The organism is Paenibacillus sp. SYP-B3998 (assembly GCF_010820665.1).
In the GTDB taxonomy this organism is placed as follows: Bacteria; Bacillota; Bacilli; order Paenibacillales; family NBRC-103111; genus Paenibacillus_E.
The window spans coordinates 230173-287154 of record NZ_JAAIKC010000002.1; the positions used below are offsets into that span (position 1 = coordinate 230173).

The 56982-nt window shown below is 45.4% G+C and carries 69 protein-coding genes and 1 riboswitch (2 of these 70 cut by a window edge); of the genes, 12 read left to right on the plus strand and 57 right to left on the minus strand.

What is annotated here, in order from left to right:
- Positions 1-710, minus strand: the 5' portion of a protein-coding gene (locus GK047_RS09085; protein ID WP_163944480.1) for a M20/M25/M40 family metallo-hydrolase. Its footprint begins 421 nt before the window's first position; the window shows 710 of its 1131 coding nt (coding positions 1-710); it begins with the start codon at positions 708-710; its stop codon lies off the left edge, out of view.
- A gap of 76 nt (positions 711-786) precedes the next feature.
- On the opposite strand from GK047_RS09085, the gene prli42 reads away from it, so the two are divergent.
- Positions 787-891 (plus strand): stressosome-associated protein Prli42, encoded by a 105-nt coding sequence (gene prli42 / locus GK047_RS29545; protein ID WP_163944493.1) that lies wholly within the window; start codon positions 787-789, stop codon positions 889-891.
- Between the two features lie 2 nt (positions 892-893).
- Here the strand turns inward: prli42 and GK047_RS09095 are convergent, their stop codons facing one another.
- The 4 genes from GK047_RS09095 to lpdA form a co-directional block, all read right to left on the minus strand.
- Positions 894-2255, minus strand: coding sequence for a dihydrolipoamide acetyltransferase family protein (locus GK047_RS09095; RefSeq protein WP_163944496.1), 1362 nt, complete (start codon positions 2253-2255; stop codon positions 894-896).
- A 170-nt stretch (positions 2256-2425) separates the two neighbouring features.
- Positions 2426-3406 carry an alpha-ketoacid dehydrogenase subunit beta gene (locus tag GK047_RS09100; protein WP_163944498.1) on the minus strand — a complete coding sequence of 327 codons (981 nt, stop codon included), beginning with the start codon at positions 3404-3406 and terminating at the stop codon, positions 2426-2428.
- Positions 3407-3409: 3 nt separating this feature from the next.
- Positions 3410-4420, minus strand: coding sequence for a thiamine pyrophosphate-dependent dehydrogenase E1 component subunit alpha (locus GK047_RS09105; protein WP_163944501.1), 1011 nt, complete (start codon positions 4418-4420; stop codon positions 3410-3412).
- Between the two features lie 184 nt (positions 4421-4604).
- Positions 4605-6029, minus strand: coding sequence for a dihydrolipoyl dehydrogenase (gene lpdA / locus GK047_RS09110; protein ID WP_163944517.1), 1425 nt, complete (start codon positions 6027-6029; stop codon positions 4605-4607).
- Between the two features lie 252 nt (positions 6030-6281).
- Between lpdA and GK047_RS09115 the strand changes: the two genes are divergently transcribed.
- Positions 6282-6551 carry a DUF2627 domain-containing protein gene (locus GK047_RS09115; protein WP_163945302.1) on the plus strand — a complete coding sequence of 90 codons (270 nt, stop codon included), beginning with the start codon at positions 6282-6284 and terminating at the stop codon, positions 6549-6551.
- Positions 6552-6582: 31 nt separating this feature from the next.
- On the opposite strand, the gene GK047_RS09120 is transcribed toward GK047_RS09115, so the two are convergent.
- Genes GK047_RS09120 through steA form a run of 3 tightly spaced genes read right to left on the minus strand, consistent with a single transcriptional unit; the run spans position 6583 to position 9358 of the window.
- Positions 6583-7500 (minus strand): MraY family glycosyltransferase, encoded by a 918-nt coding sequence (locus GK047_RS09120; RefSeq protein ID WP_163944519.1) that lies wholly within the window; start codon positions 7498-7500, stop codon positions 6583-6585.
- A complete protein-coding gene (locus tag GK047_RS09125) occupies positions 7470-8201 on the minus strand; it encodes a glycosyltransferase family 2 protein (protein ID WP_163944521.1) in 732 nt (243 codons plus the stop codon). Before GK047_RS09125 ends, GK047_RS09120 begins: the two co-directional genes overlap by 31 nt.
- Positions 8198-9358 (minus strand): putative cytokinetic ring protein SteA, encoded by a 1161-nt coding sequence (steA, locus tag GK047_RS09130; protein WP_163944524.1) that lies wholly within the window; start codon positions 9356-9358, stop codon positions 8198-8200. Before steA ends, GK047_RS09125 begins: the two co-directional genes overlap by 4 nt.
- 130 nt (positions 9359-9488) lie before the next feature.
- Between steA and GK047_RS09135 the strand changes: the two genes are divergently transcribed.
- Entirely contained in the window at positions 9489-9674 is a 186-nt protein-coding gene (locus GK047_RS09135) for a hypothetical protein (protein WP_163944527.1), read from the plus strand.
- Positions 9675-9733: 59 nt separating this feature from the next.
- On the opposite strand, the gene GK047_RS09140 is transcribed toward GK047_RS09135, so the two are convergent.
- Together GK047_RS09140 and GK047_RS09145 are read right to left on the minus strand one after the other, a co-directional pair.
- The gene (locus tag GK047_RS09140; RefSeq protein WP_163944529.1) at positions 9734-9916 is read right to left on the minus strand and encodes a hypothetical protein; all 183 of its coding nucleotides are present in this window, start codon (positions 9914-9916) and stop codon (positions 9734-9736) included.
- Between the two features lie 322 nt (positions 9917-10238).
- Complete coding sequence (locus tag GK047_RS09145; protein ID WP_163944531.1) at positions 10239-10487, minus strand: hypothetical protein; 249 nt, start codon at positions 10485-10487, stop codon at positions 10239-10241.
- Between the two features lie 141 nt (positions 10488-10628).
- On the opposite strand from GK047_RS09145, the gene GK047_RS09150 reads away from it, so the two are divergent.
- The gene (locus tag GK047_RS09150) at positions 10629-10895 is read left to right on the plus strand and encodes a hypothetical protein (RefSeq protein WP_163944533.1); all 267 of its coding nucleotides are present in this window, start codon (positions 10629-10631) and stop codon (positions 10893-10895) included.
- 56 nt (positions 10896-10951) lie between these two features.
- On the opposite strand, the gene GK047_RS09155 is transcribed toward GK047_RS09150, so the two are convergent.
- From GK047_RS09155 to GK047_RS09205, 11 genes are all read right to left on the minus strand, one after another.
- Positions 10952-12337 (minus strand): cobyrinic acid a,c-diamide synthase CobB, encoded by a 1386-nt coding sequence (locus GK047_RS09155; protein ID WP_163944535.1) that lies wholly within the window; start codon positions 12335-12337, stop codon positions 10952-10954.
- Entirely contained in the window at positions 12337-13494 is a 1158-nt protein-coding gene (locus tag GK047_RS09160) for a cobalt-precorrin 5A hydrolase (RefSeq protein ID WP_163944537.1), read from the minus strand. The genes GK047_RS09155 and GK047_RS09160 overlap by 1 nt, the downstream gene beginning before the upstream one ends.
- A complete protein-coding gene (gene cobM, locus GK047_RS09165; RefSeq protein WP_163944539.1) occupies positions 13491-14267 on the minus strand; it encodes a precorrin-4 C(11)-methyltransferase in 777 nt (258 codons plus the stop codon). Before cobM ends, GK047_RS09160 begins: the two co-directional genes overlap by 4 nt.
- Positions 14268-14978, minus strand: coding sequence for a precorrin-2 C(20)-methyltransferase (cobI, locus tag GK047_RS09170; protein WP_163944541.1), 711 nt, complete (start codon positions 14976-14978; stop codon positions 14268-14270). It abuts the gene before it with no gap.
- Entirely contained in the window at positions 14971-16206 is a 1236-nt protein-coding gene (cbiE, locus tag GK047_RS09175) for a precorrin-6y C5,15-methyltransferase (decarboxylating) subunit CbiE (protein WP_163944544.1), read from the minus strand. Before cbiE ends, cobI begins: the two co-directional genes overlap by 8 nt.
- Before the next feature lie 2 nt (positions 16207-16208).
- A complete protein-coding gene (locus GK047_RS09180; RefSeq protein ID WP_163944548.1) occupies positions 16209-17333 on the minus strand; it encodes a cobalt-precorrin-5B (C(1))-methyltransferase in 1125 nt (374 codons plus the stop codon).
- 8 nt (positions 17334-17341) lie between these two features.
- Positions 17342-17992 (minus strand): precorrin-8X methylmutase, encoded by a 651-nt coding sequence (locus GK047_RS09185; RefSeq protein WP_163944551.1) that lies wholly within the window; start codon positions 17990-17992, stop codon positions 17342-17344.
- 5 nt (positions 17993-17997) lie between these two features.
- A complete protein-coding gene (cobK, locus tag GK047_RS09190) occupies positions 17998-18774 on the minus strand; it encodes a precorrin-6A reductase (protein ID WP_163944554.1) in 777 nt (258 codons plus the stop codon).
- Entirely contained in the window at positions 18771-19733 is a 963-nt protein-coding gene (locus GK047_RS09195; protein ID WP_163944557.1) for a sirohydrochlorin chelatase, read from the minus strand. The genes cobK and GK047_RS09195 overlap by 4 nt, the downstream gene beginning before the upstream one ends.
- Before the next feature lie 20 nt (positions 19734-19753).
- Positions 19754-21454: a precorrin-3B C(17)-methyltransferase gene (gene cobJ / locus GK047_RS09200; protein ID WP_163944560.1), complete on the minus strand. Its 1701-nt coding sequence runs from the start codon at positions 21452-21454 to the stop codon at positions 19754-19756.
- A gap of 141 nt (positions 21455-21595) precedes the next feature.
- A riboswitch (cobalamin riboswitch) is annotated at positions 21596-21795 on the minus strand.
- 43 nt (positions 21796-21838) lie between these two features.
- On the minus strand, positions 21839-22027 hold the full coding sequence (locus GK047_RS09205) for a hypothetical protein (RefSeq protein ID WP_163944563.1): 189 nt from the start codon (positions 22025-22027) through the stop codon (positions 21839-21841).
- A gap of 216 nt (positions 22028-22243) precedes the next feature.
- On the opposite strand from GK047_RS09205, the gene GK047_RS09210 reads away from it, so the two are divergent.
- Positions 22244-22822: a guanylate kinase gene (locus tag GK047_RS09210; RefSeq protein ID WP_163944566.1), complete on the plus strand. Its 579-nt coding sequence runs from the start codon at positions 22244-22246 to the stop codon at positions 22820-22822.
- A 64-nt stretch (positions 22823-22886) separates the two neighbouring features.
- Here GK047_RS09210 and GK047_RS09215 read toward each other — a convergent pair whose 3' ends face one another.
- The 3 genes from GK047_RS09215 to GK047_RS09225 form a co-directional block, all read right to left on the minus strand.
- Complete coding sequence (locus GK047_RS09215) at positions 22887-23312, minus strand: hypothetical protein (RefSeq protein WP_163944569.1); 426 nt, start codon at positions 23310-23312, stop codon at positions 22887-22889.
- A gap of 89 nt (positions 23313-23401) precedes the next feature.
- Positions 23402-23881, minus strand: a complete 480-nt coding sequence (locus GK047_RS09220) for an SRPBCC family protein (protein WP_163944572.1) — start codon at positions 23879-23881, stop codon at positions 23402-23404.
- A gap of 2 nt (positions 23882-23883) precedes the next feature.
- Positions 23884-24972, minus strand: a complete 1089-nt coding sequence (locus GK047_RS09225) for an MBL fold metallo-hydrolase (RefSeq protein WP_163944575.1) — start codon at positions 24970-24972, stop codon at positions 23884-23886.
- 287 nt (positions 24973-25259) lie between these two features.
- Here GK047_RS09225 and GK047_RS09230 point away from each other — a divergent pair, with 287 nt between their 5' ends.
- Positions 25260-25376, plus strand: coding sequence for a YjcZ family sporulation protein (locus GK047_RS09230; RefSeq protein ID WP_163944578.1), 117 nt, complete (start codon positions 25260-25262; stop codon positions 25374-25376).
- 113 nt (positions 25377-25489) lie between these two features.
- On the opposite strand, the gene GK047_RS09235 is transcribed toward GK047_RS09230, so the two are convergent.
- Positions 25490-26137, minus strand: coding sequence for a hypothetical protein (locus tag GK047_RS09235; protein WP_163944581.1), 648 nt, complete (start codon positions 26135-26137; stop codon positions 25490-25492).
- 276 nt (positions 26138-26413) lie between these two features.
- Between GK047_RS09235 and GK047_RS09240 the strand changes: the two genes are divergently transcribed.
- Positions 26414-26509, plus strand: coding sequence for a YjcZ family sporulation protein (locus GK047_RS09240; RefSeq protein ID WP_163944583.1), 96 nt, complete (start codon positions 26414-26416; stop codon positions 26507-26509).
- Positions 26510-27198: 689 nt separating this feature from the next.
- Here the strand turns inward: GK047_RS09240 and spo0A are convergent.
- From spo0A to GK047_RS09370, 26 genes are all read right to left on the minus strand, one after another.
- Positions 27199-27996: a sporulation transcription factor Spo0A gene (gene spo0A / locus GK047_RS09245; protein ID WP_163944586.1), complete on the minus strand. Its 798-nt coding sequence runs from the start codon at positions 27994-27996 to the stop codon at positions 27199-27201.
- A 246-nt stretch (positions 27997-28242) separates the two neighbouring features.
- Positions 28243-29571 carry a SpoIVB peptidase gene (spoIVB, locus tag GK047_RS09250; protein WP_205516584.1) on the minus strand — a complete coding sequence of 443 codons (1329 nt, stop codon included), beginning with the start codon at positions 29569-29571 and terminating at the stop codon, positions 28243-28245.
- A gap of 117 nt (positions 29572-29688) precedes the next feature.
- Positions 29689-31416, minus strand: coding sequence for a DNA repair protein RecN (gene recN / locus GK047_RS09255; RefSeq protein ID WP_163944592.1), 1728 nt, complete (start codon positions 31414-31416; stop codon positions 29689-29691).
- 15 nt (positions 31417-31431) lie between these two features.
- Positions 31432-31881 (minus strand): transcriptional regulator AhrC/ArgR, encoded by a 450-nt coding sequence (ahrC, locus tag GK047_RS09260; RefSeq protein ID WP_163944595.1) that lies wholly within the window; start codon positions 31879-31881, stop codon positions 31432-31434.
- A gap of 2 nt (positions 31882-31883) precedes the next feature.
- Positions 31884-32336 carry a hypothetical protein gene (locus GK047_RS09265; protein WP_163944598.1) on the minus strand — a complete coding sequence of 151 codons (453 nt, stop codon included), beginning with the start codon at positions 32334-32336 and terminating at the stop codon, positions 31884-31886.
- A 103-nt stretch (positions 32337-32439) separates the two neighbouring features.
- The gene (locus GK047_RS09270) at positions 32440-33267 is read right to left on the minus strand and encodes a TlyA family RNA methyltransferase (RefSeq protein WP_163944601.1); all 828 of its coding nucleotides are present in this window, start codon (positions 33265-33267) and stop codon (positions 32440-32442) included.
- Positions 33268-33302: 35 nt separating this feature from the next.
- Positions 33303-35189 carry a 1-deoxy-D-xylulose-5-phosphate synthase gene (gene dxs, locus GK047_RS09275; protein ID WP_163944602.1) on the minus strand — a complete coding sequence of 629 codons (1887 nt, stop codon included), beginning with the start codon at positions 35187-35189 and terminating at the stop codon, positions 33303-33305.
- 113 nt (positions 35190-35302) lie between these two features.
- Positions 35303-36208 (minus strand): polyprenyl synthetase family protein, encoded by a 906-nt coding sequence (locus GK047_RS09280; RefSeq protein WP_163944606.1) that lies wholly within the window; start codon positions 36206-36208, stop codon positions 35303-35305.
- A gap of 1 nt (position 36209) precedes the next feature.
- Positions 36210-36461 (minus strand): exodeoxyribonuclease VII small subunit, encoded by a 252-nt coding sequence (gene xseB, locus GK047_RS09285; RefSeq protein ID WP_163944609.1) that lies wholly within the window; start codon positions 36459-36461, stop codon positions 36210-36212.
- Complete coding sequence (xseA, locus tag GK047_RS09290) at positions 36451-37818, minus strand: exodeoxyribonuclease VII large subunit (RefSeq protein WP_163944612.1); 1368 nt, start codon at positions 37816-37818, stop codon at positions 36451-36453. The genes xseB and xseA overlap by 11 nt, the downstream gene beginning before the upstream one ends.
- A 7-nt stretch (positions 37819-37825) precedes the next feature.
- Positions 37826-38692, minus strand: a complete 867-nt coding sequence (gene folD / locus GK047_RS09295; protein ID WP_163944615.1) for a bifunctional methylenetetrahydrofolate dehydrogenase/methenyltetrahydrofolate cyclohydrolase FolD — start codon at positions 38690-38692, stop codon at positions 37826-37828.
- Between the two features lie 116 nt (positions 38693-38808).
- Positions 38809-39264, minus strand: coding sequence for a transcription antitermination factor NusB (gene nusB / locus GK047_RS09300; protein WP_163944618.1), 456 nt, complete (start codon positions 39262-39264; stop codon positions 38809-38811).
- Positions 39265-39377: 113 nt separating this feature from the next.
- Entirely contained in the window at positions 39378-39605 is a 228-nt protein-coding gene (locus GK047_RS09305; protein WP_163944620.1) for a DUF2273 domain-containing protein, read from the minus strand.
- A 14-nt stretch (positions 39606-39619) separates the two neighbouring features.
- Entirely contained in the window at positions 39620-40180 is a 561-nt protein-coding gene (gene amaP / locus GK047_RS09310) for an alkaline shock response membrane anchor protein AmaP (RefSeq protein WP_163944623.1), read from the minus strand.
- 89 nt (positions 40181-40269) lie between these two features.
- Positions 40270-40683 (minus strand): Asp23/Gls24 family envelope stress response protein, encoded by a 414-nt coding sequence (locus GK047_RS09315; RefSeq protein ID WP_163944626.1) that lies wholly within the window; start codon positions 40681-40683, stop codon positions 40270-40272.
- Positions 40684-40881: 198 nt separating this feature from the next.
- A complete protein-coding gene (gene accC / locus GK047_RS09320) occupies positions 40882-42240 on the minus strand; it encodes an acetyl-CoA carboxylase biotin carboxylase subunit (RefSeq protein WP_163945304.1) in 1359 nt (452 codons plus the stop codon).
- A gap of 24 nt (positions 42241-42264) precedes the next feature.
- On the minus strand, positions 42265-42768 hold the full coding sequence (gene accB / locus GK047_RS09325) for an acetyl-CoA carboxylase biotin carboxyl carrier protein (protein WP_163944629.1): 504 nt from the start codon (positions 42766-42768) through the stop codon (positions 42265-42267).
- 156 nt (positions 42769-42924) lie between these two features.
- Positions 42925-43710, minus strand: coding sequence for a SpoIIIAH-like family protein (locus GK047_RS09330; protein ID WP_163944632.1), 786 nt, complete (start codon positions 43708-43710; stop codon positions 42925-42927).
- A 38-nt stretch (positions 43711-43748) separates the two neighbouring features.
- Positions 43749-44387: a stage III sporulation protein AG gene (spoIIIAG, locus tag GK047_RS09335; protein ID WP_163944635.1), complete on the minus strand. Its 639-nt coding sequence runs from the start codon at positions 44385-44387 to the stop codon at positions 43749-43751.
- A gap of 4 nt (positions 44388-44391) precedes the next feature.
- A complete protein-coding gene (spoIIIAF, locus tag GK047_RS09340) occupies positions 44392-45141 on the minus strand; it encodes a stage III sporulation protein AF (protein WP_163944639.1) in 750 nt (249 codons plus the stop codon).
- A gap of 13 nt (positions 45142-45154) precedes the next feature.
- Entirely contained in the window at positions 45155-46354 is a 1200-nt protein-coding gene (gene spoIIIAE, locus GK047_RS09345; RefSeq protein ID WP_163944642.1) for a stage III sporulation protein AE, read from the minus strand.
- A gap of 87 nt (positions 46355-46441) precedes the next feature.
- A complete protein-coding gene (gene spoIIIAD, locus GK047_RS09350) occupies positions 46442-46831 on the minus strand; it encodes a stage III sporulation protein AD (RefSeq protein WP_163944643.1) in 390 nt (129 codons plus the stop codon).
- Between the two features lie 10 nt (positions 46832-46841).
- Positions 46842-47045, minus strand: coding sequence for a stage III sporulation protein AC (gene spoIIIAC, locus GK047_RS09355; RefSeq protein WP_056614718.1), 204 nt, complete (start codon positions 47043-47045; stop codon positions 46842-46844).
- Between the two features lie 55 nt (positions 47046-47100).
- Positions 47101-47619, minus strand: coding sequence for a stage III sporulation protein SpoIIIAB (spoIIIAB, locus tag GK047_RS09360; protein WP_163944646.1), 519 nt, complete (start codon positions 47617-47619; stop codon positions 47101-47103).
- 13 nt (positions 47620-47632) lie between these two features.
- Positions 47633-48610 carry a stage III sporulation protein AA gene (gene spoIIIAA / locus GK047_RS09365; RefSeq protein WP_163944649.1) on the minus strand — a complete coding sequence of 326 codons (978 nt, stop codon included), beginning with the start codon at positions 48608-48610 and terminating at the stop codon, positions 47633-47635.
- 72 nt (positions 48611-48682) lie between these two features.
- The gene (locus tag GK047_RS09370; protein WP_163944653.1) at positions 48683-48949 is read right to left on the minus strand and encodes a YqhV family protein; all 267 of its coding nucleotides are present in this window, start codon (positions 48947-48949) and stop codon (positions 48683-48685) included.
- A gap of 342 nt (positions 48950-49291) precedes the next feature.
- Between GK047_RS09370 and comA the strand changes: the two genes are divergently transcribed.
- From comA to GK047_RS09385, 3 genes are all read left to right on the plus strand, one after another.
- On the plus strand, positions 49292-50098 hold the full coding sequence (gene comA, locus GK047_RS09375) for a phosphosulfolactate synthase (protein ID WP_163944656.1): 807 nt from the start codon (positions 49292-49294) through the stop codon (positions 50096-50098).
- Positions 50099-50101: 3 nt separating this feature from the next.
- Positions 50102-50821 carry a 2-phosphosulfolactate phosphatase gene (locus GK047_RS09380; protein WP_163944659.1) on the plus strand — a complete coding sequence of 240 codons (720 nt, stop codon included), beginning with the start codon at positions 50102-50104 and terminating at the stop codon, positions 50819-50821.
- An 88-nt stretch (positions 50822-50909) separates the two neighbouring features.
- Positions 50910-51374: a DUF441 domain-containing protein gene (locus GK047_RS09385; protein ID WP_163944662.1), complete on the plus strand. Its 465-nt coding sequence runs from the start codon at positions 50910-50912 to the stop codon at positions 51372-51374.
- On the opposite strand, the gene GK047_RS09390 is transcribed toward GK047_RS09385, so the two are convergent.
- From GK047_RS09390 to GK047_RS09410, 5 genes are all read right to left on the minus strand, one after another.
- Positions 51375-52631 (minus strand): aspartate kinase, encoded by a 1257-nt coding sequence (locus GK047_RS09390; RefSeq protein ID WP_163944665.1) that lies wholly within the window; start codon positions 52629-52631, stop codon positions 51375-51377.
- A 174-nt stretch (positions 52632-52805) separates the two neighbouring features.
- Complete coding sequence (gene efp / locus GK047_RS09395; RefSeq protein ID WP_163944668.1) at positions 52806-53363, minus strand: elongation factor P; 558 nt, start codon at positions 53361-53363, stop codon at positions 52806-52808.
- A gap of 15 nt (positions 53364-53378) precedes the next feature.
- Positions 53379-54452: a M24 family metallopeptidase gene (locus GK047_RS09400; protein ID WP_163944671.1), complete on the minus strand. Its 1074-nt coding sequence runs from the start codon at positions 54450-54452 to the stop codon at positions 53379-53381.
- 18 nt (positions 54453-54470) lie between these two features.
- On the minus strand, positions 54471-54902 hold the full coding sequence (aroQ, locus tag GK047_RS09405; RefSeq protein ID WP_163944674.1) for a type II 3-dehydroquinate dehydratase: 432 nt from the start codon (positions 54900-54902) through the stop codon (positions 54471-54473).
- Between the two features lie 46 nt (positions 54903-54948).
- Complete coding sequence (locus GK047_RS09410) at positions 54949-55437, minus strand: YqhR family membrane protein (protein ID WP_163944677.1); 489 nt, start codon at positions 55435-55437, stop codon at positions 54949-54951.
- A gap of 204 nt (positions 55438-55641) precedes the next feature.
- Between GK047_RS09410 and GK047_RS09415 the strand changes: the two genes are divergently transcribed.
- Positions 55642-56535 (plus strand): DUF1385 domain-containing protein, encoded by an 894-nt coding sequence (locus GK047_RS09415; protein ID WP_163945305.1) that lies wholly within the window; start codon positions 55642-55644, stop codon positions 56533-56535.
- Positions 56532-56789, plus strand: a complete 258-nt coding sequence (locus tag GK047_RS09420; protein WP_163944680.1) for a hypothetical protein — start codon at positions 56532-56534, stop codon at positions 56787-56789. The genes GK047_RS09415 and GK047_RS09420 overlap by 4 nt, the downstream gene beginning before the upstream one ends.
- Before the next feature lie 16 nt (positions 56790-56805).
- On the opposite strand, the gene GK047_RS09425 is transcribed toward GK047_RS09420, so the two are convergent.
- Positions 56806-56982, minus strand: the end of a protein-coding gene (locus tag GK047_RS09425; protein WP_163944683.1) for a patatin-like phospholipase family protein. It continues 786 nt past the right edge of the window; only the last 177 of its 963 coding nucleotides appear in the window; the start codon falls outside the window, past its right edge; its stop codon occupies positions 56806-56808.

Here is a 56982-nt window from a genome sequence, read left to right on the forward strand (position 1 = left end):
CCTACTCCTGAAAAACTACCAATGTTGGCCGTCGTTTCATTGTCGATTCGACCAAGTTTCATCCTTGAAACAGCCTTGCTCGCGACTTGGATCGCGCTAATGCCATCTTCTGGGTTTACACCCGCGTGAGCGGATAGACCATGAAAAGTGATTTCGATCTCCGCACGACCTGGAGCTGCTGTTGCAATGTCTCCGATGCTCCCATTGGAATCAAGCGCGAAACCAAACTTTGCCTCCATCAGCTTAGGGTCCATTGCGCGTGCGCCCTTAAGGCCGCTTTCTTCCCCTGCAGTAATGACGAATTGAATGCGTCCGTGCGGGATGTTTTGCTCTTTTAACACCAAAATACCTTCAATCATGGCCGCGATTCCTGCTTTGTCATCGCTCCCCAAAATTGTCGTACCATCGCTACGAATATAGCCATCGTCACCAATTTGCGGCTTAATGCCTTTACCTGGTGCTACCGTATCCATGTGAGAAGTAAAAAAGATCGTCGGAATCGCTTCATTCGAATCCGTCGCTTCAAGCGTGCAGATCAGGTTTCCTGATCCATGACCGCTCCTTACCATAGAGTCGTCTTCCACAACATGAAGACCAAGCTTGCTGAACTTCTCTTTCAGCACGACACAAATTTCTTGTTCAAATCTTGTTTCGCTATCGACTTGCACGAGAGAGATGAATTCTTCAACTAAACGGTTTTGCTGGATCATATACTTTCCTCCGATACACACTATAGGTTACAATAAAAACGATACAAGCTTTATACGATAAAAGGAGTGAATCGTTGTGTTTCAAAATAAGCGGTTATTTAAAGTGATTGTCTACGTGATGTTAATTACGATGGTGTTATCAAGCCTATTGTTTACTGCAGGCTTATTCTTTGATTCATAGGGTTAATATATTTTCGTTTCTGCGTTATAACCTTCTAGGTTTTCCTTCACTCTCTGAAGGAACCTTCCGCAAATGACACCATCTAGAATACGGTGATCCAAGGACAAACATAGGTTAACCATGGACCTCACGGCAATCATATCCTGAATAACGACAGGCTTCTTCACAATCGATTCGAAGGTCACAATGGCTGCTTGCGGGTAGTTGATGATCGGATAAGATAGAATCGAACCGAAGGAGCCTGTGTTGTTAACCGTAAACGTTCCACCGACCATATCGTTCAACGACAGTTTCCCTGCCCGTGTCTTCTTCGTTAATTCATCGATTTCTCTTGCTAAGCCCGCGATATTTTTTTGATCCGCTTTTTTGATCACCGGGGTCATAACCGAATCTTCCGTCCCAACTGACAAAGAAATATTAATATCTCGTTTAACAATAATTTTATCAACAGCCCACACCGAGTTAATAATTGGGTAATCTTTAATTGCATTGACAACGGCTTTCAGCATGAAAGCCAGATAGGTCAAATTAATGCCTTCACGGCGCATAAATTCATCCTTTACCTTGTTGCGAAGAACGACCAGATTCGTCACATCCACTTCAATCATCGTCCATGCATGAGGAATCTCGGTCACGCTTTGACGCATTCGAGTTGCAATCGCGTTGCGAAGCGGCGTTACATCGATGAAATGCTCATTACGGGCATCTAAGGAATGTCCTTCCGCCTCAATTAATGGCGTCGGCGGGTTCGCGGACAAGTGGATACCTGAGCTGCGAACAGGCTGTTTAGACGGTTGCAGTATTTCTCCAGCTTGCGGAACTGCTGCTTCTGAAACAAACTGACTAGGCTGTACAGCCACCCTAGGCGCTGCATTTGCGCCACCAGATGCGATAAATTGCTCCACATCCTTGCGAGTGATTCGTCCGCCTAGTCCTGTGCCCGACACTCGTGATAGCTCCACATTGTTGTCCTGCGCCAGACGATGAACAGCTGGTGAATAGCGGCCTCTCATACTTTGATCAGCGTCTTCCGATACAGCTGCACTCGCTTGAGAGATAACGCCAGCGCCGGGCTGCCCGGATTCGGAAATTCCAGTCGATGCTTCAACGGGGACTTCAATAAGGCAGATGGCTTCGCCAACAGCCGCCGTTTCACCGTCACCTACTATAATTTTAACCAATTTGCCTTCGATTGGAGAAGGCATCTCGGTGTTTACTTTTTCAGTGAATAATTCACAAATCACATCGTATTGCTCGATATAATCGCCAGGCTGCTTGAGCCATTTACCGATCGTCGCCGAAACTAAGCTTTCCGCCAGATGAGGAACCGTCACCTCAACGAGTCGACTGTTGGTTTCATTCATTGTTTGTACCTCCTACAAGTTTCCCCTAGGAAAACTATCTTCATAAGTTAAACCTCTAACGAAGTCTCACCTTGGAGAAACTGCGTCTAGAGGTTAGTTGAATTGTCTTTCTTAGGAAAGCCAAATTTAATTATCTATTTAAATCCATATGAAAAAGGGCTAGTTGCTGCCTAAAACATCGCAAGTTTACGCATAGCATCTTTTAGCTTATCTGCGCTGAGTAGGAAAAACTTCTCCATTGGCGGATTGTTGCCGACAGCTGGCACATCTGGGCCACAAAGTCTTGCAATTGGCGCATCAAGTTCAAAAAGCATCTCTTCCGCAATAATGGCCGATACTTCCGCACCGACACCACCCGTTTTGTTATCTTCATGCACGATAAGAACTTTACCCGTTTTGGCTGCTGCTTCAAGAATTGCCTCGTTGTCTAGCGGCTGCAGCGTGCGCAAGTCGAGCACATGCGCGGAGATGCCTTCTTTGGCAAGCTCCTCAGCAGCTTGCAAAGCGTAGTGAACAGCAATGCCATAGGCAATTACTGTAATATCAGTCCCTTGACGTTTCACATCTGCTTTGCCGATCGGGACAATGTAATCATCCTCTGGCACATCCGCGGATAGCGCTAAATAGCATTTCTTGTGCTCAAAATATAGCACAGGGTCACGGTCACGAATGGCTGCCTTCAGCAGCCCCTTGGCATCGTATGGATTGGAAGGCGCTACGATTTTGATGCCCGGCGTGCCGAAAAACACGGATTCCGGACACTGGGAATGGTACAAGGCGCTTGCGCCGGTTGCGCCATACGGGGCCCGGATAACAATCGGACATGTCCAGTCATTGTTCGAGCGATAGCGAATCTTGGCTGCTTCGCTAATGATCTGGTTCGTTGCTGGATAGATGAAATCGGCAAACTGGATCTCAGCGATCGGCTTCATGCCGTACATCGCCGCGCCGATCGCAACCCCCACAATGGCAGACTCTGCCAGTGGCGTATCGAGTACGCGATCTTCACCGAAGAGATCGCGCAAGCCTTTGGTGGTGTTCAACACACCACCCTTGCCCACGTCTTCGCCGAGTACGAAGACGTTCTCGTCAAGCTGCATTTCCTCGCGCATCGCTGAGCGAATCGCTTCTAAATAAGTAATAACTGCCATTGGCTACAGGTCATCTCCTTCCGCGTAAACGTGGAGAAGCGTGTCTTCCGGTTTCGGATAAGGCGCAAGATCAGCGTACTTGGTAGCCTCGTTAACTTCCAGCTTCTGCTTATCCTGAAGCTCGCGATCTTGTTCCTCGCTCCAGAGTCCACATTCCATCAAATATTCTTTAAATTTCACAATACCGTCTTTTTGACGATTTTGTTCAACTTCTTCCTTGGTTCGGTACAGCATGTCATCATCTGAGGTCGAATGCGGCATTAATCGGTAGGACATCATTTCAATCAATGTCGGGCCTTCGCCACGAATGGCTCTTTCCCTAGCTTCCTTCATAACGCGGTACATTTCCAGCGCGTCGCTGCCATCCACCTGATAACCAGGAAAGCCATAGCCAATCGCACGATCAGCGATTTTACCCGAGACTTGCTTATGCAGGGGGACCGAAATCGCATACTGATTATTTTCACAGACAAACACAACAGGCAGCTTATGCACACCCGCGAAGTTGCAGCCTTCGTGAAAATCCCCTTGATTACTGGAGCCTTCACCAAAGGAAACAAACGTAACAAAATCTTCTTTTTTCATTTTTGCAGCGAGTGCAATCCCTACAGCATGCGGAACTTGGGTTGTCACTGGGGAAGAGCCCGTAACGACATTATTTTTCTTATCACCAAAATGACCCGGCATTTGTCTACCGCCACTGTTTACATCTTCTGCTTTGCAGAAGAGGGAAAGCATTAAATCCTTGACCGTCATCCCTATGGAAAGAATGAAAGCGAAATCGCGATAATATGGAAGAAAGTAATCCTTTTGGGGTTGTAAGGCAAACGCCATCCCTACTTGACCTGCGTATTGACCCATTCCTGAAATATGAAAAGGGACCTTACCTGCACGCTGCAGCATAAGACCGCGCTCATCATATTTCGCAGTGAGACTCATAACCGTGTACATACGAACGGCTTCTTCGTCTGAAAGACCTAAGCTTCTGTGTTTGGAAAGCTGGCCGATTGACATGGAAGTTGCCTCCTTAATAATTTTAGCTAGAAATCTAGCCTCGTGAACATAATCCCAAAAATCAGAAAAAGCTAACTTTTAAAGCAACTAAAGTGCCCAAAATTTAATACCTGGTCCTAAGACTTGACTCTATAAGCTTATTATAAACGGAAACGTTTATGAATACAATTTTTATCCGTTACAATTATCCGCTGATCGCAATCCCATCCACAGCCAACATCGCTTCACCCAGTGCTTCTGATAAAGTCGGGTGTGGATGGATTGTTTGTCCGACTTCCCATGGAGTAGCATTCAGCACTTGAGCTAGCGCTGCTTCTGTAATGCTGTTCGTCACATGCGGGCCGATCATATGGACGCCAAGGATATCATTCGAATCGGCATCAGCAATCACTTTAACGAAACCGTCAGCTTCACCGTAAACTAGCGCTTTACCAATTGCTTTGAAGCTGAATTTCCCTGTCTTCAAACGATGTCCTCTTTCACTTGCTTGTTGTTCCGTCCAGCCTACACTGGCGATTTCCGGTCTCGTATACGTACAACGAGGAACCAGATGGGGATGAAGTTCATGAGGCGTCTGCCCTGCGATATGCTCTGAAGCTAAGATGCCTTCATGACCGGCCACATGGGCAAGCATAAGTCCGCCAATCACATCGCCTACCGCATAAATGTGCGACTCCGTCGTCTGCATGAAACGATTTACGCTGATGACCCCTTTGTCCACTTTAATATCTGTGTTTTCTAATCCGATTCCTTCGACATTCGCAATACGCCCTACGGAAACGAGTACTTTATCCGCTGTTAATTCAATGATTTCTCCTTGCTTATCTGCTTGCAGCGTCACTTGGCCGTCAACAATTTTAACGGAATCAGCAAGCACTTTCGCCCCAGTCACAAGGTTGATGCCCCGCTTCTTGAACAGTCGCTCCAATTCCTTGGAAATATCCGCATCCTCAAGACTTACGAGACGCTTGTCCAGCTCTACAATCGTTACTTGCACGCCAAAGTCGTTCAGCATGGATGCCCACTCCACACCAATCACGCCACCGCCAACGATGATGATGGACTTAGGAAGTTGTTCCATACGCAAAGCGTCCTCACTCGAAATGATATGCGTGCCATCAACGTCCAATCCAGGCAGATTCCGAGGTCGCGAGCCCGTCGCAATAATTAAATTGCTGGAGAGCAGCGTTTCAATGTCGCCATCTTCCTTCTCCACGGAGACAGCCCCACTCCGAGGCGAAAAAATCGAGGGGCCGATAACGCGACCGTTACCATAATGAACGGTGATTTTATTTTTTTTCATCAAAAATTGCAACCCTTGATGCAATTGATCAACGATACGATTTTTGCGCCCAAGCACAGCGTCAAACTTCAAATCAATGGATGAGGCCGTTATGCCGTATTCCTCGCTTTTCTTCATAGTGGCGTAAACTTCTGCACTGCGCAGATAGGCCTTGCTTGGAATACACCCCTGGTGCAGGCAGGTACCCCCTAGCTTTTCTCTTTCAACAACGGCAACTGTTTTGCCTAATTGCGCTGCGCGAATCGCGGCTGTGTAACCGCCAATTCCTCCACCAAGCACCACGACATCATATCTATGTTCACTCATCTCAATTCCTCCTCAGGTTTTCCATCAGGAAAACTTATTTCGTAAGCACTAGCGATTGGGGCCTTATGTTCAGACTAAAGGCTAGTTGTTAAGTGAAGGATGAAACTTTCACTTCCCTTATATGTATACGCTTGTCTCTATTATATTACCCCTTTTTGGGATCGAAATCATAGTCTTATTTGTGAATTAGACACGAAAACAGTTTCAGAGTATGATGATAGAAAACATTTGAAAAACAACGAAGGAGTCTTTATGAAAGCCCCATTTTATCGATTTGTTGCCATTCTCCTCCTTGTTATTCCAGGCATAACCGCTACTTACGGATTTCTGGCTATGAAGGATGCCGTTTTCGCCCAATTCAATACGGATATTGGGCATGTCCTCTGGGCAAAATTTACCCTTGGGCTTATTTTGTTCCTCATCGGCGTTGCTTTTATTGGAGGTTGGACATTTTTCCGTGATCGCAAACGTAATTATGTCGCCCCTAGGTTTAAAGCAAAACGCTCGAAAAAAATCAATTAGCAGGTCCCCGCTAACCAAATAAAGCCGAACACTAAGTTCGGCCTAATCGATCCAACCAATTCAAAAATTTGTTCTGTTCGATCAAACGTGTTAATGAGCTCGTTTCAGCACGGTGATGCAAATAAATTAGTACCACTAGCATGAAAATCTTGAGTCCTAGCGGGCCTACCGTAATAAATCCGTACCCAAGTGTAAATCCAAGCAGGTTCGCTCCCGCGTCTCCAAGCATGCCTTTAGCCTGTACATCGTGCCGGTATAGAAGAAATCCACCGATAAGGACTGGCGTAATGGGAAAAAGGTGCAGTTGATGCTTACCTCCAAACACTAGCACCAGACCAAGGGAAGTAAAAATAAAAACCTTCAAAGAACGCCCTGGACGAACATCAAGCAGGTTCATGGAATTCGTGATCAGCACGAGTAAAAGTAGTTCAATCCCCATCTCCCAGATGGGGATTTTTCCATTTCTCGTCGCGATCAGCAGCCAAGCAGCTACGCTCAGCGTTCCTAAAGCTTTAACCACTCCCGTAGAAATAACTCGCTTGTCCCGCCAATATCGCCAATGGCCCTTTAACCCCTTCACGGACTTACTGCCTAAAAGATCATCTGTCCAACCAAGCAAGAAGATGAACGTCGCGGCAAACATAAACATGCGATAATTTGACTCAAGTAAGGTTACTGCACGGCCGATGCTGGTTTCATTTGCGAGGAAGCCTTCCCGCATCGTTAGCGTAACTCGAAATGGTTCTACTAACAGTACTAACATGAGAATGATCTCCTGTGACCAAATCAGCAGCCACAACACAATCCCCATACCTCGTGCAATCGGGATACCCAGGTAGTTCGACTCTGTGCGGCCATGCGCCTCTAGGAAACGCTGGACGTGCGGCAGGAACCATCGTCCTAGCACGATCAGCACGATCAGATCGAAGAGCGATCCGATGAGGACCATGCTGGCTTTCGCTCCTTCCAACGAGTCAGCAGCGCCACCCCCACCGCGACGAATTGCTTGCCGCGGTGAACGAAGCCAGGCCAATCTCTTCCCGTTTGCCTGTGAGAGATGGGTACGTCAAGTTCGACGATGCGCAGACCGCAGCGCACCGCATCGATCGTCATTGCGACTTCCACGCCGAAGCCGCGTGAGAATCGCCCCAGCTCCCGTAGACAATCCGCGCGTACCGCGCGTTGTCCAGACAAGGGAGCAGCAGTCTTATAGCCGCTGAGACGAAAGATACCGCGGCGCGCTAAGCCCTTGACGAGACCAAAGCCTCCTCTGGCTGGGGAAAACGGCAGCTTTGCGATTGCCATATCGGCTTCGCATCGAAGCAGCGGCTCTATCAGAGCAAGGGCATACCCCGCCGATGCCTGAACATCGGCGTCCAGGAACAACAACACCTTGCCACGGGCTTTGGCAATACCAGACTGAAGCGCCGCCCCTTTGCCAAGGCGCTTACTGTGTCTAACCAACTTGTCTGCCCATGGCCAAGCTATCTCATACGTTCTGTCGCTGCTGCCATCATCAACGACGATAATTTCATAGATGAGCTCATCCTCCCACAAAAGCTCGGCATTTTCTTTCAAATAACGAAGTGTCCGAAAGATGGTTAGTTCTTCATTCCAAGCAGGAATTATAATGGAAATTTGCGGTTTCATCCCAACCAGCCCCAATCCCATTGCCATACCAAATGAGAGATTCGTCTTGTTATCCAATGCATTTGTAGTAAGCCGAGTGCGATGAGCCCTAGAGATAACAACAATGTAACCGAAACCTCTTTCAATTTGGACGACGCAGGCCGAAACAAAACGCCTATATTTTTGATGTCCACGACTCTCGCCCCTATTTTCATCCGAACAAGGAGCGTACTTCCCATCCCTTCCCTCCCCTTTTCCATGAAGTCAATCATATGGGTATGAGCGCCTACGGTCACGATCCACTCCCCTCGTTTCTCATTGGCAAGAAGCAGCGCGGCATCTTCACTGGTTCCAAAACATGGGAAAATATGAGCTTTTAGCCCAAGCTCATCAACTCTAGCCATTCCCGGCGCCGTTCCATCCTGATAAGCATGTACAACCAGCTCTGCTCCACAAGTGAGCGCGCGGTCCGTCACACTGTCCATATCACCAATGATAAGATTCGGCCGAAACCCGCATTCCAGTAGCGCATCAGCCCCGCCATCCACCCCTATTAATATAGGCTCTGTTTCACGGATAAATGCCTTTGCTTCCTGCAAATCTCGCTTATAGCCTCGACCTCTAGACACGACCAAGATGAACTTCCCTTCGAGCTCTGTTCGAAGCTCAAGCAAGGGCAATGGTTCCAGAACTGTATTTTTTTCCTGCATAGCAAAGGTTAATGTATTATCAATGAACTGAGACAAAAGTTGCGATACATTGTTCGTGGCTCGTTGATGTTGAATTAACCAGTCTTCTTTTGTAAAAGCTTTACATGGGATGCAGACTTCTTGAAAGCGGATGTCGTGTTCATAAATACTTATGTCGCAATGCTCATTAAATGTATGAAAAGTATCCAGATCTACCTCCCAAATTGGAATGTTTTGCTGGATGAGCATCAGAGGCCCCTGCGTCGGATAGGTACCGCTCATTGTTTGTTTACAATTAATCACGGCCTTGACTTTACAATCAATTAATTCCTGCGCAATAACCTCATCCAGATCGCGATGCTGAAGCACGACAATTCTCCCTGAGGGCAAGTCCCGAAGTAAAACTTTCGTAACTGCTCCCAAACGAACCTTTCCCTTACAAAGCGGCTGCGGCTTCGAGGAAAACAATGACAAAGAAGGCCAATTCATGAATAAACACCGACTTTCCTTTTCGCCTCATAGTAGCCTTATTTTACCCTCAACTGCCTTATTCTATGTATAATTTACCTTTCGATTGGCAAGCATTGGTTTAAGATCTTTCAGTAAAGGAGGAGAACCTATGGAGCTAAACATGAGTGCAGACGAAGTTCTAGGCCATATTGTACAGCTTCACAGCAACGGAGAGTCATTAGCTAAAAAAAACGTGAAGAAATTGCACCCCGATTTGATGAAAAACGCCTTATATTATTACCCTAGCTGGGAACATGCCCTGCAAAAAACTGGTGTCTCAACAATCGTCCATTAACATAAGTAGGTCCGCATACAAAAGCTCCGAAACGGGAATTGACCTGTTCCGGAGCTTTTTCAATCAGAATCTACGACTTCCCACTCGACCTGAATCATCTGATCGACCCAGGTCCGAATCTTAATTTCGATGGCGCTTTCGATCTCTTCATCCGTTAACTCGCCAAGCTTTTGTTCCGCAATTTCAAGCACATCCTGCTTAACCGACTGTCCAGCTACCGATAATTGAATCTGAATACGCATGCCTTCACCTTTTTCCGGAAACGGCCATATGTGTATAAAGAAAACTTTCCATTGCCGTCCCCCCAATTGTTTTTTACAATGAACATGCAAGACAAAATAAATTAATGAAAAGAGGAAACTTGATGTCACTATCATCTGCTCAAAAAAAACGCAAGCAGCACTTGCGAGAAGGTAAGCTTGATCCTACTATGAATCGACTAAACTGGAACGGAACAAACCCGATTTCTAAGATGACGCCTACCTTACCTGAATTACGCCATCGCCAAATCCATAAACACCAAATGAGGAATCTCAGCCGCTTGCAGGGTGATGATTCCTTTTTTCATGCCTTTTGGCGGATGGAAATGCCTTGTTCCTGCGCATAATGAATGAAATGTTCCTTTTCTTCCTGACGGAATGTATATTTGCAATCAAAACCGTTAAAAAACAAGGTCCAAGCGCTTACATATCCGTCATTGTCTAGGCTCAACTCAGCCACGTAAAGCGAATCCGGCTCGTCCTCGAATTGAAATCCGATATGCACAAGCATCTTCTCCTCCACAATCTCTTGCTCGCAATAATCAATAATCACGGGACTCAGCCTCCTATTGAATAAAATCTTTTTTATTTATATAATATACTAATGCACCCAAGCTAATAAAGTACGGTAAAACTTTGATATCGATCAAAGATCCCTATTGAGGTGATGCAAGTTTTGAGGAGGAATTACATAATGGCTTACGATCCGCAAGTTATTGATGCAAAAATAGTCAGTGATAACAAAAAAAATGGTCTTTTTGAAGTCGTCGTCTCATTGAAAGACCGGAACCAATGCCGTCTTTTTTTCGAAAGAGATGCTGAAACTGGAATTGGTAAAGTGACGAACTTGAATAGATTAATGAAAGAACCTTGCCCGATCTGCCGCAAAGATTACCTTTGCAACTGTCTTGATCGTTATAAACAAACGATTGCAGATCAAGCGATGCCTTACATAAAATAATCGCACGACTACAGACAAAACCCCCTAATCGATTTCATTCGCTAGGGGGTTTTGTCTTATTCGCGACTCCTTCTATACTGCTCACAAGCAGCGATCCATGTATGTACCAGTTGAGGCTGAGATGCAAAATGAAGATGCGTGTAGCCTGCGACGATGTTCTCTCCAATGAACCCTTCGGCTTTCGTTCCGAGCCTTCCTTTGGATTGAAAAGCGGCCGGGAGTTCAACGCCTTCATTCTGTTGGAAAGTCGAGTAATGGAACTCATGTCCACGAGCCTTCGCTCCTTGAGGGAGTAAAAAATTACCTTCTGTCCCCTCCACTTCTCGATAACCAAGCGCAGCTAACTTCGACTGCATAACGACTTGCCCGGGGATGAGACCCACCATCGGGAAAACTTCACCCGCGGTATTCGCGATCTGTTCCGTCAAATACATGAAACCACCGCATTCAGCAAGTGTAGGTATTCCCTGCCCAATCCGTTGTCTGATCGAGACTTTCACTTGTTCTTGCGCAGCAAGCTGCTGTGCAAATTCCTCGGGAAACCCGCCTCCGATATACAAACCATCTGCATCTTGTGGGACATCTTCACCTGCCAATGGAGAGAAATAGACGATTTCAGCTCCGTTAGCTTCTAGCAGCTCCAAATTCTCGGGATAGTAGAAATGAAAGGCCGAATCTTTGGCTACCGCGATTTTGGCCCGTTTGACCAGAGATGGCTCACCCTTTTGGAATAACGAAGATCTGCTTTCCAAAGGCTTGCATTCAGCTAACGCCAACAACTGTTCCAAATCGATGTACTTTGAGATCCGCTCAACCAGTTTATCGAAAAATGGCCGCATCTCCCCTCTTTCAATGGAAGGAACAAGCCCCAGATGTCGTTCAGGAAGCTCAATGGCTGAATCACGCGGCAAGTAACCGATGACGGGAATGCCACATTCTTGTTCAATGGCTTGCTTCACCATCTTGTAATGTCCCTCACTGCCGGCACGATTGGCGATCACGCCCACGATACGGTCACCCTGACCGAACTGCTGGAATCCCTTCACAATCGCAGCCACACTTCGAGCCATACTTGCAATATTGACGACAAGCAACACAGGCGTATCCAGAATGCGTCCAATATCGGCTGTACTGCCTTCATCGGTTAGCGGATTTTTACCATCGTACATACCCATGACGCCCTCAATCAAAGAAATATCCGCGCCTTGACTGCCGCGCTGATAAATCTCCTTCATCACTTCGCGCCCAACCATCCATGAATCCAAATTACGTGATGCTCTCCCCGTCACCGCTGTATGATAGGTAGGATCAATATAATCGGGACCACACTTAAATCCTTGAACGACAAGCCCTCTCTGCTGTAAAGCGGCCATGAGACCAATCGTAAGCGTAGTCTTGCCTACACCGCTGCCTGTACCTGCGATAACAATCCGACGCTGCATTACTTCCCTCCTAGCTCTAATTGAACCGGTGTGCGAAAGTCCACTAAACCGACTGATAGGGTAACGTTGCCTGATTTCTTCTTCACCAGCTCAAGCTGTTTGTTCCCCGTGTAAAGCTTCACCGCAGGCTCGCTTACCCCATAAGCGCCCGTAAATTTGTATACTGTTTCAGAAGGCGCTTCGATTGGAACCACATTAAGCTCTGTGGCTGAATAATGAACAAATTCCCAGCCATATTTTCGAGTGATCTCAAGTAAGCCTTCCTCGTCTTTTTTCAAATCAATCGTACAGACGGCTTTTACACTTTTGATGGAAAAAGCGAGCTCTTCCAAGGTTTCGTGAATCACCGCCTCAATTTCCTCAGCGGATGTATCACGGTTACAGCCGACCCCAAGAACAATGACTTTAGGACGATATAACACGCCATTTTGCAAAATGGATTGTTCCTCTAGTGAGAGCAATCGATGGGATATGAGCAGAACCGCATTCGGTTTGCTAGCACGGCCTGCTTCGATACTTTCATAACGTTGAATGTTGGGTGGAATAGCCCGATCGTGCGTCCACCAGTTGCGTTCGCCCGATTCTTGGATAACGGCTATTTGCTCCTCATTGACGACCGCCGCGCTGACAGGCGTTAGCTTGTCGGCAGATTCCCATATCCAACCGAACCGGCGACCAAAAAGGTCGACCGGTATCGTCTTTTGCACATCGGAAGCGGTTGTAATAATAGCTTTAGCATCTAGGGCCGCTGCGACCTCGTGCGTGAGCTCATTAGCGCCACCAAGATGTCCCGATAGCACGCTAATAACATGCTCCCCTTTGTCATCAATAACTACAATGCCAGGGTCTTTCTTCTTATCTTGTAGGAGCGGCGCGATCATTCGAACGACTGCCCCCAATGAAATAATAATAATAAGTCCTTGATAGGCAGGAAATAACGCAGGAAATAACATCCGCACACTACCCTCAAATAGCTGAATGGAGCGTTGCTCTTCATCGCCCTTGGCAAATTTACTCATGTAGTATACATCAGTACCGCTCATTTGCTCATTCAGCTTACGAGCCAACTCTACGCCATGCTTCGTAATGGCTACGATGGCATACTCGCCTTGTTGGTGAATAGGAGGCACGATGCCTTCGCTCAATACAATCGTCATGGCTTAACACCTCTACGGAATCGATGCGTGAACGACTTGTCGTAGAGCTTGGAACGGTACTCTTCCTTACCGTGAATTTCTGGATCCAAGGCCCATCCCGCCAGTATCATCGCATGGGAACGGATACCGTTCTTGCGCATATCTTCTTCTAGATGTCCCACAGTCGTGCGAACAATCAGCTGATCCGGCCAAGTTGCACGTTGCACAACCGCTACAGGCGTCTCTTCGCTCCAACCCGCTTCAACCAGATCGCCAACGACTTTTTTAATTAACGTCGCGCTCAGGAACAATGCAATTGTACAGTGATGCGATGCTAGATCGCGCAGCTTCTCCAGCTCAGGAACTGGCGTGCGCCCTTCCGCACGTGTCAGAATGACCGTTTGCGTGAGATCCGGAATCGTCAGTTCGGCACCCACAGCGGCTGCTGAAGCGAAGACGGAGCTGACGCCTGGGACGATTTCGTATCCAATACCTTCTTTGCGAAGTAAAGCAATTTGCTCCATCGTCGCTCCAAACATTGCGGGATCGCCTGTGTGAACGCGGACGACCATCTTGCCTTGCTTAAGGCGGTCAACGATGATACCGACCATTTCAACAAGCTCCATCCCAGAGCTTTTCAAGACTTCCGCTTCCGGCTTTGCCTTGGCAATTAGTTCTTCATTCACAAGGGAGTCCGTGTACATCACTACATCAGCTTGCTGCAACAGCTTCAAGCCTTTAACCGTAATTAAATCAGGATCGCCGGGACCCGCGCCAATGATATATAATTTCATCTATTTTCTCACCACCATTAAGGTTAAATATTCCAATTCCCGTCCTTGAAGTTCCGCCACATTGCGCCAAATCTCTTCTTCCGAAGAAGTTACCTTCGTGATCACCGAGGCCTTCTCAACAAGCCCTAAATCACGCAATACCGTTAGCATAAGATCAATAACCTTGGCTACTTTGATGAAAACAATGCAATCATGTTCTTCAATCGCTTTGCGCATTTTGTCATAATCTTCAACCGCCGGAACAATGGCGATCTGTTCATCGCCGTCAGCCATCGGAAGTCCAAGTCTGGAAGCTGAAGCATTGACCGAAGAAATGCCCGGAATCGAAATCGCTTTAACCTCTGGGTGCCGCTCATTCATCAGTCGCATAAGATGGATATAGGTACTGTAGATCATAGGATCACCCTCCGTCACGAAGGCGACGTCTTTGCCTTCCGATAGATGACCATAAACGCTTTCGACAGTTTTCGTCCATTGTAATTCAAGCGCTTCCCGATCCCTTGTCATCGGAAACGTAAGCCCCATCATCTCTTTTTGCTCGGTGTTGACGTATAACTCCGTAATCGCAAGCGCGTAACTCTTCGCTCCACGCTTCTTTCTCGGGTAAGCAATAACGGGACATTCTCTTAGCAAACGAAAAGCCTTAACCGTAATTAACTCCGGGTCTCCTGGCCCTACACCCAGACCATACAAAGTACCAAGTTTACTCACCGTTGTTGACCTCCTCTGCATCCGCTTGCTTGTGCTTAGCCGTGATAATGTAAATCGGATTAAGCGCATCAAAGCGCTTCATATGTAAAATCGGTTTGCTACGGGACACTTGCACTAACGTAACGGTCACATCGAACCCTAGCTTAGTAAATGTCTGATCTGCTTCGTAGAGCGTCTCTATTGTTGCTGCGTTCAACACGATTCTGCCACCCGGCTGAAGCCGTGTGCTGCAAAGCTCCAATAGTTCTTGCATCTCGCCGCCGCTTCCGCCAATGAAGATGGCGTTCGGATCAGGAAACGCCTCCAAGCCTTTCGGCGCTCTTCCTTGCACAGCCGTGATGTCTACACGAAATTTGATGCTGTTCTCCAAACAGTTTTTCAGATCATCCTCATTTTTCTCAATCGCAAAAACCGATCCGTCTCGTGCAATCCGAGCCGCCTCAATCGCAACAGAACCCGTACAAGTTCCAATATCCCAGACGACACTGTCAGGCTGCAAACCCATTTGACTTAAGCTAAGCACCCTAACTTCCTTCTTCGTAATTAACCCTTTATCCGGTTTGCGCTGAGCGAATTGATCATCCTCAATGCCGATGGACCACGTAGGACCTGCAAATTGTTTCTTCAGAATAACAACGTTAAGCGGTGAGAACGTGCTGGAAAGCAGCTGTTCTAACGTGTACCAGCCGCAGCGCTCCTCCTCGCCCTCTAGGTTTTCAGCGACAAATACCGCATATTCCGTCATGCCAAATGCAAGTAAATAGGCCGCAATTACGCTCGGTGTATTCGTCTCATCCGTTAGCAGCGCAATTTTGTCTTTCCCATCCATTCGTTGTGCCAGCCCCTTCATCGTACGTCCATGTACACTCGTTACATAGGCATCCTGCCAGCTTTCACCCATTCGTGCGAATGCTAATTGAACAGAACTGGTATGCGGATAAAAGGATACGCTTTCCAGTTTTTTGGACACGTACCCCCCCATCCCATAAAAAAGCGGGTCTCCCGAAGCCAAAATGACAAGGGAACGCTCTTCACTTTTCAGCTGATCCATTAGCTCAGACAAGCTTCCTTTAATGACTAGCTTCTGCCCGCGATAATCAGGAAAAAAAGCCAGGCTGCGCTCGCCGCCTACGAGCACTTCGCTCTCCTCAATCCATTTTACGTACTGTGGCAGTAAACTGCCTTGACCATTATCGCCGATGCCTATCATTTTAATTGGCTTACTCATGCTTATCCGTTCTCCCCCATCTTGCCATAGTTATATCTAGCCGCTTTCCCTAGTAGCTCGGCTTTCATGGAAATAATAAAGGTTTCGATCAAATCGAAGCCATCTCGTCCTACCTCTTGCAACCCAGCATCGCAGCAGCGCTCGCATAAACGCTCAAAATAACGTAAATATCCGCCTGCCGCCATTAAATCGCCGACCTGTGAAGCTGTATTGGCTCCTCTAATTTCGTCAACAAGCGCCTCGGACGCCTCGGATTCGATAGCGACCTGCGCCAGGAAACCGAAATCGACTGGAGCGCTCTTGGAATGCACCATCATCACGCCCTGCGCAACCTTAGAGAACTTGCCCATCATACCAACAAGCGTTACCTTACGTATGCCCTGTCTTTGACATTGGGTTAAAGCAAAGCCAACAAAATCGCCCATTTCTACAAAAGCTTCCTCAGAAAGCTCCGGATACAGCGAGATTCCGAATGTCTCCGTCCGACCACCCGTTGAAAGTACAATATGGTCGCAGCCGCACTTGACTGCTACGCGAATAGCCTGCGCCACGCTGGCCTTATAGGCTGCTGTTGAAAAGGGGACAACGGTACCACGGGTTCCGAGAATCGAAATGCCGCCGAGAATGCCCAGACGCCCGTTCAGCGTCTTCTTGGCGATCTCTTCGCCAGCCGGAACCGATACAAGCACGTCGACGCCGTGCCCAATGTCGTATTGGTCAAGCACCTCTTGCACAGTCTCGCGAATCATTTTTCGCGGGACTGGGTTGATGGCCGCTTGACCGACATCGACGGGTAGTCCGGGCTTCGTCACCCGCCCGACGCCGACGCCCCCATCGATGCCGACGCCAGGCTCGGCGCGGAAGCTTACCCGCACGACGATTTCTGCGCCGTGCGTCGCATCGGGATCATCCCCACCGTCCTTGATGACGGTGACTTCCCCCCACTGCTGCGTATACGTGCTGCTGTGTAAAACAAAAGCAACCGTCTCCCCGATGGGGATACGGATGTGCACTAACACTTGCGGCGCCTGCTCGATAAGCGCCAGCAGCGCGGCTTTGGCTCCTGCGGTTGCGCAAGAGCCTGTCGTATAACCGTGGCGCAGCGGCTTGCCCGGTTGCTCTTCCATAGTGCGCGTTACTCCTTGCGCGCCGCCATGATCGACAGCGCGTTGACTGCTGCGACAGCGACAGGGCTACCGCCTTTACGGCCGACGTTCGTTATAAACGGCACATCCAGCTTCAATAATTCTTCCTTCGATTCAGCTGCAGACACGAAACCGACCGGAACACCAACAATAAGCCCTGGCTTAGCGATACCTTCCTTAACAAGACGGATCAGTTCTAGCAAAGCTGTTGGGGCGTTCCCAATAGCAAAAATGCCTCCTTGCGCTTCTTCAATCGCCTTGCGAATAGAAATGATCGCACGCGTCGTGTTCAATCGCTTCGCTTCTGCCATTACATCCGCATCAGAGATGTATACTTTCACTTCGCCGCCGAATTGCTCAATTCTCGGTTTACTGATTCCTACTTGTACCATTTGTACATCTGCTACGAGAATTTTCCCTGCCCGAATAGCAGCAATACCGGCTTCAATCGCTCGTGGATGAAACACCAGACTGCGTCCAAGTTCGAAATCCGCCGAAGCATGAATAACCCGCTGCACAACAGGGTATTGCTCATCTGTAAAATCGTGTTCGCCCAGCTCCTCTGTAATCATTTCGAAGCTTTTCTCTTCAATCTCCTGCGGCTGCACAGTTAGCGGTTTAAAGTCTGTATGGAATTCCATAATTATTACGCCTCCTTTTGAATTTGAGCTTCAATGTATTGAATGACACCTTCGAATTCCGTATAGAGATTGCCATACTCAAGTCCCGGTCTGCCAATCACAATGCTAGGGATTCCCATTTCGAGGGCCGCTTCCAACTTTTCATCCACAGCTCCGACTTTTCCGCTTTCCTTCGTAATCATTAAGGTTACATGATAATGCTCGTAGAGTGCTTTGTTCAGCTCTTTGGAGAATGGCCCTTGCATAGCAACTATGTTTTTCTGCTCAATACCAAGCTCCTCGCATTTCTCCATATTGTCTTTACGCGGGAGCATCCGAGCGATCAAGGTTGTATCGGGCAGACCGATAAGGCGATCTGCGAAAATTTTAAGCGTCTTGCTTCCCGTGGTCAACATAATGCTGCCCCGTTTTTCGGCTGCTAACTCAGCCGCTTGTTTGTAATCATCTACTGTCGTAATCAACGCACCTTGTTCAATGCTCAAGCTTTGTCTTTCGAAACGCACATACGGCACTTGAGCTTCCTGAGATGCCGCCATGGCGTTTTTTGAAGCTTCCTCGGCAAAAGGATGGGTCGCATCGACTACGATACGTACCCCTTTATCACGAATAAGCTGCTGCATGTCGTCGACAGTTAACCGGCCAACCTGCACGGGAAGCTGCTCAGCTTCCATGCTCTTAGCGGCGCTTTCAGTCACGACCGTTGTAAGAACAGAGTAGCCCGCAGAGCGAATGCGCAGCGCCAGTTCCCTGGCGTCGCTCGTACCTGCAAGAACGAGGATCATCGCTTGCCTCCTCCTGTATGTGCATGATCATGGTCATGATTATGTTTGTCGTGAGAATCATGATCGTGCTCATGATGATGTCCGTGATCATGGTCGTGTTCGTGATCATGATCGTGGTCGTGGTGATGGCCTTCATGATCGTGGTGATGATGATCAATATGCTTCATCGCTTCCAAGCGATATTGGCACATATCACAGTTCATTTTGACTTCGTCTTGAAGCGCTTCCTGCGCCCGACCGATCAAAATCTCTTGAAGCAGGGGATGGAAACCAAAGTAAGGCGCCATTTGAAATTCATGCTCGGCGTATTTCTCTTGAAACCCTTGAACCATCAGCTCCATACGTTGAATCAATACACCTGTAAATAAAAAGTATGGCAAAATAACAACTCGTTTTGCTCCAAGCGTTATGCACCTTTCAATACCTGCATCCATGAGTGGCGCCGTCACTCCGATGAACGCTGTTTCAACCCATTTCACTTTAAGTTTTTCCCAAAACAAGCGAGATATTTTAAACAAATCACTATTCGCATCGGGATCACTGCTTCCGCGCCCGACAATTAATAATGCAGTCTCCTCAAGCTCTTCATTCGAGTCGATACCCACGTCGCCTACTCTTGACGTCAAAATATCTAAGATTTGATCGTGGACACCAATCGGTCTGCCATATGTAAATTTAACGAATGGATATTTGATCTTAGCATCATCAATTGCTGATGGAATATGAATTTTTGCATGTCCAGCAGAAAATAAAATAATAGGAATAACAACAACGCGTGACGCACCAAGCTCGATACAACGATCAATTCCCTGCATAATGGTCGGCTCAACGAATTCTAAAAAGCAAGTCTCCACAATTTGTCCTTGCATTTTAGCCGCAATTTCCGCAATAAAACGTCGAACTTCCTCATTACCTTCGTTGTCTCTACTTCCATGCCCTACAAATAAAACTGCATTCATCCTCAAACTCCTCCTACTTCCTAGTCACCGCAAATGGCATTTTCAATCACAAATCCAACCATTTCTTGATGTCTGTACCCTTCAATTTCCTTCACACGTTTAAAATATTTATGAAACCGTTCATTCGGATGGCCTTCCGTCTTGTAACGCTCCACAATTCTGACCACCAAATCAACGAGTTGATCCGGCTCTATACCCTCCGCAACGGGCTGAGCAGGATGTGCATTTCGACCAACTGTTTTTCCGCCTAAGAACAAATCAAACTTCTCTTTACGATAGACGATTCCGATATCTTGCTGTACAGCCCCGTAACAAGCCATTCCACAGCCGTTGAAGCCAATTTTCAGTTCCTTGGGAACTTCCATATTTCCTATCCTGCTGTGAATCGCTTCCGCATAAGGAATCGATTGCCCCTTTTCCAAATTGCAAAAATCACAAGCTTTGAGCTGCGCCACATCACCGATCGGTGATAGCAAAAGCCCCAGCTCACTTAATTGAGAAGTGATTAGTCCCGGGTCTTCTGTTTGCACGCGGACAATAAGTTGATGATGCGGTGAATACTCAATATCGCCACGATCACCAATAATTTCTCCTAAGGCGCATAGTTGAACAGCGGACAGTTTCTTGTTTGCAATTCCCGGGCTCACAGCAAATTCGAAAATGGATCGAGTGGCAGTCAAAGCTTGACTGAACTCAGGTAATGCGGTTTGACTGCCTTTTGTAACTAGCTGAAGAGCTTCCATCGCTAATTGCAAAGAGCTAGTTGAAGCAAGGCTACCAGCTGAGGAGACTACAGATTTTGCTGATGCTTTTATCGAAACCTCAGCTTCTTCCTCCCACTCATCCCAATCCTCTTCTTCGTAAGTCGCTTGTGGGAGTGGTAACACTTCCGTTTGCTCCAAAGCCCATGGCTCCGCCTCAGTTTGTAGTCGTTGATGAGGCTTAAGCGGCTGTATGTCCGCGCCAAGCGTATATTTCCGCTGATAACCTCGTGGAGTAATCATCAGACCGTCATATAATTTCGTTGCTGAATTTCCAATGATGATTGTCGTCAGCATACCGATATCATGGTTTAGCATATCAGCTAGCGTCGTTACAACGACATGCTGACGATCACGGTACGCGCTTTTTACAATTCCAACTGGTGTTTCTGGAGAACGGTACTGCAGCAAAATGCGCTGAGTCTCGACGATTTGCCGTGTTCTTCTCCCACTGCGAGGATTGTATAGGGCAATTACAAAATCTGCCATCCCAGCAGCCTCTACCCGCTTAGCGATTAATTCCCATGGGGTCAAATGATCGCTCAAGCTGATTGTGCAGGAATCATGCATAATGGGAGCCCCAAGCAGTGATCCTGCAGAATGCACCGCCGATATGCCGGGAATAACTTCAACTTCGACGCCTTCTGCTTGCGTCCACCCCTGCTCAATCAGCACCTCATAAACAAGTCCTGCCATCCCATATACACCGGCATCACCACTTGAAATAACCGCTACTTTTTTACCTAACTTCGCTTGGCGAACAGCTTCTTGCGCTCTGCTTACTTCCTCTGTCATTCCTGTTCGTACAACCTGCTGATCGTTCAACAAACCCGCAATCAAGTCTACATATGTGTTGTAGCCGATAATGATATCACTTTCTTGAATAGCTTCACGCGCGCGTTTCGTTATGTGTTCAAAACTACCTGGACCAAAGCCTATGATGAGCAATTTGCCTAACATTGCGATTCACCCTTTCTGCGTCTTTAAGAAAATCAAAAAAAGCATTTCTACATGGGTCATGTTAGAAATGCTTAGTGGATACATCAAGATGAAGCCCACAGGAGTAACCGCTCTCTAACACTTCCTAACTCCTCGTAGGCAATCGTGTTGCAGAAATAGGCAGGTCTCCTGACTTCGATCGTTCTTCTTACGCCTTCCCGAGTATAGTACCCAGTGACAATATGTAAGAAGATACCCGTTTAGGGTGATCTTAACAGTGGCGGGTCCGTGCCGGATTCTCACCGGTCTTCCCTTTTAACTATATGCGTTACGCATATAGCACCTAATTCCATTGCTATGCAATTAACCCCATCCTATCATCTATCGAAAAGCTTGTCCACGCAATTATTCATAGATTGCTTTATACAGTCCTTCAATTAAGCTTGAGAAATTACTGGGATTGTAAGTAATTTCAGAGAAGCTAACTTGAATCACTTTATTCGTCGTCTTCACTACAAAAAAACTATTTTCTTCCTGTTCAGGATCGATATAAGTATAGCATGCCACTTGACTACTGCCAGTTTTTTGTCTCAATAATTCTGTTGCTTCTTCGCTTATATTTGCATATTTTGGCATTCACAATATCCTTTCCAACGATAACAATTTCTACTACCATTATATCGCAATTATTAGGTTTCGAGAACCTTGCTGAACAAACTATTGAAACTCCCTCTTTAATTATCTGAATTTTCGTACTATAATGTATCTATAACGGAAACGCTTTCAAATATTTTTGGAGGAGGATTTCATATGAGCGGACATAAAACGGATGGATTAGTTTTCGTATTCACAGGCACAAGCGGTTCAGGACGCAAAACCATTGCGCATCGAATTGCTAAAGAGCTCGGCTTCTCATCGGTTGTATCCTATACAACAAGAACACCACGCCCCAAAGAAATCAACGGCACGGATTACTCTTTCATTTCCCGGAATGCATTTATCGAAGCAGATCGGGCTGGTGAATTTTTTCAAACCGTAGAAATCGACGGAAACTTTTACGGGACGAAAAAAGCGGACATTAATCGAGCGATGAGTGAGAATGGACTCATTTATGTCATTGTGAATCGATACGCTGCTAATCGTTTTAAATATGAATATGGTGAAAGGGCTGTACGTCTTTTCATCTATGCAAGCAAACAAACGATTTTGGAGCGACTACTCGCACGCAGCACACCAATGGACGTCATCGATCACTATATGAATCACTACATTGAAGAAGTGTCCTACCGAAAAGAATGCGAGCACGTTTTTGAAAACATGACAGTGAACGATACCATTGTCAAAGTAAAGGCAGCCATGCTTTCTCATATGCCAACAACAACCAGTTAAAATAGCTGTTTATAGAAAAGAGACTCAGCGTGAACGCCGAGTCTCTTTAATTTATTACCTAGGTTTACTTGGATACCTTCTTTTTCCTTTTCAAGGCCAAATAGCCGCCAAGTAAAGAAACAGGTACGATAACTATGAACCCAGTCAGCTCATACCAGAGTGGAACATCACGATTGGTCAGCATGGAATCGAATCCAATTGCTGCTCCAATGACCCCAATAATCGAAGCGTTGAAGTATTCGGCTCGTTTAGCAACCTTCGCGGCCACAAAGCCGCCAAAAAATGACCAAAATAGCCCCACTACCATCAGAAGTAGTAATAAACCAATGTTTGAATAAATTTGACTCAAATCATTCTGACTTACCTCGCTTGTGGCGAAATAGGCGCTGCCAATTAGAGCTGATGTTACGAACGTTCCCAAATTATCGACGCATACTCCTAATAACACACCCAAGAAATGAAATTTCCGTTCACTTTTTTTCTCTGTCATCTGTTATCTATACCTCTCCTGCTTGCTTCTTACTACCGACTTTATCCATAATACCATGGCATGAATGCAGTATCCAGTTGTTTACTTTTTTATCCTTTTATGATTCCTCCAACGCTCAGCTTATGTTCGGCGAGCTGCTTGATGTATATATTCCGTTTTTCAAGAAATCTGCTCATATAGGCTTGCAAAAACAACTGATCAGCAACCTTGCCAAGTAAGCCTAGAGGCGACGTATAGTCAAATGTATCTATCATGAGCGTGCCGTCATCAACAATCACAAACTCATGAACATGTCGAAATCGCTTAAATGCCCCTGAAACCATTTCATCAACAAAATAACGCGGATACTCCATTTCGCTTATTTTCGCTGTCAATCGTTGTTTGACACCAAAATGGACAGCTTCCCATGTGACGGTTTGTCCAAGCTCAATAATGCCTTCCGTTACGCCGCCTATCGCCCGCTCCTTCGTCTGGGAGGTTGATGCCGCATGCACATCTATGCTTCTTGCCAAATCAAAACACACTTCGCGAGACGCTTGAATCCATAATTCCGATCGTAGAATTGGCACGGCTATCCTTCTCTCCACCAAGCGCTTCTCGGATATTCAGCTACATCCACGACAACCGTTTGTCCAATTTTTGGCGTTGCAATCGCCACCTTGTATACTTCAGCCGCTCTCGTAACGCGTTCAATCGGATCCGTCCAGTCGTGCAAAGCCAGTGTAAACGCCCCCCAATGAATAGGAATCATAAGCTTTCCTTTCACATCCAAGTGTGCTTGAACACTTTCCTCTGGCATCATATGAATATCAGACCAGCGTTCATCATATTGACCACATTCCATTAAGGTCAGGTCGAATGGACCATACTTATCTCCAATTTTTTTGAAATGAGCGCCATACCCGCTATCGCCACTAAAAAAAACTTTCGTTTGGCCTCCATTAATTACCCAAGAACACCACAATGTCGAATTGCGATCCGTCAAACTTCTACCGGAAAAATGAACAGCCGGGGTACATACCAAATGGATCCCTTCATAAGTAAGCTCTTCCCACCAATCACACTCTTGAATATTGTCAGGAGCAATTCCCCATCTTACTAGATGACTGCCAACCCCAATGGGCACCAGAAACTTTTTCACTTTATGTTTTAATTTCTGAATAGACTCATAATCCAAATGATCATAATGATCATGTGAAAGGAGAATCGCATCAATGACAGGAAATTCATCAATTTTAAACGGCATTTCTCCACTATAACGCGGCTTCCCGAAAATGGGAAATGGGGATGGCGTCCTTCCAAACATGGGATCCAGCAATAGCGTTTTCCCATCCATCATTAACATCGAAGCGGAGTGGCCGAACCACGTAATCTGTGTTAACTGACTGGGCATAAATCTAGGCGGCTCCATCGGGAGATATCTTTGAGGCCGTCTGTTCGGATTCCCTTTTATAAAATCAATTAAAGTGCCTATCGTCGTCATTATACTCGTATCCATTTTCATAGGGGATAGGTTAACAAATTTACCGTTAACGACATGTTCAGATTGTCTGTAAGTCCTTATTTTCTCCTTGCTCGGTTTCTGGCCAAAAATGGGATAAAGGCGCATAAATAATATGCCAAAAAGAGTTAACCCAACAACTACTATCATTGTACTCATTAAAACCACCGTTTCTGCCTCCAACTCTAATTTTGCTTAAGACCATTAGAAATAACTAATTCATCGCTAAATTGTGTTCTACTCTTTGTATCAACGAAAACATGCATCGTATGGTTCCATGTTTTTATCAATAGTCCTGATTCATTGGTTGTAATTATTGCAATATGGAGACTTCGCTGATACTTATAGGGACAGAAGCACACTCATCCTCTTCGCCCATACACTCAGTAGACCATGAACATAAGCTAATCACGTAGTGCAAAACAATCACGTGGAGGTTGATTTGGATGGGTTACGCAGCAGTTGGTGCAGGTTGTGGAGCAGGCGTTGGCTATAATTCTTCAGCAGCAATTTTGGTACTTTTCATCTTATTGGTTATCATCACAAGCGCCTTCGTTTGGTAATTAACTTCTATAAAATTCAGAGGGCTACCTGCATTCAGCAGGCGGCCTTCTGCTCATTCAGCCTGTAATGCCTCTATCTCGTCACAAATAAAAAACCCACTCCTAAGAGCAGGTCATCCAAGCATCTCTATATTTCCACTAGCATCCATTTTAAAAGCTGGTTTTTGCTTCTCGACTTCATCCATTGCACCAATTTTTCTAGCTCTCTTCAAAATATCCATCAATGTCTTATAATCCTCATTAACCGTTAACTCACTTGGTTGCGATTTTGCTTCGTTGAGTTGCCTCTTTAAATGCTCAATTTCACTATCCTTTTCAAGCAATCGTTCATGTAAGCGTTGATTCTGTTTCACTATATTGTCTAGCTTCACCTTTTGATTTTGTGCTAGATGAACAATTTGATCTAAATCATCTTTCACAAGCTCATTTTGATGGGTTCCATTTAAATCCATTTGCGATACCGTCACGTAAATCTCAGATTGTCCTGATCTTGCAGCACCACCAATAGACCTTTTACCTTGTCTTTCTGCTAAATTATTCAAACGCTGAGTCTTTGACTTCTTAATTTCACTCGCATAGTGTTTCCTTACTTCGGCATTCCACCTAAAGCCACAGGCCGCAGAAGTTCGTTTAAGAAGGTCTGCAGCTTCCTCGAATGCCGCTAATTGAGTTGAACCTGATCCAATATGCTTAAGCACAGTCTTTGCTAGTGCAGCATCGTTTTCAATAGTCCAACTATCATTTCTCGTTGCTCTTGTCATGTAATATACTCCTTTGAAAGAATGCGTCTTTAGTAGCCATTCTAACCGCTTACAAAATGTTTATTCACACTTTCAAAGGTTCATGCATAAGTTCATGCATTCGCAGTCACATTCCCATAAGAAATGAGCCGTACTTCAGTGCTCAAACCTCATATCTTTGAACTTATCTCAAGCAACAGGGACATACGCACAATCACCTATTTCGCCCAAACCATCATGTGCTTAGACCGTATACTAATCATGTAGCACAGACTAATTAAAGGAAGGATGATTTGAATGTCTAGCTTAGCCGGTGTTGGCTACACTTCCTCAACAGCGATTTTGGTGCTTTTCATCTTGTTGGTTATTATCACAAGTGCTTTCGTTTGGTAATTTGAATTATGATTAATACTAAAAGGCTACCTGCATGTATAAGATCAGGTAGCCTTTTAGTTATTTATTGAACAAACAATTTTTATTGACCAATTGGGAAATTTTTCTTTTGTTACGATAGCATCCAAGGGAAACAATTTGGATAAAATACCCAGTATTCACTTTTAAATTAATAGCAATCTCATCAATAAAACCGCTCCATATCCTATTGCCAAATACTTTATTCCAAAAATTATCGTTACTGTAGTTAGCTAAAACGTCTTTACGCAAGAGCAAGTTTAGCAAATTGATACAGGATAAAACTAAAACTACTGATAATTTTCTTCATGTAATCTTCTAGTAATTGCTTCATTTAATAAGATATAGCTTTAGTTGAATTAAAGCAGTTATTAAAGTAAAACCCATGCAATCATCTCCTTCTTACATACTCATTCCGCAACGATTTCATGTGAAGCATTATCTCTCTTTCATCCAAATTTCCAAAACGAATTTAGTTACTATTGAGTACCGTGTCATAAAAAGAAAATCCTCCTATACATCGAGTTGAATTACTACCCAATGAATAGAAGGAATTAGTTGTTCAGCCAAAAAATGGGTTGATACTCAAAAGCTATTACTTGGTATATCTGTCAAGTTAGATCGGTTCTCTAGAATCCCAAATCCCTTACCACGCAAAGACTCTAACCCTCTCAAGAAACCTTATGCTCAATGCGCAATTTATCCGCGACCATCGCGATGAATTCGGAATTCGTAGGTTTCGACTTCGATATGTTAATTGTGTATCCGAAAATAAAGCTAATGCTATCAATATTGCCGCGCGTCCAAGCAACTTCAATTGCATGGCGGATCGCACGCTCGACGCGACTCGGGGTTGTTTTGTACTTTTCTGCGATCGCAGGATACAGGGTCTTAGTAATTGCGCCAAGGATTTCGATGTTGTTATAAACCATCGTGATTGCTTCGCGAAGATATTGATATCCTTTAATATGTGCAGGAACACCGATTTCATGTATGATGCTGGTGATATTAGCGTCCAAATTTTTACCTTTTGGCATATGTACAACGTTAGCTCTTGAGGATGCGGTTGTCGTAGCTGATGCCTGGTTGTTGGACACAAGCTGGCGAATACGATTCGTTAAGGTTTCCATATCAAATGGCTTCAGTATGTAATAGGAGGCGCCCAATTGAACAGCTTTTTGAGTGATGTTCTCTTGACCAAATGCAGTAAGCATGATGATTTTCGGCTGAGTTGGAAGATTCATTTCTCGTAGTTTCTCAAGTACGCCAAGTCCATCTAGATGAGGCATAATAATATCTAAAATGAGTACATCTGGCACATCTCGCTGCTGCTCTACAAATCGAAGAACTTCATTTCCGTTGTACGCGACACCTACAATTTCCATATCCTCTTGCTCACCAATATACTCCGATAACAAATGGGTAAATTCCCGATTATCATCTGCTAACAGCACCTGAATTTTTTGCAACTTGAAATCCTCCTTTTAGCTACTTGTACAAGTTGGTAATTTTTCTCATAAGGTAAGGTATTCGACACCCTAATTAAAACTCCTTCTGTCGAAAATTATTTTTCTTTTCTTTTATTTCACTTTCTTATATAATGATATATTTATCTATAATATCCAACATTTTTCGACATATCGAATAAGGAAATATGCCGTAATGTAAAATGAAGTAACCATGGGATCATCCTTATAATAAAAAATCAAAGGCAGTTAGCTCGCCTTTGATTCTGCTGATGAAGGTCTTAGTATAATTCCTGAATCTTGAAGCATCCATTCAATGAAACAGCCATAGCCGCTTGTTGGATCGTTCACGAAGACATGTGTGACAGCACCGATCATTTTACCGTTCTGGATAATTGGGCTGCCGCTCATCCCTTGGACGATACCTCCTGTCTTCTCCAGCAATCTTGGATCAGTAATTTTAATCACCATTCCCTTTGTTGCCGGAGATTCCTGTTTGGACACATGGATGACCTGAATATCAAACTTCTCTACCTTTTGACCTTCTACTACGGTATAAATCTGAGCCGGACCTTCTTTCACTTCTTCAGCGAATGCCACAGGAATTGCATTTTTGTCAAAGCTATGGTCAGGGGCTGTGTACATTTTCCCGAAAATACCGAAGGAAGTGTTTTTCTCAATATTACCGATAACCTTGCTATCCTTGTAAAGGGTTGCACGCTTTTCTCCCGGTTCTCCGTTGTGGCTCTTCGAAATCGAAGTGACATTGGAGTAGACGATATCACCGTCACCCACGATGATAGGCGTTTGGGTATCCATGTCCGTTATCACATGCCCTAGAGCGCCATATACACCCTGATCAGGCGCGTAGAACGTTAAGGTGCCAACACCCGCAGCTGAGTCACGAATATACAAGCCTAAGCGATATGACTTGTCCACCACATCATAGGCGGGTTGAAGCTTAACTTGAATTTCTACGCTGTTACGCAATATTGTTAGATCCAGTGGCGTTTTGCTGTCGCCTGATTTGGCTACAAGTTCTGCAACTTTACTAACATCCTTGGAGTCTTTCCCGTTGATTCTGGTAATGAGATCTCCAACTTGAATTTTGGCTTCTTCCCCAGGCGAAACCTTTTGATCTTGGGCAACCGCAACAAGATGATGACCTACAACAAGAATGCCGGCAGACTTAATTTTTACACCGATGGTTTGTCCGCCAGGTATCACTTTTAAATCTGGAACTACATTGACCTTGACCGTTTTAAGCGGAATGGCTCCAAAGAGCTTTAGCTTCATTTCCGTTTGTCCGGAATGGTCAGATTGTAAAGAAATTGGTTCGTTCAAATTAACCTTAAATGAGTGCTTGGCCGTACCGTTAACTTTCACGATGTCGGGGTCTTTGACCGTTACTTGCGCGCTCACCGGCATAGTTAACTGAAGCTGCTTTCCTTGACCGCTAAATAAACGGAGTTCTTGGGGAAACGAGGCAAAGCTTTGAAAAGGCGTGGACAAACTAACCATACAAACGAAGAAGACGAGCAGGAGACCAATCAATCTTTTTCTTTTGTTGGACTGCAAATTCTTCACGCTCCTCCACACTTCCTTAGGCCCTGACGAACAGCTTCGTCAAATGCGTACCTATAAGTTAACCCCACTCCCCCCGTTTTATAACTGAAAATGATGACTATCTATACTTTATATCCTTGATTTCTTATTTCGTGCCATGGCAAGCATTTCCCCTGCGTGGTGAAGCGTCGTTTCTGTTACTTCAACGCCGCCAAGCATGCGTGCCAGTTCTTCAATTTGTCCGGTCTCCGGTAAATCTTGCACACGAGTAAATGTTCGTTCTTGATCCACTTCTTTACGAATGTAGAAATGAACGTCAGCAAAGCTAGCCACTTGCGGCAAATGCGTGATCGAAAATACTTGGCAGCCACGAGAAAGAGCGGACATCTTCTCTGCAATCGCTTGGGCCGCGCGGCCGCTCACTCCTGTATCGACTTCATCGAAAACAAGAACAGGGATCTGATCGATCCGAGCAAAGATCGTTTTCATTGCCAGCATGATACGGGACAACTCTCCACCGGATGCAATCTTGCTTAAACCGCGAAGGGGTTCACCAGGGTTTGGAGCCATCATAAACTCAACCTGGTCGATACCTTGCCTCGAAAAACGAACTTTATTGCCATCTACCTCTATGCCGCGTTCATCTAAAATTTGCCCGACTTGAACTCCGAACTGCGTGCGTTCCATTTGTAAGTCACGCAGCTCAATTTCGATTTGAGAAGCAAGCTGTTGAGCTATTTCTTTGCGAATATTTGAAAGGTCCAAAGCCGCTATGCCAAGCTGCTTCTCTTCTTTGGCGAGCTTCGCCTCCAGATTACGAATATGTTCGTCTTTATTTTCAATCGTATCGACTTCTCTTGTAATTTTAGCTAAATAAGCCTGCATTTCTTGAATGTTTTCGCCATATTTACGACGTAACGAACTAATCAGATCCAATCTTTGTTCGATAAAATCCAGACGGCTCGGATTAAATTCAATCTCATCACGATAATCGCGCAATTGATAAGCCGCGTCTTCGAGCTGGTAGAAAGCGCTCTGCGCTTGTTCCATCAAAGGCCCTAGCTTGCTGGGATCAAGCTGAACGATATCTTGTAATCGGGATACCGCTTTACCCGTCGCATCCAAGCCCCGATTCGTCGCGTAGAGGAAATCATAGGCTTCCGATGTGCTTTGGTATAGCTTCTCCGCATTGGCTAATTTTCGTTTTTCTTCCAGCAACGCCTCATCCTCGCCTACTTTCAACTCCGCTGTCGTAAGCTCCTCAATCTGGAACCGATACAAATCTAGCATCTGGAGTGCTTGCTTACTTGTTTCTTGCAGTTCTCGCAGATCCTTTTGCAGTTTCATATATTGATCATAAGAGGCCTGATAGGTTTTCTTAGCCGCATTGATTTCAGCATCAGCGAACAAGTCCAAGGAGTGAATATGCTCTTCAACATCAAGCAGAGATTGATGTTCATGCTGACCGTGAATATTCACGAGCCACTCACCCGTTTCACGCATCATTGTCAGGTTGACGAGTTGACCGTTAATCCGACTTGAGCTTTTTCCCGCTGCGGTAATCTCTCTACGAATAACCAAATGCTCACTTGGTTCGGCTTGAATACCGAAATTTGTAAGCGTATGCCAAACGGGATGCGTAGAGGGCAAATCAAACATCGCCTCAATAACGGCTTTATCTGCTCCATAACGTACAAGCTCAGATGAGCCTCTACCGCCTACAATAAGCGTAAGAGCGTCAATAATAATAGATTTCCCAGCACCGGTTTCCCCTGTTAATACATGGAACCCTGATTTAAAACGAATATGTACATGTTCAATGACGGCCAAATTACGAATCGAAAGTTCTGTTAGCATGTGCGCCTCCCTAATTTAGGATAATAATGACATCACTTGATGAACAAACGTTTGACTATTTTCCTTGCCGCGGCAAATAACCAGAATGGTGTCGTCCCCACAGATGGTCCCCATCACATCATTCCAATCAAGGTTATCAATTAGCGCACAAATCGTGCTAGCTGTACCTGGCAAGCATTTCATCACGACAAGATTATCCGTGAAATCAATACTGACAAAATGGTCGCTAAGCGCTCTACGCAATCGCTGCATCGGATTAAAACGTTGATCCGCAGGCATCGAATACTTATATCTACCATCATCCAAAGGTACCTTAATCAGATGAAGCTCTTTAATATCACGCGACACCGTCGCTTGTGTGATATGAAAACCAGCTGTTCGAAGAGATTCTACAAGCTCATCCTGCGTTTCAATTTCATGATTCGTGATGATCTCTCTGATTTTCACATGTCGTTGACCTTTCATGCTTACACCTCTATATGAAATGTGATTTTTTTGATTTTATTTTGCCCCATATCCACATAGAGCACCCCGGCTGCTTCGGGGTAAATCAAGCTATAGGAAAGCAGCATATCCCGTACAGAGCTTCCTGTCATTTCAAGCGTTTTACGCTCTTTGGCTAGTTTGACCAGATACAACTTCTCATCTTTCTCCACAAAATAATCGATAAAAAGCCGACTCTCCAGCTGCTCGGTATCATTCACTGTAATGATAATCGGGATTTTGGTCTTGCCAGCAAGCACATCAAACCCTGCACCCTCAAGGAGTGCCACCACTTCATCTTCTGGCACCTCAGACGTTGAGGGGACACGAACTCCCCGCTTCATTGGTGTTTGAAGCCAATACAAAAAACGCCAAATAAGAAAGATTACAAAACCGAATACGATTAGCAAAATGACTGTGACATCGCCCTTCTCCATGTCCATCACCTCGCCATAGTATTCGCGAATTTATCCAAAAAATCCTTTTTTACTAGCAAAAAACCCATCTCTGGGCCGCAGAAGTAGCGGATACAAGATGAGTTTATTTACCGTGCAATTTCTGCGCCTCTGTCACCGTAGCGGAAATAAGAGACGCCAAAGAATCTTCACTGATCGAGCTTTCCTCTTTACTGCATGTCCAATAAGCGAGGAACTCAATATTTCCTTCTCCGCCAGTGATAGGGGAATACGTAAGCCCCCTTAAATATAAACCAAGCTGATCGGCAAACATAAGCACCGTAGTCAGTACTTCTTTATGCACATCCGAATCACGGACAACCCCTGATTTCCCTACCTTCTCCCGACCTGCTTCAAATTGCGGCTTAATGAGAGCTACAATGCTTCCCTGCTCCTGTAAAATTTCCTTCAGGGGCGGCAAAATAATACGAAGGGAGATAAAGGATACATCAATAGACGCAAAAGTCGGTCGAGGACCGCTTAAATCCTCAGCCTTCGTAAAACGAAAGTTTGTTCGTTCCATCACATTCACTCGTTCATGGTTGCGAATCGACCAGTCCAACTGATTGTATCCCACATCGATGGCATACACGTAAGAGGCACCATTTTGCAGCGCACAATCCGTGAAGCCACCTGTTGAAGCGCCAATATCGAGCATGACAGCGCCATCTACATGAATCTCGAATTGCTTCAGCGCCTTTTCCAACTTCAAGCCGCCTCTGCTAACATAAGGATGGAGCGCTCCCTTTACTTTAAGCACAGACTTACGACTGATCTTCGTACCTGCCTTATCGACAGGTTCCTCATCAGCAAAAACAAGGCCTGCCATAATGGCGGCCTTTGCTTTTTCTCTACTTTCAAAATACCCCTGTTCAAGGAGCAGAATATCTATACGTTCTTTATCAGATGACATGTGAATGGGTAACTCCTATTCGTATGGTTCGCACCTTAGGCACGTTGGCGCTTGCGCGGCATGATCTTCTTCACTTCAGCTATGAGATTTTGCACGGTAAGCCCGACTTCCTCACGCTGCTCTTTTACAGAACCATGTTCGACGAAGTAATCAGGAACCCCCATCATTTTAACAGGCAGCCCTACGACACCTTTTTCTGCGTAAAATTCTACAACCGCGCTGCCAAAGCCACCTTGTATGGCGCCTTCTTCCATCGTGATGATAGGCATGGAATCATTCGCTATTTGAAGTAAGTACGCTTCATCTAACGGCTTAATAAACCGAGCATTCACCACGCGTAAATTCATGCCTTCTTTGGAGAGCTGTTCCGCTGCCTCTTCCGCAATTTGAACCATAGGCCCCACCGCTAACACAGCTGCATAGTCCCCTTCGCGAACGGTTTCCCACGTTCCAATTGGGATTGCTTTAGGTGCCTCGTTAAGATTTACACCCGTTCCACTAATTCGTGGATAACGGTATGCGATAGGCCCATCATTATATTCAAGCGCCGTTTGCATCATATTGCGCAGTTCGCGTTCGTCCTTCGGCATCATTAATACCATATTGGGCAAGTTGCGCATGAAGGCAATATCGTAAACCCCTTGATGCGTCTCGCCATCTGGTCCAACAAATCCCGCACGGTCAATGGCAAATGTGACATTAAGCTTAGGTCGACATATATCATGCACAACTTGATCATAAGCTCTTTGCAAAAATGTGGAGTACACAGCAAACACAGGTTTCAAACCTTCGCTTGCAAGTCCGGCGCAAAGCGTTGCCGCATGCTGCTCAGCAATCCCTACATCAATCATGCGAGAAGGAAATTGCTTCGCAAATTTCAACAAACCGGAGCCTCCAGGCATTGCGGGAGTAACTGCAATCACTCTAGGATCTTGCTCGCCTAGCTCAATCAACGTATTACCGAACACTTCTGTATACATAGGCGGGCCTACTGATTTGAGCACTTGACCGGATTCAATCTTGTAAGGTCCCGGACCATGCCAGCTGTGAGAATCTTGCTCTGCAGGCGTGTAACCTTTGCCTTTTGTTGAAACTACGTGAACGAGAACAGGTCCATTCACTTTTTCCGCTTGCTTAAGCGTATCCATCAGAACCGGCAAATTATGCCCATCAACTGGACCAATGTACGTAAAACCCAATTCTTCAAACCAAACGCCATTCAGCACGAAATATTTGAGACTGTCCTTCAGCTTCTCCGCGGTTTTGGCCAGCGTACCACCGATGGCAGGAATTTTCTTAAGTAAATGTTCAACCTCTTCTTTTGCTTTCAAATAATGACGATCCGAACGAATTTTGCTCAAGTAATTATGAAGAGCCCCTACATTGGGCGCAATCGACATCTCATTGTCATTCAAAATAACCATAATATTTTTCTTCTCGTGTCCGATGTGATTCATGGCTTCCAATGCCATTCCGCCTGTAATCGCACCATCTCCGATAATCGCAATAACCTTGTTATGCTCACCCTTCAAGTCGCGCGCCAGAGCCATGCCCATGGCAGCAGACAGAGAGGTGCTGCTGTGTCCAGCTTCCCAAACATCGTGTTCACTTTCGGAACGCTTAATAAAACCACATAAACCTTTATATTTACGTAAAGTATCAAATTTATCCTTACGGCCTGTCAAAATTTTGTGGACGTAAGCTTGATGGCCCACATCAAATAGCAATTTATCATACGGGCTGTGGAACAGGGTATGTAAAGCAATGGTGAGCTCAACCACACCTAAATTAGACGATAGGTGTCCCCCTGTGACGGAAAGCTTCTCAATCAGAAATTGGCGGATCTCACTAGCCAATGTCTCAAGCTCCGGTAAGGATAAACGCTTTAAGTCCTCAGGCTGATTGATTTGTTCGAGCAGCACGCTTGTTTCCTCACTTTCAATGTGAAAATGCTAAGATTACAACAGTATAACATAAATTAGAGGCCTGCATGTAACACTAACGAAATACACGATACGCTTAAGTCAAAAAATACTTAATGATCCCTTTGCATCAAGTAGTCGGCTAACTGCAATAATCTTTCCGGATTATTCATATTCGCTTGCAATAAGGCATCTTTGCCTTGTTGCGTTAATTCTTTGATCTTCTGTTCGGAAGCTTCCATGCCGATAAAATAAGGATAGGTCACTTTCTGCTGCTTCTCATCACTCTTCACGGGTTTGCCCAGCTTCTTCTCATCCCCGATAATATCCAAGATATCATCCTGAATTTGAAAAGCGAGTCCGATTGCGTGGCCGAATTTACGAAGTGCTGCAAGATGTTCCTCAGAAGCGCCTGCAAGATGACCTCCAGCTCGCAGGGAAAAAACAATCAGATCACTCGTCTTGTGCGTATGGATATATTCCAATTCCTCGAGTTTGGTAATCCCTTGTTCACCCAGCATATCAGCCGCTTGTCCGCCGACCATACCGCGCGCTCCCGCTAAAACAGAAAGCTCTTCCGTAATGGCCAACACACGATCGGCCGCAATACCGTGAACCTTATGCGCTTGTGAGATGCTGTAGAAGGCATGTGTAAGCAGCCCATCACCAGCTAGAATAGCCATTGCTTCCCCATATACCTTATGATTGGTCAATTTGCCCCTGCGATAATCATCGTTATCCATCGCTGGTAGATCATCATGAATCAAGGAATAGGTATGCACCATCTCGATCGCGCAAGCCACAGGAAGCGCTGCTTCTCTCGATCCTCCTAATGCCTCAGCAGCAGCTAGAACGAATATAGGGCGCAAGCGTTTGCCGCCTGCCATAAGCGAATAACTCATGGAATCCCTAAGGGCGAGTGGAATCTCCCAGTTAACGGGTAAAGATTGTGCTAGTGCCGTTTCTATCGCATCTGCGTTAGCGGCTATATATTCGCGAATCGTGCTCGTCTTCGTCAACTTAATTCCCCTTATCTTCCAAGACCGGTTGGAAAGGTTTCCGAGTTACTCCCGCTTCTCCCTCAACCAGCATCTCGATTTTCTTTTCGACCTGCTCCAGCTTCACTCCACACAGATGCGATAACCTAACCCCTTCTTGGTACAGCTCAATCGCTTTTTCCAAAGGCACATCGCCGCTCTCAAGTTGGGAGACAATACGCTCCAACTGCTCGATGGCGAGTTCGAAGCTAATTTCAGTTTCACTAGTTGGCATCCTTGTTTTCCTCCATCCCCGCTACATGACAATCCAATCTACCATCTCTGAGGCGAATCTTGATGACATCCCCAATTTGCACCTGCTCAACGGAACGGATGAGCTTCTCTTCCTGCTCATCGTAAGCAAGACTGTAGCCCCGCTGCATGACTTTCAGCGGGCTGAGCGCGTCCAAATGACGGAGGCTAGACTGCCACTCCTGCTTCTTCTCTCGCAGGAGCGACTGCATGGCCGTCAGCATTTGTCGCCCCGCCGTGTCTAAGCGTCGTCTGGCGAACACGGCCTGCTCTGTGGGGTTGAAGCTGGATAGGCTGCGTTCCAGCTTCCTATGGCGCTCAGCAAGCCGTGACACACGCTGCTGCATGCGATACCCGAGCTGCTCGGTCAGCCGGTCAAGCCGCTCCGCAGGCTGCATAACCAGCTGTCTGCGGGGGTTCGTAAGAAACGGGGAGCGCTTCGCGCGCTCCAACCGCTCCTGCTTGCGCCGCAGTTGCTGAAGCAGTCCATAATGAAGGCGCTGCGCCTGCTGCGAAAGCTGCTGCTTAAGCTCGAGATGATGCGGCACCGCAAGCTCGGCCGCTGCTGTGGGCGTTGGCGCCCTCAGATCAGCGACGAAATCGGCGATCGTGAAGTCCGTCTCATGGCCGACGGCCGAGATGACGGGAATCGCGGAGTTAGCGATACTCCGCGCCACCGCTTCCTCGTTGAACGCCCACAGCTCCTCTAGCGAGCCGCCGCCGCGGCCTACGATGAGCACATCGGCTTCTCCGAGCCGATTCATCACTTCGATCGCCTTGACGATCGATGGCGCTGCTTGCGCTCCCTGTACCAGCACGGGGTACAAGAGGATAGGGATGGACGGGAAGCGCCGCTGCAGTGTGATGATGACATCACGAATCGCGGCCCCCGTCGGAGATGTAATCACGCCGATTGCGCGGGGAAACCGAGGAATCGGTTTCTTGCGCTCCGCCGCGAATAACCCTTCGCCTTCGAGTTTCTTTTTCAACTGCTCGAAAGCCAGAAATAAACTACCAATACCATCGGGCTGCATCGCCGTTACATAGAACTGATAAGCTCCGTCTCTTTCATATACGGAAATATTACCCCGAGCGATCACTCGCGTACCCTCTTTAGGTAAAAAGCCCAGCCTCTGGTTCTGCGAGGCAAACATAATGCTTTTCAGCCTACCGTCTGCGTCCTTCAGAGTAAAGTACATATGACCGCTAGAATGATGAGTAAAGTTAGAAATTTCGCCGCGTATCCAAATATCTTGAAGTCGGTTATCGCCTTCGAGGGTCATTTTGATATAACGGTTTAAATCCTTAACCGATAAGATTTTCGTCTCGTTTTTCCCCATACGTCCGCTAAACGCTCACGTTTGCTTTAGCTGCGCGATGTGCCGCATCTACCGTATTACGAAGCAGCATCGTGATGGTCATCGGTCCTACGCAGCCTGGAACTGGCGTGATCGCGCTAGCGACTTCTTTCACTGCTTCGAAATCAACATCCCCTGTCAGCTTCCCATCTGCTGGACGGTTCATTCCTACATCGATGACGACAGCACCAGATTTCACATGATGAGCTTTAATCAAATGCGCTTTTCCTACAGCAACAACTAGAATATCGGCTTGCTTCGTAATGTCTTCCATATTCGGTGTACGAGAGTGAACAACGGACACCGTAGCATGTTCACGTAAAAGCAGCATAGCCATCGGCTTCCCAACAATATTGCTTCTACCTACAACCACAGCATGCTTCCCTGCGATTTCCACGCCAGTGCGCTTGAGAATTTCAATGACGCCATGAGGTGTGCAAGGCTTCATTCCATCCTTACCGATCATCAGATTACCTACATTCACTGGATGGAAACAGTCGACGTCCTTCGTCGGATCAATTTGATCCACGACTGCTTCCTCATCAATATGCTTAGGTAATGGAGACTGGACCAAAATGCCGTTAATTCGACGGTCCGCATTAAACTTTTGAATTAAGGAAATCAATTCCTCTTGTGTTGTGTTCTCCGGTAGACGATGAACTTCGGAATAAATGCCCACATCATCGCATGCTTTCGCTTTGTTTCGAACGTATACCTGTGAGGCTGGATCTTCCCCAACAATAACAACGACGAGTCCTGGTTGATTCCCCCGCGCAGTAAGCGCTGAAGCGTCTGCTTTAATCTCCTCACGAATCGAGCTAACGAGTTCTTTCCCGTTAATAACTTGTCCTGACATCTTGATTCCTCCTAAGAGTTTTCGTAAGAAAAACTGACAATTTAATCATAAGCTAAGAGATTCCGTTAGAACATTTGCATGGTTAACCTTTTTAAGCCGAACGTTCGAAAAAAGCGTTATTGTAAAGCTTTGACTTTTAATTCATCTAACTCTTTAATCATTTTACCTAGAACCCCATTAACGAACTTTCCGGATTCGTCCGTACCGAAATGTTTGGCCAAGTCAATCGCTTCATTCACGACAACTTTTGGCGGAACATCATCTCTGTATATCATTTCGTAAGCAGCTAAACGAAGAACTTCGCGATCAATTCGCGAGAGCCTATCCATCTGCCAGCCTTGCAAATATTGTTCAAGCAATTCATCAATTCGAACTTTATTTTCATAAGTACCTTCAACTAATTCAAAAATAAAAGTAGGAGATATTTTCTCATTTGGAACTTCAAGCTCCGCTTCATTATCATTCTCTGCTTCAAGAATCGCACACAATACTGCTTCTTTGGGCGAAGCTTCATTCATTTGAATCTGGTATAAACTTTGTAAAGCAATTTCCCTTGCCACTCTGCGTTTCATTATGGTCCTCCTAAAGTTGGGAATACAGGTTACAGCCCAACTTCCCTTTTCTACTAGTATACGTCATTCGGGAATGAATCCAAACAAAAAAATCCATGGATGGACCAGGGATTTTAGCGAAACATTCTCCATTTTTGTGTGAGATAACGCCAAATGTCTTCAAGCATCACGAAGCTTTCCTTACGATCGAGCTTGTTCCCAACATATAATCCAACTAGGACAATGAATGCAAAGATCAGCATGTCCCAAAAGCCAAAAAACAAATAAATAAATCCGAAGAAAATGCCTGCTGCCACTCCGATTACTTTGCCCCTATGCTGTTCCCACAGCTCGTTCCACATGAGTGGGTTCACCTCTATTCGACTCGGCTTTTAAACGTTGGCGCGGATTGCACGATGTTCGCAACGAATACGGTTACGTTAGCTACTGGGATGCCTGTAATCTCTTCGATATAGCTTTTCACAGCGCTTTGCATTTCTTCAGTCAGCTCAGGAATCGATGTCTCTCCGTCAACAACTGTCCGGATTGTAATTTCCAAACCTGATTGATTTACTTTTACTCGCGCGCGTAAATCTTTAACACCTTTCGAACGTCCAGCTGCTTTCAAAGACAGATTTTCAACGGTTTCCATTGAAATCCGAATATCCCCAAAATCCGTTCGTTGATCGATTGAAGGAGATTGTGCACGACTTCGACGTAAAGAAATGAATAGAAACCGAATACTAATAAGCAACACAATCAAGCTAATACAAATTCCTGGGTATGCGTAGTTCTTGTCCACATAGAAGTGGCTTAGCGTTAGTTCTGCTTGTGCCTTTGGAATCCAACCGCTCGCCGTACATAAAACAATAATGGAAGCGACGAATACAATTAGGCTATAAAGAAGCAGTAGAAGCCTATCGACAATTTTACCCACTTAAGCTAGTCCCCTTCCCATAGTTAGAGGAAACCCCCTGCAAACCTGTAGGGGGCTTCGAATGATCCATATGGATTCAGCACTTCCGCTTACTTCACACGATGAGCGGCTGCTGTTTCTTCTTCGATCGGTTTCTCAACGCTTTTGAAATGGACATCATGAATATGAACGTTCACTTCAACGACGCTCAAGCCAGTCATCGATTCGATCGCTTGTTTTACATTTTGTTGAATATCACTAGCTACTTCAGGAATTCGATTCCCGTACTCAATAATAATGGAGACGTCAATGGCGGCTTCACGCTGCCCCACTTCAACTTTTACGCCTTTGGACAAATTTTTGCGTCCCAGCAACTCAGCAATGCCGCCTGCTAATCCGCCGCTCATCCCTGCTACTCCCTGAACTTCAACCGTTGCCAAACCGGCAATGATTTCGATAACCTCGGGGGCAATTTGAATGCTGCCCATGTCTGTTTTGACGTAATCCGGAGCGATTGTGCTCATAGTGGCACCTCCTGAGAGTTTGCACAGCAACCTTACTTAAAGTAATATTACCGTGTTTTGCGCCAGTACAACTGGCATTGAACATAGGATCTGAGATTCGCGCCAGAAAACTTCCTTGATAGCGTTGTTCGCAGACTTCTGATAAGTCGTCCTAATTAATAACTATACCATTCCGTGAAAAATATGACAAATGTTCGACTATGATTCCGGGTCGTTCACATCATGCTCTTCCAAAAACTTAATATCATGGTCGCCCTTGATAAATCTCTTGTGCTCGAGCAGCTTCAGATGAAATGGGATCGTCGTATGCACACCTTCAACAGCAAACTCTGTTAGAGCTCTCTTCATTCGAGCAATCGCGTCTTCACGCGTCGGTCCCCAAACAATCAGCTTGGCGATCATGGAATCATAATGAGGAGGAATGGTGTATCCAGGATATACAGCACTGTCTACCCTAACGCCAAATCCACCCGGTGGCAAGTAAAACTTGACTTGACCCGCCGAAGGCATGAAATTTTTGTTAGGATCTTCTGCATTCACACGGCATTCGATGGCCCAACCGTTAATTTTAACGTCATTTTGCGTAAAGGATAACGGATTGCCCTCGGCAACGCGGATCATTTCTTTAATAATATCAATGCCTGTAATCATTTCAGTAACTGGATGCTCAACTTGAATTCTCGTATTCATTTCCATGAAATAGAATTTGCCGTCTGCTCCTAGGAGAAACTCTAGTGTCCCTGCGCCCGAGTAGGCAACAGCCTTAGCCGCGCGCACAGCTGCTTCTCCCATTGCTGTCCGCGTCTCTGGTGTAAGAATTGGACAAGGTGCTTCTTCAACCAACTTTTGTCTGCGACGCTGAACGGAGCAGTCACGTTCGCCCAAATGAACGACATTGCCATGCTTGTCAGCTATAATTTGAATCTCAACATGCTTCATGCCCGTTAAATATTTTTCCAAATAAATGCCTGAATTACCAAAAGCATTCTGGGCTTCTTGCTGCGCTGCAGTAATTTGTTGAACGAGCATATCCTCGTTTTCCGCTATGCGAATGCCTTTGCCGCCGCCGCCAGCTGTCGCCTTAATGATAACCGGGTAACCGATGTCTCTAGCAATAACAACTGCATCTTCGATATTCTCTACCAATCCATCAGAGCCTGGGATGATAGGGACTCTAGCTTCTTCCATCGTTTGTTTGGCAACAGCCTTGTCGCCCATACGGCTTATTGCATCCGCCGACGGTCCAATAAACGTAATATTGCAACTTTCGCAAAGTTCAGCGAAGTCCGCATTTTCCGCCAGAAAACCATACCCTGGATGAATGGCATCGCACTCCGTCAACGTGGCTACGCTCATCAGATTGGTGAAATTAAGATAGCTATCTTTGGACGCAGTCGGCCCGATGCAATATGCTTCGTCAGCAAGACGCACATGCAGCGCCTCACGATCTGCTTCCGAATAAACAGCTACCGTGTAAATGCCGAGTTCTCGACATGCCCGAATAATACGAACAGCAATTTCTCCACGGTTCGCTATTAGGATTTTATGAAATTCCATCATTTTCCCTCCTGTAAAACACGCTTACTCCGGTCTTACCAAAAATAAAGGTTGTCCATACTCAACGAGTTGTCCGTTTTCAACGAGTATCTCAACAATTTCGCCTCTAATTTCAGCTTCGATTTCATTCATCAGTTTCATCGCTTCCACAATACAGACGACCGTTTTGTCGCCTATTTTGGAGCCAACACTTGCGAAAGGAGCAGAGCCAGGGGAAGCAGCCTGATAGAAGGTTCCTACCATTGGCGAAACAATCTTATGTAAAGATGAGTCCTCTTGCTTAGCATTTCCATTCGTTGCAGGTACAGAGGCTTCTTCCAGAGCTGCAGGCGCTTGCTGATTTGCAAAGCTTGCTTGTCCGACTGGCGCATATGAGTGTTGTACAGGTGCTGTCGTTACGTAAACGGGCTCAGTTTTATTCGGCTTGCGAATCGCTAGGCGAGCGCCTTCATTTTCGATTTCAAGCTCTTGTAAAGAGGATTGATCGACGAGTTTGATCAACTCTTTGATTTCACTCAATTTGAACATTCATGTCACTCCTTCAAAGTTGGTGAACCATTAACATGCGGGTTTTGATAGCCGCACCGTATGTATTATACCCATAAACGTAAGAAATGGAAAGAGTCCAGTTTGTCTGGACCCTTTCCAACGCTACGCATGATTCGACACCTAAGTCTCGAATCACTATGGTCGCACGTATTGAACCTTGATATTTTCTGGTGCTGCGCCTAACTCTTTCACAACCATATCCACAATGGTAACACCTTGGCTTTTCTCTAATTTGTCGCTTTGCACCGTAATCTTCCACTTGTTACCATCCTGATTTACGATCGCTTGTGGGAAGTCTTTTAATAATCGATCCTGCAATCCTTCTACTTTATCTTGAACGTCTGCAAGCTTTTCCAAATCATTATTCGCTTTAACTACGGCCTCAGGCGTTTGCTTGGAATCAACAATAATTCCCATTAAATCGGAGGACTTTTTGCTAAAAAGTTCATGCTGTTTCATTTGCTCATTTGTGAAATAATCGCCCGCGGAAGTCGTTTTCGCTTGTTCTTCGACTTGTTTAATGATTTGATCGTCAGTTTTGGCCGTTGTGGTGGACTTCGTCGTTTTCGTTGGATCTACGGTTGTTGTTTTGGATGCATCTGCTTTAACATCCGTTTTAACCTCTGTCTTCACATCTGTTTTCGTTGTTGTTGTCGCTTGCGTTCCTGTTTTTGGATCTGACTTTGGATCTGTTTTCGTACCCGACTTGGCGTCAACGCCTGTCGTAGCTTTCACATCCGTTTTCCCAGTTGCAGGATCAACCTGACTCATATCGATTTTTACTTCCTGTGGCTTCGTTGCTGTTTCCGTCGATGCCAGATCGAGCTTGTTCACATCCTCGGTAAACAAATAATAAGCAGAGAGCACCACCATTAAACTTAACATGGAAACGAGCCAGATTGTTTGTCTTTTTGCATTCATTGTATATTCCTCCTTGGATTAGTTTATAGGGTTAATCTTTATTCACCCGTTTTTCTTGGTAAAATTGAAATGCGATTCGAAGTCACATCAAGACCGCGCTCAACAGCTTCCATCATCATTTTTTTCACGGTGAGATTTTCAGCGCCCTTAGCCACAACGATAACGCCTCTAATTTTGGGTTTAATATATTTGAGCACCAGCGGTTTCTGATCTCCTGACACTTGGTAGATGACAACTTCACCGCTTCGGGTTACTTGGGAAATGTTGCGTGTCGCTCCATTGGTGTCGCGTTCTGTCGTCATTTGCTGATTATCATTGTAGTTTTTGTCGACAGTCATTTCTTCTGTAGATTCAATCGTGACCAGCACTTCCACTTCGCCAACGCCAACAATTTTCTGTAAAATATCTTTCAGTTGCGATTGGTAGGCAGCTTCATAATCATGAAAGGCGGAGTTTTCTTTGGGCGAGCTTCCCAAAAATGTTTCTTTGCTAGGTGGTGGGGAGGCTCGCCCCGCATTGATGGGATCAACTTCTTTCACTGTTAAAAAAGAATTCATAATCATCAGCGACGCCCCAAGAAGACCTATTAATACTAACCATAACAGCGTGTTTTTCCTCTTAGGTCCGCCTGGACCCCCGCCGAATTTCTGCTCCATCCATTGCAGCAATGTTCCCATCGATTCACCTCGCGATCCTTCCATTCTGTTGTTGAAATTGGATGTCAACCTGTGCAGACTTTACCTGCCAATCACGCGTAATTCCTTTGGTAAGCCGCTCGCGTTCTTGTTCTAATCGGGGAGTTAATTGTGCAGCGACGCTTGCATCTACTTGCTTTGTTTGACTGCTGCCTTGCACCTTGATTTCTTTTTCGAGCCGAATCGGAGCAATGGGTTGGACAGGCTCCATAACGGCAATACTTTGCTGACCAACAGGCGGTTGAAGCTTCTTCTTGGCTTCTATATCATCAAGGGTCACCTTAATAAGGTTAATACTCGGTTCCCCATTATTGTCGAATTGTGCAAGCACTTTAACATCTTGAACGACGAAATCTGTTTGTTTTTGTATATCATCCTTCAGAAGCTGCGCTAGCTCGGTTTGAATGATTTGTTGCGACTGCTTCTGGCCTTGAGCCTTAAGCTTCAGAGCTTCTTTGGTGATGTCATCGAGGGATTTCATGAGGTTTTTTTTTCCGTTGCTTGCTAGTTGAGTCGTTTCATTTTGTTTTTTTTCAGCTGAGCCAATCAATTCGTCCACGTTCCAATCCTTCTTAAATAGCTGCATCACGGGAGAGAGCAAGGTAAGTAAGACGAATAGGCTCATGACGGTTTTGACATACCGCTGCATTGTGCTGCTAGGAAGCAGCAAGTCTACGAAGGTCGCCAGCATGATAACCATGATAACTGACTTCAGCCATCCCCCTAACCAATCCATCGCACGACTCCTTTCAACGCATCATTACCGAAACATTACTAACCGTGATCATGATCGTAATGGCAAGGAAAAACATTAACCCCACGGCCGCTAGCGCAGCGAATACGTAAATCAAGCTTTTCCCAATTGTCTGCAGGCAGGCAATCATAGGGTTATCGCCTAAAGGCTGCATGATGGCTGCTGACGCGTTATAAATGAAGGCAAGTATTAGAATTTTGATGGCTGGGAAAGCGCACAGCAGGATGAGGATGACAACTCCAACTAATCCAATGGCATTTTTAACAAGCAATGATGCACCTATGACCGTTTCCGTCGCATCCGAGAACAATCTCCCCACAACAGGAACGAAGTTACCTGTGATGTACTTCGCCGTGCGAATAGCTACCCCATCCCTTACAGCCCCTGCAGTCCCTTGTACGGAAATCACACCTAGAAACACAGTAACGAATACCCCCAACATACTGAGACTAATCGTACGAAGCAGATTGGCTAGCTGTGTTACCTTGTACCTTTCACTCAGTGAGCTCACGATGTGAAGAACAGCAGAAAAAAATAAGAGCGGGAATACAAATACATAAATCGCTGTTCCGACGGAATGAATCATGAAGACAATCAATGGATGCAAGATGGCAACGGATGTTACATTCCCCATGGAGGCAAGCAACGTTAAGAGCAGCGGAACGATAGCGACCATGAATTGAATCATGGAGGTAATCGCCGTTTTGGCATAACCAATAGCAACACTAAAACTGTTGATCGCAATAATAATAAGAACCATGTAGGCAATCGAATAACCAAGCTTACTAACTGTATTCTTTTCAAATGAGCTTTGGAGCGTTTCCAGAATCATGCTAAACACGGTCAAAATGACGATGGAGGCAAGCAGCTTACCATTCACGATAATTTCATGGAAAACGTAACTGAGCAGCCCCTTAAATATACTCGACATGCTAATTCCTTTCGTTCCGAGCAGCAGTTCCATGAAGGTTGGTGTCTTACTTTCCGGGAAAAACCCACCATAATCCTTCATAAGCTTATCCCAATATTGTTCAACCTGATCCGTGTTCAGATGGCTTGCCTGTTCCTTAATTATGATATCTGTAGGAGATTCCGCGACCGAAGAACCCATCCATCCGAGCCACAGACTCATCGTCATTATGATCAACATCATCCAGCGGTGGTGCGACATCTGGCGCGAATCGTCTAGGATCATTCATGTACAGCTCCTTAGAGCTTTCGGAAGAGAAAGCTAGCTTCGTAAGCATCTGCTGCAATTTCCATTGGAAACTTGCTTGGCGCTTTAGGCGGGAAGCAGTTTCACGACGGTTTCAATAATGACAGTCACGATCGGAATTGCCATGACCATAATGAGCACTTTGCCCGATAATTCGATCTTTGAGGCTATCGATTCTTGGCCTGCATCTCGTACGATTTGGGCGCCAAATTCGGCTATGTAAGCAACGCCGATAATTTTGAGAATCGTCTTGAGAAACACCATGTTTACGTTCGATTTCTGCGCCAAATTTTCGAGAACCTGAATGACCGAAGAAATTTTCCCAATCAGGAATAAGAAAATGAGGATACCAGCAAAGGTGGCCAGTAGAAAAGCAAACATCGGCTTCTGTTCTTTGATGATCAGCGACAAGATAGTGACGATGAGCCCTAGTCCCACAATCTGTATAATTTCCATTGGGCCCACCTCATTGAAACAAGAATATCGTTTTGATTTCTTTAAACAAATTATCCAGCATACTGACGACCATAAAGAGCACGACCACAAAGCCAATGACCGTGACCCAGTGAGCCATGTCCTCTTTGCCCATTTGCTTAAGCACCGAATGGATCATCGCGATGATGATACCGATGCCGGCGATCTGGAAAATGGCGTTCACATCTACGTTCATTCCAGGCACCTCACTCTGTTGACAACTTCGCTTGTGAATGGACTAGCTGCTACATCTAATACATCAAGATCGCGATTAACGCTCCGATCAGCACGCCTAGGCTTTTCCACATTTTTTCGTAGCGCCTTTGCTCATCCCTAGATTCTGTTTCTTCAGCTTGAAGCTGGCTAACGGCTAGACGCAGATGTTTAACCTGATCGCCACGATCAGTAAGTCCAAGTACGGATCCCAATTGAAGAACCACCTCTTGCTCCACTTGTTTCATGGAGGTTCGCTTCCATACATCCTTGACCGTTTGCTGCCAGATTTCCCGCGTTGATATGCCAACACTCGCAATCAATCGCTCTGATGTTAATCGAAATAACGATGATAGAGGTTCAGAAATCTGCTTACTTAGCGAAGCAAACGCCTCTGGAAGCGGCGTAAGCGCGTATATAATTTCTGTTTCCATCCGCTGCAAAGCGCTAATCAACAAACGGATTTGTTTCGGACGCCTTGCGTAATGAGCAGCCTGAAGGAATCCAAGCAAGGCAGCAGCGCCAATAATGAGAACCGCTCCTACAAACTTAAGCACTATTCATCATCCTTTACCTGCGCGTTTGCGAGACAAGCGGCCTACCTGCACGATCCAAAACCCGAAACGGCGCTTGCTCGCCCTTCCTTCGATCCAAAATGACATATCGATTAAACACCCCCTCTTCCATTAAAAGTTTCAAAACGGGCCTCAAACGTACATCTTCATAATCAGAACCATGTGCAGTGGCCATAACGCGAATCCCCGCGTGAAGCGCTTCATGAATCGCAATTGCATCTTCGGGTCGACCGATCTCGTCCACAACAAGCACCTCTGGAGAAAGCGAACGGATCATCATCATCATGCCTTCCGCCTTTGGACAACCATCCAAAATATCGGTCCGAGGCCCCATGTCGAACTTTGGCACCCCTTTAACACACGCGGCTAGCTCGGAACGTTCATCAACGATGCCTACTTTACGACCTGTTTGAGCAGAACCGATTACTCCCCAATCACCACGGCTTACAAGCCTGGCCAAATCTCGAACTAGCGTGGTTTTACCTTGCTGAGGCGATGAAATGATGAGCGTATGATGAATGTTTTGCACGAGGGGGTCGTAAAGGAACGGCACAATCGCTTTACCTACACCTTCAATATCACGAGCAATCCGAATATTGAAGGAGCTGACATCGCGAATTTGTTTCACTCGTCCTTGTTCGAGTATGGTACGACCGGCCAGTCCTACACGATGACCGCCAACGATCGTAATATAACCTCTTCGCAGTTCTTCTTCATAGGTATAAAGGGAATGATTCGTCAACTGCTCCAGCAAAGAGATGCAATCTTGATGAGTTGGCTTGTAAGCCTCAGCTTCCTTTTTTACCATCTGACCCTGCGCGTCCAAGAAGGCGTAGCGATCGTCATAACTGATCTCAAGCGGCCTTGATTCTCTGACTCGTATTTCTTCAACACTAGCTTGTACATTGCTTGGCAGCCGCGAAAGAATGAGTCTAAGAGAGTGAGGCAGCAGGCTAATAATGGAATCCAACATAGGCAGACATGCCTCCAAGTTGAGCTATTTTCTATATTTATTTGTATGCCTAATAGAAAGAAATATGACAGATTACTTTTTCAAAATCCCAATAAAAATACAACTTACCCCTACTAACACCCAAAGCATTTTGCCAAATGATAGTTTTTCAGCAATACCTACTAGACCAATAGTCGTCGTTGCTAGAAGTACTAGAGGGCCTACTAGAGCGAGTCCTGTATTCACCAACAGAGCCTTCTCGATCGTCGCCAATCGAAGCATGATAATCGCCGCAATAATCTCAATGCTTCCTGACATTAACCTTAGGGATGCCATACTTAGCACAATTTTGTTAATCAATTTTCACTTCCCTCCCTTAACAAGGATAATCTTTACGCACTACCTTTAGTCGAACTTCTCAGAATTCCAACTTATACCGCAGGCGTACTTCTGAATACCTGGAGCACCTGCCAAGGCCTCCCTTTAATGTAAGGAACAATTTTTAGGTGGGATCCAAACGTAACGATCAGATCGCGAAGCACTCGAACGTTTCGATTAATTGAGGGCAGTGGTAGCAATCTCTATTAACCCTAACTTATGCACGCTCGTCTGATTTTAGGCATGATGGGCACCACCCCATATGAAAATGCATAGGATGAAAACATAAATGAACCTACAAAGGGATAGTGAGGAGATTTACCGATGAAAGTAACCTCTGATCTGAATTGGAATCCGGTTTTGGCCGATCCCACGGGGCAAAGGCAGGCCAAACCTAGGACTCTTGGCAAAACAATGGTGATGGATAAAGGCTTGGGATTGAACGCCTTTGAAGATTTACTTAGCACTTCTGGAGAGCATTTGGATATGATCAAACTTGGCTTTGGCACTTCTCCGCTTTACCCTCAGAATCTTCTAAAGAAAAAAATTGACATGGCCAGATCCAGCGGAATTTGTATTTATCCGGGTGGTACATTTCTGGAAGTTGCGATTGCTCAAAACGCGGTATCCTCCTTTTTTGACATGATTATTATGCTTGGTTTTACGGGTCTTGAAGTATCAGACGGTACGATTGAAGTGGAGCGGAGATTAAGAAACGAGCTCATTTTGAGAGGTTTAGAAGAAGGTCTGCAAGTCGTTACCGAGTACGGCAAAAAGGGTTGGGGGTCATCCATCGAGCTTGATGAATTAATTGAGACCATTACGATTGACGCTCAATTCGGAGCTGAACTGATTACGATTGAAGCGCGTGAATCCGGAATGGGTGTTGGCATATTTGACAAAGAGGGAAACTGTAAAGACGAAGAATTGCAAAAAGTTCTTTCCGGCATTCCAAATCAACATTTATTGCTCTGGGAAGCGCCACTAAAAAACCAGCAAGTGCATTTGATGCAGCTGTTAGGACCGAATATTCACTTGGGTAACATCTCCACACACGACATCATATCCCTGGAAGCTTTACGTAGAGGACTTCGGTCCGACACGCTGTCCTTCGGCACCAGAAAGGAATAATTCATGCATATCGATGTGGTTGCCAACATCGGAGAGGCTAGATCCGACGAATTTATTCACAAGACCGTCATTGTCATTGATGTTCTTCGTGCCACAAGCACGATGATTGCCGCGCTATCTAATGGATGTCAGTCCATCATTCCGGTAGAAACCGTCCTGCAAGCCAAAGAATTGCACAAACCGGGGGACCTGCTCGGAGGCGAGCGGTATTGCAAAAAAATCTTTGGCTTTCATCTTGGAAATTCACCCCAAGAATATACAAGAAAAGCCGTAGAAGGCAGACGAATTATCCTCACGACAACGAACGGCACGAGAGGCATTCAAAAAGCAACAAAAGCGGAGCACGTGCTGGCAGGAGCACTGACAAACAGCAATGCATGTGCAAATACGGCTGTACATTTCAAACGAGATGTAGTCATCCTATGCGCAGGAACGCAGGACGTTTTCTCTTTAGAGGATGGGTTGTGCGCGGGACTCATCTTGGATGAACTTAGCGGCATTCTTGGTACCAAACAGCTTACTATAAACGATTTCGGTTTAGCGATGCAAAGTTGTTATTTACAAACAAAGGATACACTCTTGGAAGCATTGCTTGCATGTACCAATGGAAAGAAATTATGCAAGCTCGGATTTCAAGAAGATCTGATTTCTTGCAGCAAAGTTAATAGTACAGAACATGTCCCCATTCTAGAACGTCATCAACTGGTGCTGCATACCAAGTAATCCCTCAGCCCAACTTACGATAGCGTTCTAAAAAGCCCCCCCCCCTCATAGACTAGGATTGACTACTCATAAGACAAGGGGTTTTGGCATGAACGGCGATTTGCTCTTGGTTATTCTTATCATTATCGGATTGCTCGGTCGATCACCAATTATTACGACGGCTGCCTGCATTCTGCTCGCCTTCAAATTGCTCGGTCTTGATCGTTACTTGCCTACAGTTGAGCGAAGAGGATTAGAAATCGGGCTGCTCTTTTTGACGATGGGTGTGCTCGTTCCATTCGCGAGTGAGCGCATTTCGTATAAAGATATTATCTCTGTATTTACAACATGGCCTGGAATTATCGCTCTCATTGGCGGAGCGATCGCTACGTATATGAATGGCAAAGGGCTAGAATTATTAAAAATAGACCCACAATTAATTGTGGGCCTCGTCATTGGTTCTATTTTTGGCATTATCTTTATGCGCGGTATTCCGGTAGGTCCGCTGATGGCCGCCGGAATCACTGCTTTTTTATTGAAACTGGCTTACTTTATCGCTGATAAGCTTAGCTAGTTATCTACGATCCTCAGGGCCACCCACGAAGGCTTGCTCCGTTGTGTCCAAGCCATAAGCCGTATGCAGAGCGCGAATCACGTCTGTAAGATTCGTGTTATCGATCACACAGCTCATCTTAATCTCAGACGTGCTTACTAAAGAAATGCTTATACCTAAGTCAGAAATAACTTTGAACATTGTAGCCGCAACTCCCGGAGTACTTACCATACCCGCGCCTACAATAGATACTTTAACTAGATTCACTTCGGAAGTTACTTCGCGATAGCCGATATCTTCACGCGTTTGTTCGATGACATCCAATGCTCTTTCCCGATCTGCTAAAGAAGTTGTGAAAGAGAAGTCAGCAGAGCCGCTGAGTACGCCACTTTGAACAATAATATCTACATCAATTTGTGCATCGGCAAGTGCCATAAACACTTTAGCCAGCTGCCCTGGCTTCTCAGGTACACCCAGAATACTAATTCTTGCCACATTTTTATCGTAAGCGATGCCTCGAACGACGATGCCTTGCTCCATGACTGCTTCCTCCTTCACATTGGTTCCTTCATTGTAATTAAAGCTCGAACGCACCACCAAGGTCACGTTGTAATTTTTCGCATATTCAACCGCTCTTGGGTGAAGTACAGCTGCTCCTAAGTTAGCTAACTCCAGCATTTCATCGTATGAAATAGCCTCAAGCTTCCTCGCTACCTTTACGATCCGCGGATCTGTCGAGTAAATACCGTCTACATCCGTGTAAATCTCGCAAAGATCAGCCTTTATCGCAGCAGCAAGTGCAACAGCCGTCGTATCCGAACCACCGCGACCTAGCGTCGTGATCTCACCGGCTTCAGTCATTCCCTGGAACCCAGCTACGATAACCACGTTACCTTGTTCAATCGCATTCAACACGCGATGCGGCTGAATATCTGTAATTCTTGCCTTACCGTGAACTTCTTCTGTGAAAATACCGCTTTGCCAGCCGGTGTAAGAAACCGCTTGTTCACCCAAATTATGTATTGCCATCGATAAGAGGGAAACCGATACTTGCTCTCCCGTCGTTAACAGCATATCCATTTCACGAGCCGGAGGGGCTCCATCGTAAATTTGCTTAGACAGGTCGATCAATTCATCTGTTGTATCTCCCATCGCCGAAACGACTACAACGCAGCTATGCCCTGCTTGCTTTCGTTCAACGATTCTTTTTGCAACACGTTTCATTCGCTCCGCATCACCGACAGAGCTGCCGCCGAATTTCATCACTATAAGAGACAAAGCAGACCCACTCCTAACACATACTAGTGCATAACAATTCAATATTATAGCATATAAGTGAAGTCCTGTGGTAAGAAATACGAATCGTGTCACATAATTCACATAATTCACACAAAATTAGAAACCCCCTCCTGACATTATGGTCGGGAGGGGGTGAATTAAACTTATTCTCAGTTATGCGCGTGAAATATATTTACCTTCATCCGTATCAACCAAGAGTATATCGCCTTCGTTGATGAACAGTGGAACCTGAACAACTAAACCCGTTTCTACTTTAGCGCCTTTGGAAGCTCCTGTTGCCGTATTGCCTTTAATCCCTGGCTCTGTTTCAACAACTTTCAATTCAACACTTTTCGGCAAATTGATTCCTAGGATTTCACCTTGGTAGCTCAAAATTTTGATGTTCATATTTTCTTTAAGGAAATTCAGTTCCCATTTCAATTGCTCATAGGAAAGGCTGAATTGATCATACGTTTCAGTATCCATGAACGTATACTCGTCACCACTTGCGTACAGGTATTGCATTTCGCGATTTTCAATGTGAGCGCGTCCAACGTTTTCGCCAGCACGGAACGTACGTTCAACTGTATTTCCGTTACGCAGGTTTTTAAGCTTGGAGCGAACAAACGCTGCACCTTTACCTGGTTTAACGTGTTGAAAATCCAAAACGGTAAATAAATCATGGTCTACTAAAATTGTAAGTCCTGTTTTAAAATCGTTAACTGATATCACTAGTGAGTCCCTCCGCTAATCAATAATAAGAAAATCTTTGGTAGAATGTGTAAGTATTTTAATGCCAGTGTCGGTAATTACAACGTCGTCTTCAATACGAACTCCGCCAAAATCGGGGAGATAAATACCAGGCTCAACGGTAACGACCATCCCAGCTGTTAAAACCATATCTTCTGTCTTCGACAATCGTGGAGATTCATGGACTTCCATGCCCAAACCGTGTCCGGTGCCATGACCAAAGTTATCGCCATAGCCATGTTTCACGATGACATCACGAGCAAAGGCGTCTCCTTCTCGACCGGTAATCCCTGGTTTCAAATTAGCCAAGCAGTTCAGTTGAGCTTCAAGAACAATATCATAAATTTCTTTATGCTTGTCCGTCGGCTTCCCGAGCATAACTGTTCTTGTAATATCTGAGCAGTACCCTTTATAATACGCTCCAAAATCCAATTTGACAAATTCATTTCCTTGCAGTACGCGATCACTCGCTTTACCATGAGGAAGAGCTGATCGCTCCCCTGAAGCAACAATGGTTTCGAAAGAGGTCGAAGTCCCGCCATTTTTGCGGATAAACATCTCGATCTCAAGCGCTATATCTTTCTCCACTGCCCCTGGTTTAATGAAGGCAAGAATATGAGAAAAGGTTTGATCTGCTAAATCAGCAGCTTCCTGCATAATTTGTATTTCAGCTTCATCTTTCACGATTCGAATTTGTTCAACAAGACGGCTGGTAGGAACGAATTCAATACCTGATAACCCCTCTTGATAACTGAGGAAATCTCCGTAAGATACATCAACTTGCTCAAATCCGAGTTTCGTAATGCCGTCTTTTACGAGTATTTCTTTGATCGTTTCGATCGGTCTAGGCTTATGTTCAATCACCTCGAAAAGCTTGGCTTGCTGAGGTGCTTGCGTCATATATCGGAAGTCAGTTAACAAGATAGCTCGATCCAACGTAATAAGAACAAAGCCAGAAGAACCCGTAAAACCCGATACATATGTACGATTATAATCATTTGTGATAAGTAGTGCTGAAAGATCTTGCTGTTGCATGACTTTTCGAAGACGTTCTATACGTTTCGCTTGCATATCAATCACCATTCTTTCTTACAAGTGGGGTAATAATGCTCTTAGACCAAGCTCATAACTGAGAGATCCGAATCCGCAGATTTGCCCAATAACGACCGGAGCTGTTACGGAGTGATGACGAAATTCCTCTCGCTTATGAATATTCGATAAATGAACTTCCACAGTAGGCAGCTGCACGGTTGCCAGCGCGTCGCGTATGGCATAGCTGTAATGCGTAAACGCTCCCGGGTTGATAAGAATGCCATCTTTCGTTCCGAAAGCTTCATGAATCTTATCAATGATGCCGCCCTCATGATTGGATTGGAACGTCTCCAGCTCAATCGTCAATTCCTCGGCCAGCTTGTTCAAACCTTGAATAATGGCAGACAACGATGACGTGCCATAAATTCCTGGTTCCCGCACACCGAGCATATTTAAGTTCGGACCGTTAATAACCAATACCTTTTTCAACAGGGAACCCCCTTAGCGTTTTAACCTATGTATTTTACCATAACTTTCATGTCTTGTGTATAGGCTCTCTAGTTCTTTCGTCTGAGTATTCAATTGCAATCGAATAGCCAATAAACATCCCCCAGACTAGGAATAAGCAGCCGTCGCTAATTACGGAATTGAAATCCGATTCACGAATCCAGTAAGTCATCCCTGCTAGCGGTCCAACCAGCAAATAGATCAAGCACCACCACGCGGCACCGTAAGCGATTCCCCACCACGGCCCTTGCAGCTTCCACAAAGTAACCATATAGATGTAAGCAGCGACAATTGAAAATAAAATAAAAAATCCCCAGCCAATTAACGTACCTTTCCATGTAAGCAAAAAATCGTGTTTAAAAAAGGGCTCAACGAGAAACCCAATCACGATTTTAGTAAACTTCAAATATTGTTCAACAATCTTAAGCCCTCCCCAAATCAAACCGGCAAAGAAGCCGATATAGAGAGCAAATAACCACCGACTCGTTTTGATCGTACTCGCGTTCTTCTGGCTCATGCTAAAACCTCTTCCTTTCTTTGCACTCGATGCTCGCAGCTTCCTATTCAAGAATAGTATGTTCTACCTCAATCGGTAGCATTCAAACCCCGAATCCGTTACAATAGGAAAGAAGTAATACCTAATTTGAGTATAGATAAGAAGGTGGACCAATTGGCAGAACAAAACAGTATATACGGAGGACAAGCCGTCATTGAAGGCGTCATGTTCGCAGGGAAAAATGTGCATGTTACAGCAGTACGCAAAAAAGACGGTTCCTTAGAATATTTGGAGGTACCAAAGAAAGAAATTCCTTGGGTCCAAGCGCTTAAAAAAATTCCACTCGTACGCGGCATTGTAGGTATCATCGAGTCCAGTGCGAAGGGCGCGCAGCACTTAAACTTTTCCGCTGAGTCGTTTGCCGAGCAAGAAGGCGAGACGAAGGAAAGTAATAAAAAAGAAGAAAAGCCTGGAATCTTCTCCAATATCTCAATGATTCTCGGCGTTGCTGTTGTCGGTGTAATTTCATTCCTTTTTGGGAAATTTGTTTTTACACTTGTACCAGCGGTTATTGAACAGTTTCTTTTCCAAAATGCATTTAGCAATCAAATTCTTCATAATTTAATAGAAGGCGTCATCAAGATCATCTTGCTCGTCGGGTATATTTATTTCATCTCCCTGACACCGATGATTCGCAGATTGTTCCAATATCACGGAGCAGAGCATAAAGTGATTAGCGCCTACGAGGCTGGTGTTGAGCTAACAGTCAGTAACGTACAGAAATTCAACACACTCCACTATCGTTGTGGCAGCAGCTTCATTGTATTTACAGTTATTATCGGAGTTGTCATCTACTCGTTCCTGCATTATGACGGGTACGTCGAGCGCATTGTACAGCGCTTGTTGCTGCTGCCTCTTGTAATTGGCGTTTCGTATGAAGTACTACGCTTCACGAATTCTCTACGCGAAGTACCTGTATTGCGTTTTCTAGGCTACCCTGGCTTGTGGCTGCAACTGCTCACAACCAAAGAACCTGAAGACAGCCAGGTCGAAGTGTCCATTGCTTCTTTCAACCGTATGCGCGAAGCAGAACAACGAATATTGGAGGGACGTCAATGAGAAGAAGATTTTCCCCCGTCGAGATTACGATTGCGGTGCTGATTGCCATTGGTTTGCTCGTAAGTTTGCAAACTTTATTCATCCCCATACTCGTGCTTGGGATCATCTTTTTACTATACAAAATCCCACCCTCTCGCTGGAAGTGGAACTCTCCCGCACGCGGAAATGCAAAGGGAAAAAGAAAATCCGGGAAATTTCGCGTTATCAACGGAAGCAAGGACTCCGAACCGGACGATTTCCCGAAGTATCATTAACGAGTTGAATTCACTTCTATTTGTAAAGACGAAGCACATATTTTTCATAGTTCTGTTCGTACGTTTCCATTGTCCATTTGGTGAAATAATGGTCGGTGGCTGAAAAGCCCGAATTGTAAAGTTCCATACTCGCTTCTTTAGATAAATCAAACTGCGTGTTTTGAACGCCCAGGGTAGGAATTTTAACCGTTCG

Bases quoted from the DNA above. Each gene is read 5' to 3' on its own strand.
- GK047_RS09195 (WP_163944557.1), bottom strand. From the start codon at position 19,733: ATGAATGCAGTTTTATTTGTAGGGCATGGAAGTAGAGACAACGAAGGT.
- GK047_RS09105 (WP_163944501.1), bottom strand. From the start codon at position 4,420: ATGTCAATCGGCCAGCTTTCCAAACACAGAAGCTTAGGTCTTTCAGAC.
- spoIIIAE (WP_163944642.1), bottom strand. From the start codon at position 46,354: ATGATCCTAGACGATTCGCGCCAGATGTCGCACCACCGCTGGATGATG.
- GK047_RS09380 (WP_163944659.1), top strand. From the start codon at position 50,102: ATGCATATCGATGTGGTTGCCAACATCGGAGAGGCTAGATCCGACGAA.
- cobJ (WP_163944560.1), bottom strand. From the start codon at position 21,454: ATGTTAGGCAAATTGCTCATCATAGGCTTTGGTCCAGGTAGTTTTGAA.
- GK047_RS09240 (WP_163944583.1), top strand. From the start codon at position 26,414: ATGTCTAGCTTAGCCGGTGTTGGCTACACTTCCTCAACAGCGATTTTG.
- spoIIIAA (WP_163944649.1), bottom strand. From the start codon at position 48,610: ATGTTGGATTCCATTATTAGCCTGCTGCCTCACTCTCTTAGACTCATT.
- GK047_RS09225 (WP_163944575.1), bottom strand. From the start codon at position 24,972: ATGAGTACAATGATAGTAGTTGTTGGGTTAACTCTTTTTGGCATATTA.
- GK047_RS09120 (WP_163944519.1), bottom strand. From the start codon at position 7,500: ATGGTCCTCATCGGATCGCTCTTCGATCTGATCGTGCTGATCGTGCTA.
- GK047_RS09400 (WP_163944671.1), bottom strand. From the start codon at position 54,452: ATGCAAGCGAAACGTATAGAACGTCTTCGAAAAGTCATGCAACAGCAA.
- GK047_RS09180 (WP_163944548.1), bottom strand. From the start codon at position 17,333: ATGGAAGAGCAACCGGGCAAGCCGCTGCGCCACGGTTATACGACAGGC.
- GK047_RS09330 (WP_163944632.1), bottom strand. From the start codon at position 43,710: ATGAATGCAAAAAGACAAACAATCTGGCTCGTTTCCATGTTAAGTTTA.
- ahrC (WP_163944595.1), bottom strand. From the start codon at position 31,881: ATGAAAGGTCAACGACATGTGAAAATCAGAGAGATCATCACGAATCAT.
- xseB (WP_163944609.1), bottom strand. From the start codon at position 36,461: ATGCCAACTAGTGAAACTGAAATTAGCTTCGAACTCGCCATCGAGCAG.
- spoIIIAD (WP_163944643.1), bottom strand. From the start codon at position 46,831: ATGGAAATTATACAGATTGTGGGACTAGGGCTCATCGTCACTATCTTG.
- GK047_RS09160 (WP_163944537.1), bottom strand. From the start codon at position 13,494: ATGACGATTGTATTGAGCGAAGGCATCGTGCCTCCTATTCACCAACAA.
- GK047_RS09385 (WP_163944662.1), top strand. From the start codon at position 50,910: ATGAACGGCGATTTGCTCTTGGTTATTCTTATCATTATCGGATTGCTC.
- GK047_RS09270 (WP_163944601.1), bottom strand. From the start codon at position 33,267: ATGTCATCTGATAAAGAACGTATAGATATTCTGCTCCTTGAACAGGGG.
- GK047_RS09125 (WP_163944521.1), bottom strand. From the start codon at position 8,201: ATGAAACCGCAAATTTCCATTATAATTCCTGCTTGGAATGAAGAACTA.
- comA (WP_163944656.1), top strand. From the start codon at position 49,292: ATGAAAGTAACCTCTGATCTGAATTGGAATCCGGTTTTGGCCGATCCC.
- GK047_RS09410 (WP_163944677.1), bottom strand. From the start codon at position 55,437: ATGAGCCAGAAGAACGCGAGTACGATCAAAACGAGTCGGTGGTTATTT.
- GK047_RS09315 (WP_163944626.1), bottom strand. From the start codon at position 40,683: ATGAGCACAATCGCTCCGGATTACGTCAAAACAGACATGGGCAGCATT.
- lpdA (WP_163944517.1), bottom strand. From the start codon at position 6,029: ATGAGTGAACATAGATATGATGTCGTGGTGCTTGGTGGAGGAATTGGC.
- cobK (WP_163944554.1), bottom strand. From the start codon at position 18,774: ATGATCCTCGTTCTTGCAGGTACGAGCGACGCCAGGGAACTGGCGCTG.
- GK047_RS09215 (WP_163944569.1), bottom strand. From the start codon at position 23,312: ATGACAGAGAAAAAAAGTGAACGGAAATTTCATTTCTTGGGTGTGTTA.
- accC (WP_163945304.1), bottom strand. From the start codon at position 42,240: ATGGAATTTCATAAAATCCTAATAGCGAACCGTGGAGAAATTGCTGTT.
- xseA (WP_163944612.1), bottom strand. From the start codon at position 37,818: ATGGGGAAAAACGAGACGAAAATCTTATCGGTTAAGGATTTAAACCGT.
- folD (WP_163944615.1), bottom strand. From the start codon at position 38,692: ATGTCAGGACAAGTTATTAACGGGAAAGAACTCGTTAGCTCGATTCGT.
- GK047_RS09135 (WP_163944527.1), top strand. From the start codon at position 9,489: ATGGAGCTAAACATGAGTGCAGACGAAGTTCTAGGCCATATTGTACAG.
- GK047_RS09100 (WP_163944498.1), bottom strand. From the start codon at position 3,406: ATGGCAGTTATTACTTATTTAGAAGCGATTCGCTCAGCGATGCGCGAG.
- GK047_RS09415 (WP_163945305.1), top strand. From the start codon at position 55,642: ATGTTCGCAGGGAAAAATGTGCATGTTACAGCAGTACGCAAAAAAGAC.
- steA (WP_163944524.1), bottom strand. From the start codon at position 9,358: ATGAATTGGCCTTCTTTGTCATTGTTTTCCTCGAAGCCGCAGCCGCTT.
- GK047_RS09305 (WP_163944620.1), bottom strand. From the start codon at position 39,605: ATGTGGAACGAGCTGTGGGAACAGCATAGGGGCAAAGTAATCGGAGTG.
- accB (WP_163944629.1), bottom strand. From the start codon at position 42,768: ATGTTCAAATTGAGTGAAATCAAAGAGTTGATCAAACTCGTCGATCAA.
- GK047_RS09265 (WP_163944598.1), bottom strand. From the start codon at position 32,336: ATGGAGAAGGGCGATGTCACAGTCATTTTGCTAATCGTATTCGGTTTT.
- recN (WP_163944592.1), bottom strand. From the start codon at position 31,416: ATGCTAACAGAACTTTCGATTCGTAATTTGGCCGTCATTGAACATGTA.
- cbiE (WP_163944544.1), bottom strand. From the start codon at position 16,206: ATGAGTAAGCCAATTAAAATGATAGGCATCGGCGATAATGGTCAAGGC.
- spoIIIAG (WP_163944635.1), bottom strand. From the start codon at position 44,387: ATGGGAACATTGCTGCAATGGATGGAGCAGAAATTCGGCGGGGGTCCA.
- GK047_RS09140 (WP_163944529.1), bottom strand. From the start codon at position 9,916: ATGCGTATTCAGATTCAATTATCGGTAGCTGGACAGTCGGTTAAGCAG.
- GK047_RS09155 (WP_163944535.1), bottom strand. From the start codon at position 12,337: ATGCAGCGTCGGATTGTTATCGCAGGTACAGGCAGCGGTGTAGGCAAG.
- GK047_RS09115 (WP_163945302.1), top strand. From the start codon at position 6,282: ATGAAAGCCCCATTTTATCGATTTGTTGCCATTCTCCTCCTTGTTATT.
- GK047_RS09210 (WP_163944566.1), top strand. From the start codon at position 22,244: ATGAGCGGACATAAAACGGATGGATTAGTTTTCGTATTCACAGGCACA.
- spoIIIAF (WP_163944639.1), bottom strand. From the start codon at position 45,141: ATGGATTGGTTAGGGGGATGGCTGAAGTCAGTTATCATGGTTATCATG.
- GK047_RS09150 (WP_163944533.1), top strand. From the start codon at position 10,629: ATGGCTTACGATCCGCAAGTTATTGATGCAAAAATAGTCAGTGATAAC.
- GK047_RS09095 (WP_163944496.1), bottom strand. From the start codon at position 2,255: ATGAATGAAACCAACAGTCGACTCGTTGAGGTGACGGTTCCTCATCTG.
- GK047_RS09185 (WP_163944551.1), bottom strand. From the start codon at position 17,992: ATGGAATTCCATACAGACTTTAAACCGCTAACTGTGCAGCCGCAGGAG.
- GK047_RS09235 (WP_163944581.1), bottom strand. From the start codon at position 26,137: ATGACAAGAGCAACGAGAAATGATAGTTGGACTATTGAAAACGATGCT.
- cobM (WP_163944539.1), bottom strand. From the start codon at position 14,267: ATGAAATTATATATCATTGGCGCGGGTCCCGGCGATCCTGATTTAATT.
- spoIIIAC (WP_056614718.1), bottom strand. From the start codon at position 47,045: ATGAACGTAGATGTGAACGCCATTTTCCAGATCGCCGGCATCGGTATC.
- nusB (WP_163944618.1), bottom strand. From the start codon at position 39,264: ATGAAACGCAGAGTGGCAAGGGAAATTGCTTTACAAAGTTTATACCAG.
- GK047_RS09230 (WP_163944578.1), top strand. From the start codon at position 25,260: ATGGGTTACGCAGCAGTTGGTGCAGGTTGTGGAGCAGGCGTTGGCTAT.
- GK047_RS09420 (WP_163944680.1), top strand. From the start codon at position 56,532: ATGAGAAGAAGATTTTCCCCCGTCGAGATTACGATTGCGGTGCTGATT.